43 protein-coding genes (1 of these 43 running past the window's edge) are annotated in these 57,671 nt (G+C 66.9%); 17 read left to right on the top strand and 26 right to left on the bottom strand.

Annotation, left to right across the window (positions count from 1 at the left end; translation table 11 throughout):
- On the bottom strand, nt 1–1,304 hold the 5' end (the start) of the coding sequence (locus V5F48_RS17710) for a peroxidase family protein (protein WP_394259782.1). The gene continues 7,555 nt to the left of window position 1, outside the view; the window shows 1,304 of its 8,859 coding nt (coding positions 1–1,304); the start codon lies at nt 1,302–1,304; its stop codon lies beyond the left edge, outside the window.
- 244 nt (nt 1,305–1,548) lie between these two features.
- On the opposite strand from V5F48_RS17710, the gene V5F48_RS17705 reads away from it, so the two are divergent.
- The 4 genes from V5F48_RS17705 to V5F48_RS17690 all read left to right on the top strand — a co-directional run bounded on the left by V5F48_RS17705 (nt 1,549) and on the right by V5F48_RS17690 (nt 6,144).
- On the top strand, nt 1,549–3,003 hold the full coding sequence (locus tag V5F48_RS17705) for a sensor histidine kinase (RefSeq protein ID WP_394259781.1): 1,455 nt from the start codon (nt 1,549–1,551) through the stop codon (nt 3,001–3,003).
- Between the two features lie 373 nt (nt 3,004–3,376).
- Complete coding sequence (gene argC / locus V5F48_RS17700; RefSeq protein ID WP_394259780.1) at nt 3,377–4,429, top strand: N-acetyl-gamma-glutamyl-phosphate reductase; 1,053 nt, start codon at nt 3,377–3,379, stop codon at nt 4,427–4,429.
- A gap of 346 nt (nt 4,430–4,775) precedes the next feature.
- Nucleotides 4,776–5,684: a ParA family protein gene (locus V5F48_RS17695; protein ID WP_394108140.1), complete on the top strand. Its 909-nt coding sequence runs from the start codon at nt 4,776–4,778 to the stop codon at nt 5,682–5,684.
- A complete protein-coding gene (locus V5F48_RS17690) occupies nt 5,677–6,144 on the top strand; it encodes a hypothetical protein (RefSeq protein ID WP_394259779.1) in 468 nt (155 codons plus the stop codon). The genes V5F48_RS17695 and V5F48_RS17690 overlap by 8 nt, the downstream gene beginning before the upstream one ends.
- A gap of 349 nt (nt 6,145–6,493) precedes the next feature.
- On the opposite strand, the gene glpX is transcribed toward V5F48_RS17690, so the two are convergent.
- The 4 genes from glpX to V5F48_RS17670 form a co-directional block, all read right to left on the bottom strand.
- Nucleotides 6,494–7,483: a class II fructose-bisphosphatase gene (gene glpX, locus V5F48_RS17685; protein WP_394108142.1), complete on the bottom strand. Its 990-nt coding sequence runs from the start codon at nt 7,481–7,483 to the stop codon at nt 6,494–6,496.
- 5 nt (nt 7,484–7,488) lie between these two features.
- On the bottom strand, nt 7,489–8,775 hold the full coding sequence (locus V5F48_RS17680; protein ID WP_394259778.1) for a homoserine dehydrogenase: 1,287 nt from the start codon (nt 8,773–8,775) through the stop codon (nt 7,489–7,491).
- A 137-nt stretch (nt 8,776–8,912) separates the two neighbouring features.
- Nucleotides 8,913–10,133: an LL-diaminopimelate aminotransferase gene (locus V5F48_RS17675; RefSeq protein WP_394108144.1), complete on the bottom strand. Its 1,221-nt coding sequence runs from the start codon at nt 10,131–10,133 to the stop codon at nt 8,913–8,915.
- 156 nt (nt 10,134–10,289) lie between these two features.
- Nucleotides 10,290–10,610 carry a hypothetical protein gene (locus V5F48_RS17670; protein WP_394259777.1) on the bottom strand — a complete coding sequence of 107 codons (321 nt, stop codon included), beginning with the start codon at nt 10,608–10,610 and terminating at the stop codon, nt 10,290–10,292.
- A 474-nt stretch (nt 10,611–11,084) separates the two neighbouring features.
- Between V5F48_RS17670 and phaC the strand changes: the two genes are divergently transcribed.
- From phaC to V5F48_RS17650, 4 genes are all read left to right on the top strand, one after another.
- Nucleotides 11,085–12,845 (top strand): class I poly(R)-hydroxyalkanoic acid synthase, encoded by a 1,761-nt coding sequence (gene phaC / locus V5F48_RS17665; RefSeq protein WP_394259801.1) that lies wholly within the window; start codon nt 11,085–11,087, stop codon nt 12,843–12,845.
- 559 nt (nt 12,846–13,404) lie between these two features.
- Nucleotides 13,405–14,817: a threonine synthase gene (gene thrC, locus V5F48_RS17660; protein ID WP_394259776.1), complete on the top strand. Its 1,413-nt coding sequence runs from the start codon at nt 13,405–13,407 to the stop codon at nt 14,815–14,817.
- Entirely contained in the window at nt 14,814–16,079 is a 1,266-nt protein-coding gene (locus tag V5F48_RS17655) for a M16 family metallopeptidase (protein WP_394259775.1), read from the top strand. The genes thrC and V5F48_RS17655 overlap by 4 nt, the downstream gene beginning before the upstream one ends.
- 210 nt (nt 16,080–16,289) lie before the next feature.
- The gene (locus tag V5F48_RS17650; protein WP_394259774.1) at nt 16,290–16,904 is read left to right on the top strand and encodes a GNAT family N-acetyltransferase; all 615 of its coding nucleotides are present in this window, start codon (nt 16,290–16,292) and stop codon (nt 16,902–16,904) included.
- Between the two features lie 79 nt (nt 16,905–16,983).
- Here the strand turns inward: V5F48_RS17650 and V5F48_RS17645 are convergent, their stop codons facing one another.
- From V5F48_RS17645 to V5F48_RS17630, 4 genes are all read right to left on the bottom strand, one after another.
- On the bottom strand, nt 16,984–18,591 hold the full coding sequence (locus V5F48_RS17645; RefSeq protein WP_394259773.1) for an AMP-binding protein: 1,608 nt from the start codon (nt 18,589–18,591) through the stop codon (nt 16,984–16,986).
- Nucleotides 18,592–19,042: 451 nt separating this feature from the next.
- Nucleotides 19,043–20,032 (bottom strand): class 1 fructose-bisphosphatase, encoded by a 990-nt coding sequence (locus V5F48_RS17640; protein WP_394259772.1) that lies wholly within the window; start codon nt 20,030–20,032, stop codon nt 19,043–19,045.
- Between the two features lie 112 nt (nt 20,033–20,144).
- Entirely contained in the window at nt 20,145–20,582 is a 438-nt protein-coding gene (gene folB / locus V5F48_RS17635) for a dihydroneopterin aldolase (RefSeq protein WP_394259771.1), read from the bottom strand.
- A 70-nt stretch (nt 20,583–20,652) separates the two neighbouring features.
- Complete coding sequence (locus tag V5F48_RS17630) at nt 20,653–21,618, bottom strand: ATP-grasp domain-containing protein (protein ID WP_394259770.1); 966 nt, start codon at nt 21,616–21,618, stop codon at nt 20,653–20,655.
- Nucleotides 21,619–21,655: 37 nt separating this feature from the next.
- Between V5F48_RS17630 and V5F48_RS17625 the strand changes: the two genes are divergently transcribed.
- Together V5F48_RS17625 and V5F48_RS17620 are read left to right on the top strand one after the other, a co-directional pair.
- Nucleotides 21,656–22,363, top strand: a complete 708-nt coding sequence (locus V5F48_RS17625) for a HisA/HisF-related TIM barrel protein (RefSeq protein WP_394259769.1) — start codon at nt 21,656–21,658, stop codon at nt 22,361–22,363.
- 189 nt (nt 22,364–22,552) lie between these two features.
- Complete coding sequence (locus V5F48_RS17620; RefSeq protein ID WP_394259768.1) at nt 22,553–26,011, top strand: autotransporter domain-containing protein; 3,459 nt, start codon at nt 22,553–22,555, stop codon at nt 26,009–26,011.
- Between the two features lie 60 nt (nt 26,012–26,071).
- Here the strand turns inward: V5F48_RS17620 and V5F48_RS17615 are convergent, their stop codons facing one another.
- The 8 genes from V5F48_RS17615 to V5F48_RS17580 form a co-directional block, all read right to left on the bottom strand.
- A complete protein-coding gene (locus tag V5F48_RS17615; RefSeq protein WP_394259767.1) occupies nt 26,072–26,902 on the bottom strand; it encodes a triphosphoribosyl-dephospho-CoA synthase in 831 nt (276 codons plus the stop codon).
- A gap of 34 nt (nt 26,903–26,936) precedes the next feature.
- Complete coding sequence (locus V5F48_RS17610; RefSeq protein ID WP_394108156.1) at nt 26,937–28,073, bottom strand: ATP-grasp domain-containing protein; 1,137 nt, start codon at nt 28,071–28,073, stop codon at nt 26,937–26,939.
- Between the two features lie 228 nt (nt 28,074–28,301).
- Nucleotides 28,302–29,321 carry a beta-ribofuranosylaminobenzene 5'-phosphate synthase family protein gene (locus tag V5F48_RS17605; RefSeq protein WP_394259766.1) on the bottom strand — a complete coding sequence of 340 codons (1,020 nt, stop codon included), beginning with the start codon at nt 29,319–29,321 and terminating at the stop codon, nt 28,302–28,304.
- A gap of 9 nt (nt 29,322–29,330) precedes the next feature.
- Entirely contained in the window at nt 29,331–29,765 is a 435-nt protein-coding gene (locus tag V5F48_RS17600) for an HIT domain-containing protein (protein ID WP_394259765.1), read from the bottom strand.
- 87 nt (nt 29,766–29,852) lie between these two features.
- Nucleotides 29,853–30,731, bottom strand: coding sequence for a phosphate ABC transporter ATP-binding protein PstB (gene pstB, locus V5F48_RS17595; protein ID WP_394259764.1), 879 nt, complete (start codon nt 30,729–30,731; stop codon nt 29,853–29,855).
- Nucleotides 30,732–30,935: 204 nt separating this feature from the next.
- On the bottom strand, nt 30,936–31,859 hold the full coding sequence (locus V5F48_RS17590; RefSeq protein ID WP_394259763.1) for a transglutaminase N-terminal domain-containing protein: 924 nt from the start codon (nt 31,857–31,859) through the stop codon (nt 30,936–30,938).
- 136 nt (nt 31,860–31,995) lie between these two features.
- Nucleotides 31,996–32,946 (bottom strand): alpha-E domain-containing protein, encoded by a 951-nt coding sequence (locus tag V5F48_RS17585; RefSeq protein ID WP_394108161.1) that lies wholly within the window; start codon nt 32,944–32,946, stop codon nt 31,996–31,998.
- Nucleotides 32,947–33,042: 96 nt separating this feature from the next.
- Nucleotides 33,043–34,458 (bottom strand): circularly permuted type 2 ATP-grasp protein, encoded by a 1,416-nt coding sequence (locus V5F48_RS17580; protein WP_394259762.1) that lies wholly within the window; start codon nt 34,456–34,458, stop codon nt 33,043–33,045.
- Between the two features lie 168 nt (nt 34,459–34,626).
- Between V5F48_RS17580 and V5F48_RS17575 the strand changes: the two genes are divergently transcribed.
- A complete protein-coding gene (locus tag V5F48_RS17575; RefSeq protein ID WP_394259761.1) occupies nt 34,627–35,379 on the top strand; it encodes a competence/damage-inducible protein A in 753 nt (250 codons plus the stop codon).
- Between the two features lie 295 nt (nt 35,380–35,674).
- Here the strand turns inward: V5F48_RS17575 and V5F48_RS17570 are convergent, their stop codons facing one another.
- Nucleotides 35,675–37,153, bottom strand: coding sequence for an undecaprenyl-phosphate glucose phosphotransferase (locus V5F48_RS17570; protein WP_394259760.1), 1,479 nt, complete (start codon nt 37,151–37,153; stop codon nt 35,675–35,677).
- 730 nt (nt 37,154–37,883) lie between these two features.
- Here V5F48_RS17570 and V5F48_RS17565 point away from each other — a divergent pair.
- Together V5F48_RS17565 and V5F48_RS17560 are read left to right on the top strand one after the other, a co-directional pair.
- The gene (locus tag V5F48_RS17565; protein ID WP_394259759.1) at nt 37,884–38,597 is read left to right on the top strand and encodes a hypothetical protein; all 714 of its coding nucleotides are present in this window, start codon (nt 37,884–37,886) and stop codon (nt 38,595–38,597) included.
- A gap of 126 nt (nt 38,598–38,723) precedes the next feature.
- The gene (locus V5F48_RS17560; protein WP_394259758.1) at nt 38,724–39,695 is read left to right on the top strand and encodes a DMT family transporter; all 972 of its coding nucleotides are present in this window, start codon (nt 38,724–38,726) and stop codon (nt 39,693–39,695) included.
- 97 nt (nt 39,696–39,792) lie between these two features.
- Here V5F48_RS17560 and V5F48_RS17555 read toward each other — a convergent pair whose 3' ends face one another.
- The 5 genes from V5F48_RS17555 to rfbC all read right to left on the bottom strand — a co-directional run bounded on the left by V5F48_RS17555 (nt 39,793) and on the right by rfbC (nt 44,182).
- Nucleotides 39,793–40,566, bottom strand: coding sequence for a ferredoxin--NADP reductase (locus tag V5F48_RS17555; protein WP_394259757.1), 774 nt, complete (start codon nt 40,564–40,566; stop codon nt 39,793–39,795).
- A 135-nt stretch (nt 40,567–40,701) separates the two neighbouring features.
- Nucleotides 40,702–41,574 (bottom strand): glucose-1-phosphate thymidylyltransferase RfbA, encoded by an 873-nt coding sequence (gene rfbA / locus V5F48_RS17550; RefSeq protein ID WP_394259756.1) that lies wholly within the window; start codon nt 41,572–41,574, stop codon nt 40,702–40,704.
- On the bottom strand, nt 41,571–42,497 hold the full coding sequence (rfbD, locus tag V5F48_RS17545; protein ID WP_394259755.1) for a dTDP-4-dehydrorhamnose reductase: 927 nt from the start codon (nt 42,495–42,497) through the stop codon (nt 41,571–41,573). The genes rfbA and rfbD overlap by 4 nt, the downstream gene beginning before the upstream one ends.
- Nucleotides 42,494–43,573 (bottom strand): dTDP-glucose 4,6-dehydratase, encoded by a 1,080-nt coding sequence (gene rfbB / locus V5F48_RS17540; protein WP_394259754.1) that lies wholly within the window; start codon nt 43,571–43,573, stop codon nt 42,494–42,496. Before rfbB ends, rfbD begins: the two co-directional genes overlap by 4 nt.
- Nucleotides 43,574–43,615: 42 nt before the next feature.
- Nucleotides 43,616–44,182 (bottom strand): dTDP-4-dehydrorhamnose 3,5-epimerase, encoded by a 567-nt coding sequence (gene rfbC, locus V5F48_RS17535; RefSeq protein WP_394259753.1) that lies wholly within the window; start codon nt 44,180–44,182, stop codon nt 43,616–43,618.
- 285 nt (nt 44,183–44,467) lie between these two features.
- Here rfbC and V5F48_RS17530 point away from each other — a divergent pair, with 285 nt between their 5' ends.
- The gene (locus tag V5F48_RS17530) at nt 44,468–45,616 is read left to right on the top strand and encodes an AGE family epimerase/isomerase (RefSeq protein ID WP_394259752.1); all 1,149 of its coding nucleotides are present in this window, start codon (nt 44,468–44,470) and stop codon (nt 45,614–45,616) included.
- 40 nt (nt 45,617–45,656) lie between these two features.
- Here the strand turns inward: V5F48_RS17530 and V5F48_RS17525 are convergent, their stop codons facing one another.
- Nucleotides 45,657–47,120, bottom strand: coding sequence for a mannose-1-phosphate guanylyltransferase/mannose-6-phosphate isomerase (locus tag V5F48_RS17525; RefSeq protein ID WP_394259751.1), 1,464 nt, complete (start codon nt 47,118–47,120; stop codon nt 45,657–45,659).
- Nucleotides 47,121–47,362: 242 nt separating this feature from the next.
- Nucleotides 47,363–48,679, bottom strand: a complete 1,317-nt coding sequence (locus V5F48_RS17520; RefSeq protein ID WP_394259750.1) for a UDP-glucose dehydrogenase family protein — start codon at nt 48,677–48,679, stop codon at nt 47,363–47,365.
- A 679-nt stretch (nt 48,680–49,358) separates the two neighbouring features.
- Between V5F48_RS17520 and V5F48_RS17515 the strand changes: the two genes are divergently transcribed.
- Entirely contained in the window at nt 49,359–51,662 is a 2,304-nt protein-coding gene (locus tag V5F48_RS17515) for a Wzz/FepE/Etk N-terminal domain-containing protein (RefSeq protein WP_394259749.1), read from the top strand.
- Between the two features lie 544 nt (nt 51,663–52,206).
- Nucleotides 52,207–53,193, top strand: coding sequence for a UDP-glucose 4-epimerase GalE (galE, locus tag V5F48_RS17510; RefSeq protein ID WP_394259748.1), 987 nt, complete (start codon nt 52,207–52,209; stop codon nt 53,191–53,193).
- Nucleotides 53,194–53,333: 140 nt separating this feature from the next.
- Here galE and V5F48_RS17505 read toward each other — a convergent pair whose 3' ends face one another.
- Nucleotides 53,334–54,746: an O-antigen ligase family protein gene (locus tag V5F48_RS17505; RefSeq protein WP_394259747.1), complete on the bottom strand. Its 1,413-nt coding sequence runs from the start codon at nt 54,744–54,746 to the stop codon at nt 53,334–53,336.
- 1,223 nt (nt 54,747–55,969) lie between these two features.
- Here V5F48_RS17505 and V5F48_RS17500 point away from each other — a divergent pair.
- Nucleotides 55,970–57,671: Ig-like domain-containing protein (locus tag V5F48_RS17500; RefSeq protein ID WP_394259746.1), on the top strand; the 1,702-nt coding region annotated here is incomplete at its 3' end.

The following is a 57,671-nucleotide window of genomic DNA, read 5'->3' as shown; positions in this document are numbered from 1 at the left end:
GCCGTGCCCGATACGACCGCGTCGTCCGCGGTATTAGGAATGCCGTCGACGCCGACGCCGACGATGACCTGCGCGTAGCCGTCCGCGTTGGGGATGAAGCGGCCATAGGCGTCGGTGCGCAGCAGGGGCAGGTTCACCACGTCGCCGTCGGTGAGCTCGATGCCCAGCATCTCCCGCGCCTGGGTCTTCACATCGCCCCAGGTGGGCAGGCCGCCATCGGTGCCGTTGAGCAGCCGGCCGGTGGCCACCGTCTTGCCGTCGGTTCCGGTTGCATATTCGCGCAGGAACACCTGGTGGGAGGGGTGGGAGGTGTAGGTCTGGTTCTGGTCCACGAAGGGCGTGGTGGTGTTCACCGCCTCGTGGGTGGTGTCGTCGGCGGTGCCCATCACGCCATCCGCCCCCGGCCCCGCCACCGGGGTGGAGCGGGTGAGCACCATGAAGGCGTTCTGCGGCGAGACCTCGTCGCCCGAGCCGGGGATGCCGTCCGGCCCGTGGGTGACGAGCGGGTCGTCGGCGGCCAGCGGCACGAAGATGGTGCCGTTGCCGCCCTTGGAGATCAGGTCGAGGCCGTGGTCGAAGAACTGGCCGAAGAAGGTCATCCAGCCGCTGAAGGGCGCCGACAGGCCTTCGTCCGGTGCCACGTTGGGGATGACGAGGGAGCCGTTCTCCTGCTCAAGGCCCTTGGCGGCCAGCAGCACCTCGAAATCCGCCTGCGCCTGGTTCTTCGCCGCCTGGTCGGCGCCGGGATCGGCGAGCACCGCCATGAGCGCGGCATGGCCGTCGCGCACCTGTTCGAGGTCGCCGCCGGCGCCGTAGATGGTGGTGGAGCCGGCGAAGGTAAGCGCGGCCACGATGGCGGCGGGATTGTTGAAGCTCATGTCCGCCACGAGGTTCGAGATGAGCCTCGGGTCGGCGTCCGCCACATTGCCGGCGGCGCCATAATCGGTGTTGGTGACGGTGCCGCCCGGTCCGAGGTCCATCTGGTCGCCGTCGGCGTCGTTGATGAAGTTGGGGTCGAGCATGCGCGGCATGGGCTGGTCCGCTGCGCCCCAGGTCTCGCGACCGTCAACGATGTTGTTGTAGGTGCCGTCCACCGTGCGCAGGCCGAAGGGCGTCTTGGGATCGGGAATGGCGAGTGGCGCGTTCGGGTCGAACGCCGGCGAAAGGTACCAGGCGGGATCGGCGATCACGGCGCCGTTGGCGTCGAGCCGGATTTCCGTCAGCGGGATACCCGCCGCATGGGCCTCCGAAATCTTGATCTGCTGCAGGATGAATTCGAGATCATTGCGGACCAGCTGGACCATGACGCCCTCCGTCGGTGGCGGCCCCCGCACGCGGAAATCCTTCCCGGCAGGGCTCAAGACTTTCAGCAGCGCGGGGACGTTTCGCGGCGGCCACTATTTCTTTGGCCCAAGGCGAAATTGCCGCTACCCTGATTGCATCAGTCGTTGTGATGGTGAACAGGTCGTGGAAAACGAGATAGACCAGAAGGTCTCACGCTCTGGACCCGCCCATTACCGGGGAATCCCTAGTTCTGTTGGTCGGGGCATGAACCGACTTTGGTCGGTACTACGTCTCGAGACTTTGGTCGGTCTGTGGCGGCGGCTTGGACTGCGCACCCAGTTCCTGCTGGCCGCCTCGCTCATGTTCGCCGCATCCATGCTGGTGCTCGGCGCGTGGATCCAGGGTCGCATCGAAACCGATTGGCGGCAGAGCGCCATCGCCGCCACCGGACGCTTCCTCGACGACGCGCTGGGCGATCATGTGGGCGAACTCATGTCCCATCCCGATCCCAGGTCCGGCGAGGCCGCGCGGTGGCTGACCGCCAAGATCGGCGGGAGCCTCGGCAAGGAGTTCGTGGCGATCACGATCTGGGATACGCAGGGGGTCCAGGTTTTCTCCACGCGCCGGCGTGCCATGGAGGAGGCGCTGCCGCCGGAGGTACGGACCGGCGTGCTTGCGGGCGAGACCGTGGTGCGATCGGGGGGGGCCGCATTCCACGCCGAGCGCAGTGCCTACATGCGCGTCTATGCCCCGGTCCGCGATCCGGCGACCGGCGCGGTGGCTGCCATCGCCGCCGCGGACCAGCGCAGCGACGAGATCGATCGCCTTGCGCGTGCCGAAAGCCTGAAGACCTGGCCCATGGTGGGCGCCGCGACCGTGGCCATGGTCGCATTCCTTTATCTGCTGGTCATCAACGCGGCGGTGACCATCGACCGGCAGCGGGCGGCCCTGGTGCGGCAAGCGCAGCGTGCGCGTCTGCTCGGGCGGCGCAGCGCCGTGCTGGCGCGCCTCGCCGAGCAGGCGCGCCACGATGCCATGGTCGCCATCGAGAAGACCCTGGCGCGGGTGGGCTCCGACATCCATGACGGGCCGATCCAGCGCCTCGCCATCCTCGCCCTGCGGCTGGGGGAGAGCGAGCCCGGGCGGGGCCTTGAGCCGGGGCGGGACCCTGAGCCTGGGCGGGGCCTTGAGCCCGGGCGGGGACTGGGCGCCGAGCTGCAGCAGGTGGTGGACGAGCTGCGCGACATCACCACCGGCCTTGCCCTGCCGGAACTGGAGGACGAGAACCTTGAGGGCGTCATCCGGCTCGCCGTGGCCGGGCATGAGAAGATCACCGGCCGTCCGGTCGCCCTGCGCCTCGGTGTCCTGCCGCCCCAGGTGCGCAAATCCGTGAAGGTGAGCGCTTTCCGCATCGTGCAGGAGGCCCTGTCCAACAGCTTCCGCCACGGCGGCGGTGCGGGGCAGGCGGTGCAGGCGCAGGCGCGCGAGGGCTATCTGGTCCTCACCATCAGCGATGCCGGGCCCGGCTTTCCCGATCCCCCGTCGCCGTCGGGCGGCGCGTGGCCCTGCCTCGCCAGCCTCGCCAGCCGGGTGGAGGCCATGCGTGGCGAGATCCGTCTGGCGCGCGTGGCGCCCCATGGCGCGCGGGTGGAGGTCTTGCTTCCCCTCGGCCTTCGCCCGCCCCGCGCCGCCGGCCCGCCTGATACCAATGGCCCGTGAGCTTTGCTCATGGGCCATTGCTCAAGCCCGCGCGGCGCTTGAGCGGACCCACGTGAGCGGACCCACTTGGCATCGGTCAAAGACAAAAGGCCGATGGTATTTGAGCCTGTTCGGCAAGCACCGGTTCGCCGAACAGGCTCTAAACCTCTGTTTCATCGCAATTCCGGACGAAAACCGCGTCGCACTTTGCTGGAATTGCTCTCGCAAGGGGAGGGGCGCAACCCCCGCTCGTCCGGCGACCCTGCCGGCACCCCGCCGGCGGTTTGGCCGGAACTGTGGGCGGTGTGTCCTTCATTCGTCGCAAAAAGCGGTGTAGACAGCGTCGCCCGGCGCCGGCGCAGAAACCCCCGCGCGCCGGTGATGGAGAGCCAGCATGGCGGACGCAAAGGCACGGATCGCAGTTCTCGGCGCCTCCGGCTACACCGGGTCCGAGCTGGTGCGCCTGCTGCTGCGCCATCCGCGCGTGGAACTGGTGGCGCTCACCGCCGACCGCAAGGCCGGCCAGACCATGGCCGAGGTGTTCCCCCAGTTCGCGCCGTTCCCCCTGCCGAAGCTCGTGACCATCGACGAGGTGGATTTCACCGGCGTCGACCTCGTGTTCTGCGCGCTGCCCCATGCCACCACCCAGCTGGTGATCAAGAAGGTGTTCGACGCCGCGCCCGCGGTGAAGGTGGTGGACCTGTCCGCCGACTTCCGCCTGAAGGACCCCGGCGCCTACGAGCAGTGGTACGGCCACCCGCACCAGGCGCTGGAACTCCAGCAGGAAGCGGTGTTCGGCCTCGTGGAGATCTATCGCGAGGAGATCCGCAAGGCCCGGCTCGTCGCCAATCCCGGCTGCCATTCCTCCACCGCCATCCTGCCCATCGTGCCGCTCCTGGAAGCCGGCGCCATCGATCCGGAGAGCATCGTGGTGGATTCCAAGACCGGCATGTCGGGCGCCGGCCGTTCCGCCAAGGAGGCCATGCTGTTCTCCGAGGTGTCGGAAGGCATCCACGCCTATGCGGTTTCCGGCCACCGGCACATGGGCGAGCTGGACCAGGAATTTTCCAAGGCGGCGGGTCGTCCCGTGGCCCCCATGTTCCTGCCGGTGCTGGCGCCCATGAACCGGGGCATCTACGCCACCATCTTCGTGCGCACCACCGGCGTGCGGGCCGAGGACCTGCATTCCATCCTCGCCGATTATTACAAGGGCGAGGCTTTCGTGCATGTCCTGCCGTTCGGGCAGGTGCCCCAGTCGCGGCACGTGCGGGGCTCGAACATGGTGTTCCTGGGCGTCGCCGCGGACCGCAATCCGAACCGCGCCATCCTCGTCTCCACCCTGGACAACCTGGTGAAGGGCGCCTCCGGCCAGGCGGTGCAGAACATGAACCTGGTGCTCGGCTTCCCCGAGACCCTGGGGCTCGACCAGATCGCCCTCATGCCGTGATGCGAAGGCGGCGGCGTCCCCGGTGGGCGCCGCCTCATGGCTGCAGCCGGGGCCGTGCCTATGGCGCTTTTGACGGCCTCCGGCGCAGTCTGATAGCCTCCGGCGGCATGGACACGTTGCCGTACAATGGCGCGATCACCGCCCCTGCACCCCCTTGCGCGCAGTCACCGGACTATCGCACCGCCAGTCTTGCGGCGACATCTTCGCCATCACCCCATCAAGACAGCGGCGGTCTTTTTCGTCATCGATTTCTACGATCTGATCCGGCTTTATTGATCTGGTTGTATTGAGCGGGCACCTCTCCCCCGTTATGTTGCGGCGCACAAGCGGGCGGGGGCGGGCACCGATGGCGGACGCTGACGGGCGAGTGATCGCCGTTGCCAACATGAAGGGGGGCGTCGGCAAGACCACCACGGTGGTCATGCTGGCGGAAGGGCTGGCCGAGGCCGGGCACAGGGTGGTGGTGCTCGATCTCGATGCCCAGGCCAACGCCTCCTACTGCTTCGCCCCGGACGAGCAGCTGAAGACCATCCTGGAGCAGCGCCGGTCGGTGACGTCCTTCCTCGCCGACCGGCTGCTCTACGGCGAGCGCGCCCCCATCACCGACTATCTGGCGCAGGACATTTCCCACGTCATGAAGGCCGGTGTGCCGCTGGCCATCGACATGGTGGTGGCCAGCCCCCGCCTGCGCCTGCTGGAGCGGGAGATCGTGCTGCGGCTGACCGAGAAGAATTTCGGCATCCGCTCGCTGGAAGGCCAGTCGCTGAAGGTTTTGCAGGAGGCGCTGGCCCTGCTGCGCGCGCGCTACGACTATGTGCTGTTCGATTGCGCCCCCGGCATCTCCGCCTTTACCGAGGTGGCCATCCGCCTCTCCGACATGGTGGTGGTGCCCACCATCCCCGACTATCTGTCCACCCTCGGCTTTGATGCCTTCCGCGCCTCGGTGTGGGAGAATGCGCACGTCACGCGCTCCACGCTGCCGCAGCCCAAGCGGCGGCCGGTGGTGCTGGCGAGCCGGGTGAACGCCAACAAGATCCAGCACCGCGAAACCCTCGCCAGCCTGCGCGAGGAGGCCGCGGCGCCGGATGCGGTGTTCGAGATGTTTGATCTGGAGGTGGACAACCAGGCCGCCATCGAGCGGGCCATGGATCCCGAGAACTTTCCCTATGCGCCGACGTTCGAGCAGAAATGGAACCGGGCGCTGGATCAGGTGCGCGACCTCGTGAGCGAGACACGGAGACGGCTCGATGAGTGAGGAAACCGATTTCTTTCGGCTGATCGGGGCCATCGGCGGCAAGGCGGCGCTGTTTTCCGCCGCCGGCAACGTGGCCCGCAAGGCGGTGAACGAGATCGTGCGTGCCCAGCTGGTTGCCGAAGGCACCGGCCTTGAGGGCGTCCGGCAGATCCGCGCCCTGCTCGGCCCGGCGGCCTTCGCCGAAGCCCTGGACGGCGTGCCGGCGCCCAAGGCGAAGGCGCTGCTCGCCCGCGTCGATCCCCATGGGCCGGCGCTCGCCCAGCCGGGGGATCGCATCAAGGCGCTGCTTGCCCTGGCCGATGCCAGCCGAGCGCCGAGCGCGCTTCCGGAAAAGCCGGCGAAGAAAGCCGCTTCAAAGAAGGCAGCTCCGGTTCCGAAGGAGCCCGCCGCGGAAGCCCCCGCGCCGCGGAAGCGCAAGATCACCGGCCGTGCGGCGTTGCGGGTGAACGAAGAGCGCTGAGGCGGCCGGCCGGTCCGCGCATTCCTCACGCGACCCTGTCGTCAGGTCTCCAGAGCATTTTCGAGCGAAGTGGATGCCGGTTCGCGTAAAGAAAATGCGTTCTCTTTCCTTAAGTTTAGAGGGCGATTCGCCGAGCAAATTGGTTCAATTTGCTCGGATCGCGCTCTAGAAGACGACCGGTAGCTGCAATGCACCGTCCCATTTCGGCACGCCCCGTGTGATGGGCCGGTACCCAGCGCGAACACAGCAGGACCGAATCAGCTGCGGACCGGGCTTCACGCTCTGTTCTTCCGCGTCTTCTCGATCAGCGCAGGCGGGTCATTTCAGCCGGCCGGGACCAGGCCCCGGCTCAGTCTTCCAGGCGGAACTTGCGGAAGTCGCGGTGCTCGGTGGCCATGCGGCGCACCGTGCCGGTGGCGGCGCGCAGCACGATGGTGTCGGTCTCGATCATCTCGCGGCTGAAACGCACGCCTTTCAGCAGCGCCCCGTCGGTGACGCCGGTGGCGGCCACCAGGCAGTCGCCGCGCACCATCTCTTCCAGTTTGTAGATCTTGGCGCCGTCGCGGATGCCGAGGGCCTTGGCCTGGGCGCGTTTCTTCTCGGTGTCGAGCACGAGGCGGCCTTCCATCTGCCCGCCGATGCAGCGCAGGGCCGCCGCCGCCAGGATGCCTTCGGCCGCGCCGCCGAGGCCGAGATAGATGTCGATGCCGCTCCCGTGCGGGTTGGTGGTGTGGATCACCCCCGCCACGTCGCCATCGGTGATGAGCTTGATGGCGGCGCCGGTCTTGCGCACCGCCTCCACCAGCGGCGCGTGGCGCGGGCGGTCGAGGATCAGGGCGGTGATCTCGGACGGCGGCACGCCCTTCGCCTCGGCCAGCGCCTGGATGTTCTCCTGCGGGCTCTGGGCGAGGGAGACGATGCCGTCCGGATAGCCGGGACCGATGGCCAGCTTCTCCATATAGGCGTCGGGCACCTTCAGGAGGGAGCCGCGCTCGGCGAGGACCAGCACGCAGAGCGAGCCTTCCATGTTCTTGGCGCAGAGGGTCGAGCCTTCCAGCGCATCCACGGCGAGGTCCACCTCGGCGCCGCCGGTGCCCAGCTTCTCGCCGACGAACAGCTGGTCGCATTCGCCCTCGATGCCCTCGCCGATCACCACCGTGCCGGAGACGGGAATGAGCTTGAGTTCCCGATGGCAGGCCGCCATGGCGGCGAGGTCGGCCGCCTGCTCGTCGCCACGGCCGCGCAGCCGCGCCGCGGCCACCGCGCAGCGTTCGGTGACCTGCGCCATGTCGAGGGCGAGGCGGCGGTCGAGCACCTGGGGCATCCGGGCAACGCGCATGGCCGTCAATCCTTCTCGATGCGGATCACCTGGGGCAGGGCGGAGATGACCCCGTCGGCCTCGATGGCGGCAATGGCGCGGCGCACGGCTTCTTCCGTGGTCGCATAGGTGATGAGGATGACGCGGGCGGTCTCCGCCCCGTCAGGCCGGCGTTGCATGATGGATTCCAGCGAGATCTGCTCGTCCGCCATGCGCCGGGCGATGGTGGCGGCGGTGCCCGGCTTGTTCACCACCGCAAGGCGGATGTAGTAGCCGCCCTCGTGGCGCTGCATGGGTGCGCGCTCGGCCCGGGTCAGCTCGGCCACCGGCAGGCCGAAGGCGAAGCCTTTGGCGCCGCGGGCCACGTCGAACAGGTCGCCCACCACGGCCGAGGCGGTGGCCTCGCCGCCGGCGCCGGGGCCGACCAGGGTCAGCGCCACCGCATCGCCGTCCACCGCCACCGCGTTGGTGACGCCGGACACCTGGGCGATGGGCCAGTGCTTGGGCACCATGGTGGGATGCACCCGCTGCTCGATGCCGGTGTCGGTGCGAACGGCGACGCCCAAGAGCTTCACCCGGTAGCCGAGATCATCCGCCGCCTCGAGGTCGGCAAGGGTGAGCTGGCGGATGCCCTCGATATAGATGGACTCCGCGTCCACCTGCGTGCCGAAGGCGAGCGAAGTGAGGATGGCAAGCTTGTGGGCGGTGTCGAAGCCGTCGATGTCGAAGGTGGGGTCCGCCTCCGCATAGCCCAGCCGCTGCGCCTCCGTGAGGCAGACGTGGAAGGAGAGCTTCTCCTCCGCCATGCGGGTGAGGATGTAGTTGCAGGTGCCGTTGAGGATGCCCGACACGCGCTCGATGGTGTTGCCGGCCAGCGCCTCGCGCAGGGTCTTCACGATGGGGATGCCGCCCGCCACCGCCGCCTCGAAATGAAGGCCGGCGCCGGAGGCTTCCGCCCGCTGGGCGAGATCGACGCCGCATTTGGCGAGCAGCGCCTTGTTGGCGGTCACCACCGGGAGGCCGCGGTCGAGGGCTGCGGCCACCGCCGCCCTGGCCGGGTCGCCGTCGCCGCCCATCAGCTCCACGAACACGTCGATGTCGCCGTCGCGGGCCAGCGCCACCGGGTCGTCGAACCAGGCCACGCCGTCAAGGTCGAGGCCGCGGTCGCGGCTGCGGTCGCGGGCCGCCACCGCCGTCACCTTCAGGGTGCGGCCGGTGCGGGCCTGAAGCTCGGCCTTGCGGCGTTCGAGCATGCGGAACACCGCCGCCCCGACGGTGCCGAGGCCGGCAAGGCCCACTTTCAGTTCGCTCATGGGATCGGACCGGTTCTTCGCCTGATGGAAAGCGCCGCGCTTTTAGCGCGCGGCGCCCGGATGCACCACTCGTCCCAACGGCTCCGGTCTTCGACCGGTGCCGAGAGGGTTGCCCAAGGGCCGAGCGGGCTTTGGTATCAGCGCGCGGCGCTGAGGGGCACCACATTGTGGAGCGTCGTGCCCGCCTGCTCGAAGAAGCGGCGGATGTTGCGCGCCGCCTGGCGGATGCGCTGCTCGTTCTCCACCACGGCGATGCGGACGAAATCGTCCCCGTGCTCGCCGAAGCCGACGCCCGGCGCCACCGCCACGTCCGCCTTCTCGATGAGCAGCTTGGCGAACTCCACCGAGCCCATGGCCCGGAACGGCTCGGGAATGGGCGCCCAGGCGAACATGGAGGCCCGCGGCGAGGGCACGGTGAAGCCGGCGCGGCCGAAGCTCTCCACCAGCGCGTCGCGGCGCTTCTTGTAGGTCTCGCGCATCTCCGCGACGCACTCCTGCGGGCCGTTGAGCGCCGCCGTGGCCGCCACCTGGATCGGGGTGTAGGCGCCGTAATCAAGGTACGACTTCACCCGCGACAAAGCGGCGATGAGGCGTTCGTTGCCCACCGCGAAGCCCATGCGCCAGCCGGCCATGGAATAGGTCTTGGACATGGAGGTGAATTCCACCGTCACATCCATGGCGCCCGGCACCTGCAGCACCGAGGGGGGCGGGGTGTCGTCGAAATACAGCTCGGCATAGGCGAGGTCGGAAAGGACGATGAGGTCGTTCTTCTTCGCGAAGGCCACCACGTCCTTGTAGAATTCCAGGTCCGCCACGCAGGCCGTGGGGTTCGAGGGATAGCACAGCACCACCGCAATGGGCTTGGGGATGGAGTGCTGCACCGCCCGTTCCATGGCGTGGAAGAATTCCGGCCCCGGCTCCACCGGCACCGAGCGGATCACCCCGCCCGCCATGAGGAAGCCGAAGGCGTGGATGGGATAGGACGGGTTGGGGGTCAGGATCACGTCGCCCGGCGCGGTGATGGCCTGCGCCATGTTGGCGAAGCCTTCCTTTGAGCCGAGGGTGGCCACCACGTGCTTGTCGGGATCCAGCTTCACGCCGAATCGCCGCTCGTAATAGTTCGCCTGGGCGCGGCGCAGGCCGGGGATGCCCTTGGACGCGGAATAGCGATCCGTGCGCGGCTTGCCGATGGTTTCCTTCAGCTTCTCGATCACATGCGCCGGCGCATCGAGGTCGGGATTGCCCATGCCGAGGTCGACGATATCTGCCCCGGCATTGCGGGCGGCGGCCTTCACGCGGTTCACTTGCTCGAACACGTAGGGCGGCAGCCGGCGAATGCGGTGGAAATCGGTCGTCATCTCAGGGCTCCAGAGGCCGCGCTGTTGCTTGTTCTCCCGGCGCGGCAGTCGGGCTTTGTATCATTCTTGTGTGAATGGAAAAGCCATGAATGCGATGGGAGTGCGGCAGAACCCTGTCTGCCGCACCGCAACATGCATCAAGGCGTCCGCAAGCCGCTATTTATCCTGGGTGCGGGCGAGGCGCTCGAGGTCACGCTGCAGCTTCTGCTGGGCTTCCGGCGTGAGCGGCGGTGCCCGCTTGGACGGCGCGGTGGTACCGATGGTCGGGAAGGTGTTGTCCTCGACCTCGCGCACCTGGGTTTGCGGCGGCGTCAGCCCTGGCAGGCCCTCCGTGCCGGCGCAGGCGGCGAGGGTGCACAGCAGGGCACCGGCGAGGCTGGCGCGCAGCAGGGCGCCGGCACCGGCCAAGGCGGCCGGGCGCGGGCGGTGGAGCGGCGGCCGGCGGGGGCCGGCGTAGGGGGTCGCGACCTGGATCATGGGTCCCTTATAACGCTGCGGTGCACACTTGCCACGGGGAGGTTTCGCATTGAAGGACTTTGCATAAACGCTCCCGGCATGATCCTGTGGTTGCGTGCCGGATGCGCGCGCCGCAGGCTCGATCCCGTCCCCTTGACGAAGTATGAAGGATGTGCGCGTAGCGATAAAGATGGACCGAGCCTTCCGTAACGGCCCGCTAAAAGGGAATGACCCATGTCCCGTGCAGAGGAAACGTCGAACATGGCAGGGAACGGCCCCGGCATGGCTCCGCCCGTGGAGATGCCCGCCCCGCACCTGACCGTGGTGCCTCCGGCACCGGCCGAGGCGCCGAAACCGGCTGCCGGCAAGGCGCCGCAGATGAAAGGCGTGTCCGCGGAGGGCGCTTCGGCGAAACCGGCGTCCGCCGCCGGGTCCAGAACGACCGCCGGGACGACCGCCGCCTCGTCCGCTGCTGCTGACGGCGCACGCAGCGGTATGGACGTGGAGGTGCTCGCCCGCAACCTCGCCCAGATGATGGAGGAGGGCGGCAAGGCCATGGCGGCCTACATGACCCCGCGCGATCCGGGCAAGACCGACGACATGGCCGAGGATATCGCCGACGCGCTCAAGACCGTGAGCAGCGTGGCCGAATACTGGATGGCCGATCCCCAGCGCACGGTGGAGGCGCAGTCGCGCCTGATGGCGGGCTATCTGTCGGTATGGACCAACACCATGAAGCGCCTCGCCGGCGAGGAGGTGGCGCCGGTCACCGCCCCCGACGCCAAGGATGCCCGCTTCAAGGACGAGGGCTGGCGCGACAGCCCCATCTTCGACGCGCTCAAGCAGGCCTATCTTGTCACCGCCAAATGGGCGGAGGAGATGGTGGAGGAGGCCGAGGGCCTCGACCCGCACCTGAAGCACAAGGCCGAGTTCCTGGTGCGCCAGGTCTCCAACGCCGTCTCGCCCTCGAACTTCGTGTTCACCAATCCCGAGCTGATCCGCGAGACGCTGAGCTCGTCCGGCGAGAACCTCGTGAAGGGCATGCGGAACCTCACGCAGGATCTGATCGAGGGCAAGGGCACGCTCAAGATCCGCCAGACGGACATGAACGCCTTCGAGGTGGGCCGCAACCTGGCCACCACCCCGGGCAAGGTGATCTTCGAGAACGAGCTGATGCAGCTCATCCAGTACGAGGCCACGACGGCGACCGTGAAGAAGACGCCGCTGTTGATCGTGCCGCCCTGGATCAACAAGTTCTACATCCTCGACCTGACGGCCGAGAAGTCCTTCATCAAGTGGCTGGTGGACCAGGGCGTCAGCGTCTTCGTCATCTCCTGGGTCAATCCGGACGCCCGTCTGGCTGCCAAGGGCTTTGACGATTACATGCGCGAGGGCATCATGACCGCCCTCGACAAGGTGGCCATCGCCTCCGGCGAGCGGCAGGCCCATGCCATGGGCTATTGCGTGGGCGGCACCCTGCTCGCCACCGCGCTGGCCTACATGGCCGCGACGGGCGACGACCGCATCGCCTCCGCCACCTTCCTCACCACCCAGATCGACTTCACCCATGCGGGCGATCTCAAGGTGTTCGTGGATGAGGAGCAGCTGGCCTCTATCGAACGCAAGATGAAGGACATGGGGTATCTTGAGGGCAGCAAGATGGCGTCCGCCTTCAACCTGCTGCGCTCCAACGACCTCATCTGGCCCTATGTGGTGAACAATTATATGAAGGGCCGGGCGCCGTTCCCCTTCGACCTGTTGTTCTGGAACGCGGATTCCACCCGCATGCCGGCGGCGAACCACTCCTTCTACCTGCGCAACTGCTACCTCACCAACAACATCGCCCGCGGGCTCGCCGAGCTCGGCGGCATTCGCATCGACGTCAAGAAGATCTCGGTGCCGGTCTATTCGCTGGCGACCAAGGAAGACCACATCGCGCCGCCCAACTCGGTCTATATCGGCGCCAATCTCCTGTCCGGCCCGGTGCGCTATGTGCTCGCGGGCTCCGGCCACATCGCCGGCGTGGTCAACCCGCCGGCCAGGGGGAAATACCAATACTGGGCCGACGGCCCGACCGGGCCCAGCTTCGACCTGTGGCTGGAAGGGGCGCGGGAGAGTGCCGGCTCCTGGTGGCCGGACTGGATTTCCTGGTTCAGCTATCAGCATCCCGACGACGTGCCGGCCCGCACCATCGGCGGCGACCGTCTCGCCCCCATCGAGGATGCGCCGGGCCGCTACGTGCGGGCGCGCAGCTGAGGCGGCCTCTCTCTCCCGCTTGCGGGGCCCCTGCGAAAGTCACCCTTGGTCGGTGCAGGAAGCCGGCTCCCCCCTCTCCCCCCGAACTCGGCTGTTGCCGAGTTCGGTTCCCAAGAGCCGAAGCCGGAAACATCCGGCTCACCCGAACTCGGCTGTTGCCGAGTTCGGCTCCCAAGAGCCGAAGCCGGAAACATCCGGCTCACCCGAACTCGGCTGTTGCCGAGTTCGGCTCCCAAGAGCCGAAGCCGGAAACAGCCGGCTTCGGAGCGGGAGAGGGCCGGGGTGAGGGGGCGGGACCTTCTGAGCGGACAGGCGTTTTCCCGTGCTGCCGGCCCCTCACCCCCAACCCCTCTCCCGCAAGGGGAGAGGGGAGAACGGCCGCTCAAGGACCTTTCTCAGAGGTCTCGCAAGCGGAAGAGGGTTCCGGGGTGTGCCCAGTCGAAGCAGCAAACCTTCAAACCCAGACGTGCCGCTTTTACCAACCGCCTTTCGCACGAGCCCGCTTGCGGGTAGTTTATCGGGTGGCCCGACATGCGGCCGAAGATCAGGTCGAGGCCCCGTGCGTTACGTTTCCACCCGTGGTGAAGCTCCCGTTCTCTCCTTTTCCGACGCGCTGCTCGCGGGGCTTGCGCGCGACGGCGGCCTCTATGTGCCCGAGGCCTGGCCGACCCTCTCCAGGGACGAGATCGCCGCACTCGCCGGAAAACCCTACGCTGCCGTCGCCAAGGCGGTGATCGGCCCGTTCGTGGCCGATGCGCTGCCCCGGCGCGCGCTCGATCTCATGATCGACGACGCCTATGCCGGCTTCCGCCATCCGGCCGTGGCCCCGTTGACCCAGATCGGCGCCAACCGCTTCATCCTTGAGCTGTTCCATGGCCCCACCCTGGCCTTCAAGGACGTGGCGATGCAGTTGCTCGCCCGCCTGATGGACCATGTGCTGGCGTCCCGCGGCAGCCGGGCCACCATCGTCGGCGCCACTTCCGGCGACACCGGCAGCGCGGCCATCGAGGCGTTCCGGCGCTCGGATGCGGTGGATGTCTTCATCCTCTATCCGCACGGCCGGGTGTCCGAGGTGCAGCGCCGGCAGATGACCACGGTCAATTCGCCGAGCGTCCATGCCATCGCGGTGGAAGGCACGTTTGACGATTGCCAGAGCCTCGTCAAAGCCATGTTCAACCACCACGCCTTCCGCGACTCCCTGGCGCTGGCGGGGGTGAATTCCATCAACTGGGCGCGGATCGTGGCTCAGGTGGTCTATTATTTCTACGCCGCCACCGCCCTCGGCGCGCCCCATCGCGACGTCTCCTTCGTGGTGCCCACCGGCAATTTCGGCGACATCCTCGCCGGCTTCGTGGCGAAGAAGATGGGCCTGCCCATCCGCGACCTCACCATCGCCACCAACGTCAACGACATTCTGGTGCGCACCCTGGATACCGGCCGCTACGAGGTGAAGGGGGTGCTGCCCTCCACCTCGCCGTCCATGGACATCCAGATCTCCTCCAATTTCGAGCGCCTGCTGTTCGAGGCCCTTGACCGCGACAGCGCGGCGCTGCGCCAGCTGATGGATCAGCTTGCCCAGTCGGGGTCCTTCAGCGTGCCGCGCAGTGCGCTTGCCGCCATCTGCGCCGACTTCTCCGCCGCCCGCGCCGACGAGCCGGAGACCGCCGCCACCATCGCGAAGCTCTACCAGTCCGCCGGCTATCTCGCCGACCCGCACACGGCGGTGGGCCTTGCCGTGGCGGACAAGGTGGAGCACGCCACCAAGGTGCCGCAGGTGATTTTGTCCACCGCCCATCCCGCCAAGTTCCCCGATGCGGTGGAAGCCGCCACCGGCCATCGCCCCGCCCTGCCGCCGCACATGGCGGACCTCTTGACCCGCCGGGAGAGCCTCAGCGTGTTGCCCAATGATCTTGCCGCCATTGAGACCTTCATCCGCGCCCGTTCGCGCATCGCCCGGGGCGCGGCGGCATGAGCGTGAAGATTTCGGTCCTCGACAACGGCGTCACCGTCATCACCGATGAAATGAGCCACCTCGGCACCGCCTCCCTCGGCATCTGGGTGGGCGCGGGCGCGCGGGACGAGCAGGAAGACGAGCACGGCATCTCCCACCTGCTGGAGCACATGGCCTTCAAGGGCACGCGCCGGCGCTCCGCCCGCCGCATCGCCGAGGAGATCGAGCAGGTGGGCGGCGACATCAACGCCGCCACCTCCGTGGAGCAGACCACCTACAATGTCCGCGTGCTGGGGGAGGACGTGGGCCTCGGCATCGACATCCTCGCCGATATCCTCACCGAGCCGGCCTTCGCCCCCGACGAGCTGGAGCGGGAGAAGAACGTGATCGTGCAGGAGATCGGCGCGGTCATGGACACGCCGGACGACCTCGTGTTCGACCTGTTCCAGGAGCAGGCCTTTCCCGGCCAGAGCATGGGCCGCTCCATCCTCGGCACGCCGGAGACGGTGCGCGCCGTCAGCCGGGACCAGCTTGGCGCCTATCTCGGGCGCACCTATCGCGGCCCGCGCATGGTGGTGTCCGCCGCCGGCGCGGTGGAGCACGACCGGCTGGTGGATGAGGCGGCGCAGCGGCTGAAGATCATCGCGCCCGCCACCAAGCCCGAGCTTCCCCAGGCCACCTATGGCGGCGGCACCCACCTGCTCGCCCGCGACCTGGAGCAGGTGCATGTGCTGCTGGGGCTGGAGGGCTGCTCTTTCAAGGATCCCGAATATCACGCGGTCCAGGTGCTCGCGAACGTGCTGGGCGGCGGCATGTCCTCGCGCCTGTTCCAGGATGTGCGGGAGGATCGCGGCCTCTGCTATTCCATCTACGCCTTCCATTGGAGCTATCAGGATACCGGCCTGTTCGGCGTCTATGCGGGCACGGACACCGGTGACGTGGAGGAATTGTCCAACGCCGTCATCGACCAGATCCTCGACACGGCCGAGACCGTGAGCGAATTGGAGGTGGCCCGCGCCAAGGCGCAGATGAAGGTGGGGCTGCTCGCCGCGCTGGAAAGCTCCGGCGCGCGGGCGGACCAGCTCGCCCGGCAGATCCTCGGCTTCGGCCGGGTGATCCCGGTGGAGGAGATCGTCGCGCGGGTGGACGCTGTGGATGTGGCTGCGGTGCGCCGGGCCGCCGAAGGCCTCATCGGCCGCGGCCGCCCCACACTGACCGCCATCGGACCGGGCGGCGGCCTTGAGCCGGCCGCACGGGCCGTGGAGCGGTTGAAGGTTCACTAGAGCACGCGCCATCGGATTGCGGTGCAATCCGATGGCGCGTGCTTGTCGAGTTGGAGCGATCCGCCGGTTGGATCGCGTCGCGTGCCGGCCGGGGCGCGTGTTCATGTCCTGGGAGTGCCCACCTGACCTGCCCCGGCCCGGGTGGAACGCTGCCGGGGTCGATACGGATTTCCTTCGGGGCGTACCATGTGGCCGTTGAGTTCCGTTTTAATGATCGAGCCGCTCCCCGTCATCGAGGGCAACGGCATCTATCTGCGCCTGCCCCAGATGAAGGATTTCGGGCCGTGGCGGGACCTGCGGGAGGAAAGCCGGGCCTTCCTCACCCCGTGGGAGCCGCTGTGGCCGGCGGATGACCTCACCCGCGGCGCCTTCCGCCGCCGCCTGCGGCGCTACACGCGGGACATGGTCGCCGACGAGGCCTATCCGCTCTTCATCTTCCGCCAGTGTGACCATGCGCTGGTGGGCGGCCTCACCCTGTCCAACGTGCGCCGGGGCGTGTGCCAGGCGGCGAGCCTCGGCTACTGGATGGGCGAAGCTTTTGCCGGCCAGGGCTACATGAAGGCGGCGGTGACCGCGCTTCTGCCCGTGGCCTACGACATGCTGCACCTGCGCCGCATCGAGGCGGCCTGCATGCCCACCAACCAGCCGTCCATCGGCCTGCTGGAAGGCTGCGGCTTCGTGCGGGAAGGCTATTCGCGGGAATATCTGTGCATCAACGGGACGTGGGAGGACCACATCCTGTTCGGCCGCCTGCGCCACGACATGCCGGCGCTTGAGAGCGCGCGCCGCGACGCGCTGGAAGAGGTGCCGCCGGCGGCGCAGTAATACCATCAGCCTCGGTCTGCGACCGATGCCAAGTGGGTTACGCTCAAACGCCGCGCGGGCTTGACCAATCCCGGTCCAGCTACCCCCGCGCCCGCAGCTCGCGCCTCAGGATCTTGCCGGTGGCGGTCATGGGCAGGGTGTCGGCGAAGGCCACGTGGCGCGGATATTCGTGGGCGGAGAGGCGGGTCTTCACGAAGTCCTGGATCTCCTTCGCCAGCGCCTCCGAGGGGGCGGTGCCCGCCTTGAGCACCACCCAGGCCTTCACCGCCTCGGTGCGCAGCGGATCGGGCACGCCCACCACCGCCACCAGCGCCACGGCGGGATGCTTCAGGATGCAGTCTTCGATCTCCCCCGGACCGATGCGGTAGCCGGCCGAGGTGATGACATCATCGCTGCGGCCCACATACCAGAGATAGCCGTCCTCATCCTGCCGGCCCATGTCGCCGGTGAGGAGGAAGTCGCCGGCATATTTCTGCGCCGTCGCCTCCGGGTTCTTCCAGTATTCCAGCATCATCACCGGATCGCCGCGGCGGATGCCGATATGGCCTTCCACGCCCGTGGGCAACCCGCGGCCTTCGTCGTCCACGATGCGCACGTCGTGGCCGGGGATGGCCTTGCCCATGGCGCCGGGGCGGATGGGGAAGAAGCTGGAGTTGGAGCCCACCACCAGGTTGCACTCGGTCTGGCCGTAGATCTCCCGCGCCTCCACCCCGAGCCGCTCCTGGACGAAGGCGCCGAGCTCCGCGCCCAGGGTCTCGCCGCCGGTGAGAAGCGAGCGCAGCTGCAGGCCGTCGTGCTGCACATCCGCCTGCCGCAGCAGCTTGAGGGCGGTGGGCGGCAGGAACACGTTGCGCACCCGGTGCCGCGCCATGAGATCCATGGCCGCGTTCGGATCGAACTTCTTCGCCCGGTGGGCGAGCACGGGCACGCCCAGATAGAGCGAGGGGAAGAGCACGTCGAACAGCCCGCCGATCCACGCCCAGTCGGCCGGGGTCCAGTGCAGGTCGCCGGGCTGGGGCATGTATTGGTGGACGAACTGGATGCACGGCAGATGCCCGAGCAGCACCCGGTGGCCGTGCAGCGCGCCCTTCGGGTTCCCGGTGGTGCCCGAGGTGAAGATGATGATGCCGGGATCGTCCGGCCCCGTATCCACCGGGGTGAAGCGGTCCGACGCTGCCTCCAGCGCCGCGTCGAACGAGGCTGCGCCTCCGGTATCCGGCCCGATGACGAAGACATGCTCAAGGTCCGGCAGGTGGTCGCGCACCCGCTCAAGCTTGGCGAGGCCGGTAAGGTCGGTCACCAGCACGCGGGCGCCCGAGGCGGCGAGGCGGAACTCCAGTGCCTCGTCGCCGAACAGGGTGAAGAGCGGCACCGAGACCATGCCCGCCTTGAAGGCGGCGATGTGGGCGACGGCGGTTTCCGGCGCCTGCGGCAGGAACACCGCCACCCGGTCGCCGCGCGTCAGGCCCCGCGCCACCAGGGCGTTGGCGAAGCGGTTGGTGAGGGCCTTGAGTTCGTCGAAGCTGTAGGTGCGGACGGTGCCGCTCTCCTCGACGAAGATGAGGGCGGGCTTGCCCGAGCTGTCCGCATGGGCATCGGCGCAGGCCACCCCCATGTTGAAGCGCTGGGGAATCTGCCAGGAAAAGGCGCGGATGAGGCCCTGATAATCTGCCGCCGGCACCAGCATTCGCGTCTCCCCTGTCGCCGCTCTCTGAAGGGGCGGCTTCATGTGCCGCGCGGGCGCGGTCGTCAGGAAACGATCGAACGTTTTTTTCCGGGGCGGGTCAAGGGGCGGGGGTGGCTTGGTGGCTGTGTGTCACTTCCGGGAGGGGAGGTCCCTTCCCAGTCGGTGCAAGAAGTGCTGTCCCCCTCTCCCCTTGCGGGAGAGGGCCGGGGTGAGGGGTGTGATGCGACTTCGTAAGCGGACAGGTACTTTCTTGTGGTGCGGACCCCTCACCCCCAACCCCTCTCCCGCAAGGGGAGAGGGGAGGACGGCCGCTCATCCCGTCGCTCAATAATACGACGCGATCTTCTCCACCTCGGCCTTGGAGCCGACGAAAGTCACCCGCGGTCGGTGCAAGACGCCGATCCCCCTCTCCCGCAAGGGGAGAGGGGAGGACGGCTGCTCATCCCATCGCTCAATAATACGACGCGATCTTCTCCACCTCGGCCCTGGAGCCGAACACCAGCGGGATGCGCTGGTGGATGTGGTGGGGCTCGATGTCGAGGATGCGGGTCTTGCCGTCGGTGGCGGCGCCCTTGGCCTGCTCGGTGAGGAAGGCGACGGGGTTGGCCTCGTAGATCAGCCGCAGGCGGCCGTTCTCGTAGCCCTTGCGCTGGTCGCCGGGATACACATAGACGCCGCCGCGGGTGAAGATGCGGAAGGCGTCGGCCACCATGGAGCCCACCCAGCGCATGTTGAAGTCCTTGCCGCGCGGCCCGTCCTTGCCGGCGAGGCAGTCCGCGATATAGCCGCTCATGGGCTGGGCCCAGTGGCGCATGTTGGACTGGTTGACGCCGTATTCCTTGGTCTCGGCAGGGATCTCCACGTCGGTGCGGGCGAGCACGAACTCGCCGGTCTGCCGGTCGTGGACGAACACCTGCGTGCCCTCGCCGAAGGTGGCGACGAGGATGGTGGCGGGGCCGTAGGCGAGGAAGCCGGCCGCCACCTGGTTCACGCCCGGCCGCATCACCGCCGACACCGGATCGGTGTGCACGGCGGCGTCATAGGGCAGGATGGAATAAATGGTGCCCACCGACACGTTGGTGTCGATGTTGGAGGAGCCGTCCAGCGGGTCCACCGCGATCACGAGGCGGCCTTCCGGGTTCAGCGGGATCAGCTCCTCGCTCTCCTCGGAGGCGAGGAAGGCGGTGGGGGTGGGCAGGAGGGCGGCCTTGATGCGCTCCTCGGCCACCACGTCCAGCTCCTTCTGGGCGTCGCCGCCGGCATTGGGATCGGTGCCGCGAATGGAGGCGAGGCCCTCTTCCAGCGGCCCGCGGGCGACGAGATCGGCGATGCCGACGCCAGCCTCGGCGATGGCGGTCACGGCCTGCGCGACCGCCAAGCGGCCCTCGTCAGCGCCGGCCCAGGTCCCGAGATAGGTCTTCAAGGTCACCAACTCGCTCACCGCGCACTCCCATGCTGGTCCGGCGGACGCCCCCGCCGGCTGCTTTATGGCGCAATGCAGCGGAGCGCGAAAGCGGGGCGCGTCGTTCCGCCCCTCAAGAGGCAAACCGCATCTAGCGGCCGCGGATGATCTCGATGCCCACGTCGCCGAACACGCCGGTCACCGGCGCGCCGGGCTTGTGCACCACCACCCGCACCTGCTCCACGGTCTCGAAATGGTCGAGCAGGCGCGTGGCGATGCGCTCGGCCAGGGTCTCGATGAGGTGCACGGGATCGTCGGTCACCACCGCCGTCACCTGCTCGTAGACCTGCTGGTAGGAGACGGTGAGCGCGGCATCGTCGGCCCAGGCGGCGGGGCGCGTGTCGAGCCAGCAGTCCACGTCCACCACGAAGCGCTGGCCGAGTTCGCGCTCGGCCTCGAAGACGCCGTGCCGGGCATAGAAGGGCAGGGCGCGCAGGAACAGCCGGTCCGTGTTGTGCGGACGGGTGCGCGCGCCGGCTTCGGTGTCGGCCTGCGCCTCGGCGAGGGAGGGGGTGTCTTCGGACGTCATATGGGTCTCACGCGCCGGCGGGCCGCCAGCCTTGAACGATGTGCCTTCCTATTGGTTTCGCCCGCGCCTTTCAACGGAGCTTCACCTCGACGGGGGTCGGGCGCGGCAGGTGGGGCACGGCCGGCGGCTTGCCCTCGCGGATCAGCTCCGGCACGAAAGCGAGCGGATTGACGCCGAGCGAGGCATGCAGGCCCGCATAGGCCGGGGTGACGCGGGGGTGGACTTCTGTGACCAAGGGGCCTTGCGGCGTCAGGATCACGTCGATGCCCAGCAGCCCGGACAGGCCCGGGAAAGCCGCCACCACGTCGCGCGCCAGGGCGGCAAGACTGCCATCCTCATCCGCGATCGCGCCCACCGTCACCCCCTCGAAGCCGAACACGCCCACGAGATGGGAAATATGCAGCCGGTGGACGGCGAGCAGGGTCACGCTGTCCTCGCGGGCCAGCACGCCGAGGCTGGCGAAGGTGCCGTGCACATAGGGCTGCACCACCAGGCCGGCGCCACGCGGCAGGGCGGCGCGGTTGGGCCAGGCGCGGGCGCTGGCCCAACCGGAACCGTCGTCGGGCCGGGTCACCAGATCGCCATCGAGGCCGCGCGGCAGGGCATCGATGGGATAGGTCGGCACATGGGGAATGCCATGCTCGGCGAGGCGCTTGGCGGTCTTCAGGCGGCTGTTGAGCAGGGTGACCGTATCGGAGGCGGAGGCGATGATTCGGGCGTTCGCCTCCCGCATCAGGCGCACCATGCGGCTATGTTGGCCGCCGGCCTCGGGCGCGATGGGCCACACCACGTCGCATTCCTGCGCAAGGCCGGACCAGGTGATCCAGGGGTCCTCGCCCTTCCGGACCGGCACGGCGTCGTGCTTGGGCCGTGGCAGGCGGTCGTCATAGGCCAGGACAGCACTGATTCCCGGCAGGTCCTCAAGGTCCATGACCAGGGCGTCGCGAACCAGGCGGGCTTCCGCAAGGGCGGCTTCGGGCAAGGGCTTGTCGCGCAATCCTCCGGATGTCACGTACTCGCAGATGAAGACGCGCATAGGGCACCTTTCGGGGGGCAAACGGGATCATTCTAGAATGCAGCTTATCCCTGTCGTTGACCTGAAGGGAGGGTGTGTCGTTCACGCCCTGCGCGGCGAGCGCGATGCATATCGTCCCATCCACACCCCGCTTGCCGCGACCAGCGCGGCGGAAGACGTGGTGGCCGGCCTCCTCGCGCTGGCGCCGTTCCGAACGCTTTATGTGGCGGACCTGGATGCCATCGCAGGCACGGGCGGGCATGGTGAAGTCATTGACGCGCTGAGGGCGGCGTTTCCCGCTCTCGACCTGTGGGTCGATGCCGGCGAGGCGCATCCCGATCAGGTGCGAGGGCGCGCTGCGCGGGGGCGTGGAACCAGCGTCATCGGCACCGAAACGCTTCCCGATGTCGCAGCGGCGCGCGAGGTGCTCGCCGCTGAAGGCGCGATCCTCTCCCTCGACCACGATGCCGCAGGCCCGCGCGGACCTGTCGCGGTGCATGAGGATGCGACGCTGTGGCCCGAGCGGGTGATCGTGATGACGCTGGCACGGGTCGGCTCGGGGGAGGGACCCGACCTTTCCACACTGGAGCGCACCGCCGCCCGCGCCGTCGGCGTCGGCCGGCATCCGGCCCTGTATGCGGCCGGCGGCGTCAGGGGGCCGGAGGATCTGGAGCGGCTGGCGGCGGCTAGTGCCGCTGGCGTTCTGGTGGCAAGCGCGCTGCACGATGGCCGCATCGCGCCGGACACCGCTCGCCTGTGGGCCTGAAGCCGGTTCAGACCTCCGGCGTCGATTGACCGCAGCAAGGCTGTCCGGGTCTCCCATGCGACGAAATCGATCCTGTGGCGCAGATGTGGCGCAGCGTGGGTGCAGGCACGCATCCGAGCCGTTTCCGTCTGTCATCCAGATGTTACGGAAGGCCCCTAGGCAGCCCCTTGATACCTTTTGGGGAACACCATGCCCGCGCTGTACGCCTCGTCGAGCCGCCTCGTCCTCTCCCTGTTCATGATCGGCATGGCGGCACCCGCACTCGCGGCCTCCTTCACCGTCCCCCCCGCCGCCGGGCAGCAGAGCGTTTCCGGCAGCGACACGGGCACCATCGATGAGGGCGCGACGCTGGCAGGCGGCGCCTCATCCGCGATCCAGTGGAGCGCGCCGGCAACGGCGACGCCCGGCGTGGTCATCACCAACGACGGCACCATCACCTCGAACGGCCGCACCATCGACACGGCGAGCAACGTCACCGGCGCCTTCACGCTGACCAACACCGGCTTCGTCACGTCGAAGGACGATGCCTTCCGCATCAACGGCGCGCTGGCCGACGGCACGGTGACCATCACCAATTCCGGCACCATCAGTTCCCAGACCGGCCAGGCCCTCGATTTCGACAAGGCGACGGCGACCACCGCCAACGTGTCCATCGACAATTCCGGAACCATCTCCTCTGCCGGCTCCGATGCGATCCGGCTCGGCGGCGGCACCATCGAGATCACCAATTCCGGCACCATCGAGACCACGTCGAGCGGCAAGCGCGCCATCAAGTTCGACACGGCCGCGAACTTCGACACGCTCCAGTCGTTCACGCTGACGAACGAGGAAGGCGGCACGATCTCGGGTACGGACGACGGCATCAAGATCAGCTCGACCGCCGGCAGCACCGCCGCGCCCGTTATCACGATCAACAACAGCGGCACGATCCAGTCGACCATCGATGGCCAGGGCATCGACCTCGGCGGCATCTATTCCACGCAGGCGGTCATCACCATCAACAACGCGTCCACGGGCGTGATCACCGCTGTCAACAACGACGCCATCCAGGGCACCAACGGCCTCACCATCAACAATTACGGGACGATTTCTTCCTATTACGCGGACGGGACCGCGGATACGCAGAACAATTCCGCGATCAAGGTCGACGGCGACGACATCGGCAAGTCCATCACGGTCACGGTGAACAATTATGCGGGCGGTCTGGTCTCCGGCGCCTATCACGGCATCAAGGGGTCCGGCGCCGGCGATACGCTCATTGTCACCAACACCGGCACCATCGAGGGCCGCAACGGCTCGGGCGTGAATTCCAACGGCACCGGCACGGTCACCAATTACGGCACCATCACCGGCACCTATGACCCCGCCGCGAGCTTCGGCGACGGCGACGGCGTGGACTTCGACCAGGCCGCGACGATCTACAATTATGCCACCATCAAGGGCCTCGGCTCCAAGGGCATCAAGCCGGGCGAGGAGAAGCCGAGCACCAGCGAAGGCATTGCCATCGGCGGCGGCACCATCGTCAACGGCGACGCCTCCCACACCTCGGCCCTGATCTCCGGCGCCAACAACGGCATCCTCGCCGACGACAGCAACAGCGGCGACGCCTTTGCCGCCATGACCGTCACCAATTACGGCACCATCCAGGGCCTCGACGGCTACGGTATCCGCTATGTGAATTCCGGCGTGGATGGCTCGAAAAGCCTCACCATCATCAATTACGGCAGCATCACCGGCACCACCTATGCGGTGCAGATGGGCGAAGGCAACGACCTGTTCGTCTATCATACCGGCAGCAGCGTGACCGGCATCGTGGACGCGGAGGGCGGCACGGACACCCTCCAGCTCGGTGCGCTCGGCGACAACGTGACGTTCGACGCCAGCCTCCTCGGCGACGCCGCCACCTACCGCAATTTCGAGCAGGTGACCGCCGAGGCGCAGACCCTCACCACCCTCACCGGCACCTCGTCCTTCGCCGGGGACCTGGTGTTCGACCAGGCCGCGCTCGCCCTCGACAGCGCATCCCTCGCCAAGGCGAACCTGATCCTGTCGGGCAATAACACCCATGCCGGCGTGCTCACCGGCAACGGCACCCTCGGCAGCCTGGCCGCCTCCGGCACGGTCTTCCTCTCCCCCGGCACGCAGAGCGCGCCTTATGGCACCCTCGCCGTGGTCGGCGACGCCACGCTCGCCGGCACCTACCTCGTGGACGTGGCGCAGAACGGCAAGACCGACCTGATCACCGTGGGCGGCACGGCCACCATCGCCGACGGCGCGCAGGTGGAGATGTACGGCGCCCTCGCCTGGAGCCGCATCTACACGATCCTGTCGTCCGACACCGAGGTTTCCGGCACCTTCGCCGGGCTCACCGTGGCGAACCCCATCGATTATCTCTTCGTCACCCCGGAGCTGAGCTACGGCGCCACCCGCGTCACGCTCGCCCTGGAGCGCACCGGCGTGGCCTTCGCCAGCTTTGCGCAGACCCGCAACCAGCTCTCGGTGGCGGGCGCTCTGGAGCAGATCGGCGGCAGCGACAAGGCGCGCTCCTCCGCCCTCTATGGCGACTTCGTCAGCCAGGTTGCCGGCGACAATCCCACCCTCGCTTTGGCCCAGCTTTCCGGCGATATCCACGCCACCCTGCCGGGGCAGATCGCCACCGAGAACATGCTGGTCAACGACCTCATCCTCGGCCGGCTGCGGCAGGCGGACTATGCCGGCGCCAAGGGGAGCGCCGCGGCGCTCGGGGCCGGCGGGCCGGCACGGGCCTATGCCGAGCCGTCGTCCCCCGCCGCCAATGCCTTCAAGGCCATCAAGGCGCCCGCCGACGCGCCGGTGTGGACCGGATGGGCGCAGGGCTACGGCCAATGGCTCTCCACCGATTCGAACGGCAATGCCGCCGCCGCCGACACCAATGTGGGCGGCGTGCTTCTCGGCGGCGATGTGAGCCTCGCCAACACGGTGTTCGGCCTCGCCGCCGGCTATTCCTCTGCCTCCAGCAGCACGGACTTCTCCTCGGCGGATACCGAAACCTGGCGCATCGCCGCCTATGGCGGGGCGCGCTTCGACGCCATCAAGCTGCGCGCCGGGGCGTCCTACGGCTGGAGCAGCATCGACACCAGCCGCTTCGTCGCCCTCACCGGCGAGGCGCCCAGGGCGAGCTATGACGGCACCGCCGGCAACCTGTTCGCGGAAGCGGGCTACACGGTCACGCTCGGCGCCGTGGCATTCGAGCCGTTCGCCGGCCTTGGCTGGACCAGCGTGGACCTCGGCAGCTTCGCCGAGACCAATGCCCCCGTGGCGGGCCTTTCCTCCCAGGGCACGTCCTTCGACACCGCCTACACCACGCTGGGCCTGCGCCTTGCCAGCACTTTCGCCGCGGGCAACGGCATCGCCGTGACGCCCCACGCCTCCGCCGGCTGGCGGCATGCGTTCGGCGACGTGGTGCCCGAGGCCGCTGTGGCCTTCGTGAACACCGGCACCGTGTTCGGCGTGGAGGGCCTGCCCATCGCCGAAGACAGCCTGGTGGCGAGCCTCGGCATCGATCTCGCCTTCGCTACCGGCGTCACGCTGACCCTCGCCTATGACGGCATGGCCGGCGACGGCGCCAGCTACAATGCCGGCAAGGCCGCACTCGCGGTGAAGTTCTGAGCGGACGCCACGGCGCGCTCATCCTGAGGCGCCGTGGTTCGTCGCATTCCGGGGCGGCGCTCAGCCCGCCGCCGGTGCTTCCTGGAGCAATGACGCGAAGATGCTCGCCACCGCCAGGTCGGCGGTGGTGCCGGGATTGAGCCCGCGCGCCTTGAGCCGGCCATCGAAGGCGAGCAGCAGGTCGTGCCGTCTCTGGCCCTCGACGCCCTCCACCTCCGCCCGCACCGCCTCCGCTTCCGCCCGCACGGCCTGTGCCGTGGCGATGCCGAACTTGCGGGCGAGGTGGCTGTCGGGAAAGGTGGCGAGGAAGGCGAGATAGGCCGCCTCCACCCGCTCGCGCGCCAGCGGGCGGTCGCCGAGCGCCGGCACGCCCAGGCTGAAGATGTCCTCGAAGCCCGTCACATATTGCCGGGAAATGCTGTCGCGCCCGGCTGCCATGGCCATGGCAGCCTTGAGCGTGATGGTCGGTGACGCCCGCACATCCGCATCCGGCACGGCGCCCAGCCCGCCCGGATTGGCGGCGACGATGGCCCGGAAGGCCGCCTGCGCATCCGCCACGTCGAGGCTGTCCAGCACGGCGCGCAGCCGGGCCTGAAGATCGCCGGGACCCTGCTCCGCCGCAACGGCCAGCGGCACGCAGAGCAGGATGATGCCGAGATTGGTGTTGCAGCCCGCCGTCGCGAGCGAAGCCGCAACCGCCGCCTCGATGCGCGCACCCACGTTTAGGTCCACACGGGCGACCGCCGGCGCGGCGGCGGCGGCAGCGCGCTCGAACTGGGCCACCTCCATGCCGTGGCCGGCGGCGAAGATGTGCACGTTGCCCGGCTTCAGCGCCGAAAGCTCGGCGCGGCAGGCGGCCTCGAAGGCGCGGGCGATTCCGGTCGGCGACATGGGGCTCAGGCCGTTTGCGGCGGGCGCCGAACCCTCACGGCGCCAGGGTGGGTTCGGGCTCAAGCCCGAGTTCGCGCTTGAGGGCTCGGGTGAATTCCGCAAGGCGCGCCTCGGCGATCTCCACCGAGGGGCCGGTGGCGCGCACCGTGCACAGGGGCGAGCCCTTGGCCACGGCGGCACCCGCGGGCGGGCGATCGGCCACATGCTCGGGCCAGGCTTCCTGCGGCACCACCATGTCCCGGTCGGCATAGATGACGCCGGCGGCATGGGCTTCCGACGGCACGGGCAGGACGTCCGGCAGCCGGCCGCCGCAGGCCGCCAGATGCAGGCCCATCAGGGGCGGCAGCGGATCCACGTCGAAGATGTCGAGGGTGGCGCCAAGCCGCGGGTTCACCTCCACCAGGAACCAGCCATCTGCGGACACCATGAAGTCCACCGAGATGAGGCCCACCAGCCCGCAGGCCAGTGCCACGTTGAGCGCGCCCTGCTGCATCTGTGCGGCGAACGCCTCCGGCAGCACGATGGGGCCGGCGGCACCGCCGTAGCGGAACGGGTGCTCGGGATCCTCTGCCCGCCACTGGCGGGAGGCGCCGATGAGGCGCGCCGAACTGCCGTTGGCCAGCAGCAGCACCGAGAGGGACTGGCCCTCGACCTCCCGCTGGAGGAAGTAGCCGGGGGCGGGCGGGGAGACATCGCCGGCCGCGCGGCGATGGATGTGGGCCCCGCCGGCCCCGCCGATCTTCTTTTCCAGCACGTTCGCGCCGGCGAAGCCCTCGGCGGTGGGGGCCTCCAGCGTGATCGGCGGATGGGGGATGCCCAGATGGGCGCACAGCGCCGCGAGGGCGATGGGGTCCTTCAGCACGCGCACCGTCTGCGGGGCATTGCCGAGGATGGGGTTGCGCTCGGCGATGCGCGCCATGAGGGTGGGATCATGCTCCAGCCCGCCGCCGAGCACCACCGGCAGGCCCGCCGGTGCCAGCGAAAGCAGCGCCTGGACCAGGTCGTCGCCGTCGAAGGCGCAGCCGTTCTTCTTGTGCACGCGTACGCAGCGCGCCGAATGGGCGCAGGTGTCGAGATCGGCGAACAGGTCGAATGACAGCGCGGCGAAGCCCGCCCGGGCGGCACTGGCGGCCAGCGGCCGGGCGGAAAGGGCGATGAGGGCAAGATCCATAATTCCCAGCCTGTTCTTCCGCGACGCCGCCGGGCGCAGAGCGTCCGTTTGGCCCGCCCGAGCCGGAACCGATCAGGCTGCCCCGAGCCAACCGGCCGGTCCGTCCCTGCCGTTGCGGCAGAGCATGCACCATCCGATGCGCTTGCGGGGCAAGCCGATCGGCGGGGTGCTCGGGAGCGCCGCGCCGTCTTCCTTGTGTTTTTCGTTTTTGGCCCGCAGCAGAGGTTCCTAAAGAGCGACGAATTCGGCGCCCCGATTGTTACCCCGCACGCAATCAAAGAAGAGATTTGTGGACGATGCGAAGCGCTGGCGCAAGGTCTCGAGCAGCGCCTCGGCCTCAGCGGCGTCGCCGACGATGGCAAAACCCGTGGGTCCCCAGGAGCTTTGGCCGACGCCCGGCACGCCGTCCCCCTCCAGGACCGCGATGGCGGCGGCCACGTCGGCGCTGAGGAATCGGGCGCCGCCTTGGGCCGCGGCATAATGATCACCCAGCCCCCGCTGCCATTCGCCGATGACTGCGCCGAACGCCTTCGCATCGCCCTCGGCGAGGGCGGGCAGGGCCTTCAGCAGCACCAGGTGGCAGAAATGGGCGGCGCGTTCGGGCGGAAACGGCGGCAGCGTCGCCATGGCTTTCATCTCGGCGTCGCCCGAGAGGCCTTCGCGTGCCCGATCATAGACGAGAAGGATGCGCCAGGCCTCGGGCACGGGCAGGCGGGCGAGGAGGGGCGGGGGCGCACCCGGCCCCGCGGCGGCCGCGCCGTCGCCCGTTGTGGTCGTCATGGCCTTGCCGCCGTCGAGGATGGCCCCGCCGGTCTCGAACGCCTCCATGCCGATGGCGGAGCGCCGGCCACGTCCCAGCAGGGTCGCGACCTCGCGTGCCGACAGAGGATGGCCCGACAGGCGCGCCACCGCCACCCCCACCGCCAGCGCCAGCTGGGTGCCGGAGCCGAGCCCGTTATGGGCGGGCAGGGCGCTATCCACCGCCACCGTGAAGGCCTGCGTGACGCCGAGGGCTGCACGCACCGCATCCCGGGCGCGGGCGGCGCGGGCGGCGTCCGGCCCGCTTTCGGCATCCGCATCCGCGCGCTTGACGGTGACCTCCGTCGCCGGCCGATCGATGGCCATGCCGAGGCTGCCGAAGCGCCGCCCCACGGCGCCGCCGAGATCGAGGAAGCCGAGATGGAGCCGCGCGGGGGCGCGCACCGTGACCCCCGCCGCGTGCGCCAGGTCCAGGGGGGAAAGAGCCACGCGCCGCGCTCAGCCGGCCAACGCGGCTTTCAACCGCGCGGCGTGCTCGGCCAGCACATCGGGCTTCTCCATGGCGCTCGCCGGCGGCTTCATGGCTTCCCCGGCATGGCGGGGGATGATGTGCACATGGAGATGGAACACCACCTGCCCGCCGGCTTCCTCGTTGAACTGCTGCACGGTGACGCCATCCGCCGCGAAGACGGCCTTGGCGGCAATGGCCACCTTCTTGGCCACCTTCGCCACGTGGGCAAGGTCCTCGGGGTCGATGTCGAGGATATTGCGCGCCGGGCTCTTGGGAATGACGAGGGTGTGGCCCGGGCACCGGGGCATGATGTCGAGGAAGGCGAGGGCCTTGTCGTCCTCATAGACCGTGTGCGCCGGCAACTCGCCCCGCAGGATCCTGGCGAAGATGTTGCTGGGGTCGTAAGCCGGCGTTGCGGTCATGGGTTTCCTCCGTATCTCGGGGAGGAGATTGCAGGGCGGGGGCAGGGGGTCAAGGGGGCGTGGTGCCGCCGGCCGGGCCTTATTCCCCTAGCCGAAGCGGCCGGTCACATAGTCCTGGGTGCGCTTGTCCTGCGGGTGGGTGAACAGGTCGCCGGTGGGGCGGAATTCCACCAGTTCGCCCAGATACATGAAGCCGGTGAAATCGGACACGCGCGCCGCCTGCTGCAGATTGTGGGTGACGATGGCGATGGTGTAGCGCGCCTTGAGCTCCTCCATCGTCTCCTCGATTTTCGCCGTGGTGATGGGATCGAGCGCCGAACAGGGCTCGTCGAACAGGATCACCTCCGGATGCGGCGCGATGGTGCGGGCGATGCACAGGCGCTGCTGCTGGCCGCCCGAGAGGCTGAGCCCGCTCTGGGGGAGAATGTCCTTCACCTCTTCCCACAATGCGGCCTGGCGCAGGGCGTCCTCCACCCGTGCCTCCAATTCGGCGGGGGTCAGCTCTTCGTTGAGCCGCAGGCCGATGGCCACGTTGTCGTAGATGGACATGGGGAAGGGCGTGGGCTTCTGGAACACCATGCCGATGCGCGCCCGCAGCGGCACCGGGTCCATCGACCGGTCGAGGATGTTCACCCCGTCAAGGAAGACCTCGCCCTCCACCTTCTGGTCCGGGTAAAGATCGTACATCCGGTTGAACACGCGCAGCAGCGTGGACTTGCCGCAGCCGGACGGGCCGATGAGGGCCGTCACCCGGTGCTCCTGGAGGTTCAGGCTGACATCCCTCAGCGCCACGGTTTCGCCGTAGCGAAACGTCACATGCCGGGCCTCAAGCTTGATCTGCGGCGGGACCACCGAACTGCGCCCGCTCAGGGCGCGGGGAACCGCGCGCACGGCCTCCGCAGCGGCGGGCGCACCGGCGCCCGGCGCAAGGGCGGCAGGCTGATCGGTCGGCGTGTGGATCGACATGGCGAAGCATCCCCTCAGGATCGGTCCATGCCGCACCCTACCGGCGCGCACCGAGGATGTCGTTGCGCGAAGTCATATGCAGGCGGAGTTATATGAATGCGAAGTCACATGTGCGTGGAGCCACATGGGCACACAGTCACAGTAAAGTCACATAAGCGCGGATTTTCTGCCGCGCGCGCCCATGTTGCCGGCTAAGCGCTCTGCTCAGCTCTGACTCTGGCTCTGCGCCTGGGCCAATTTCTGTGGCGCCCGGCTGTCGAGGGCGCTCACCAGCTCCTCGACCTCAAGGCCGGTGCTGCGCAGCGGCGCGACGCCCATGGCATCGAGGGCCACGGCGAGGCGGACATAATGCTCCGTGCCGCACAGGTTTCGCCCCGCGTCGAAGGAGATCCAGCCGTACTTGGGGGCATAGGCCTCCGCCCAATGCCGCGCCGCGCCCACGCCTTTACTCGCGCCTTCACCTTTACTCGCGCCTTCACCTTTGCTCGGGCCTTCACCTTTGCTCGCGCCCTTGCCCTCCTCTGCGCCGTCTTCCGGGTCTTCGGGGGCGAGATAGCCGGAGATGTGCCGCGCCGGCAGGCCGAGATGCCGAGCGGCGGCGGTGAACAGATGGGCGATGCCGCCGGAACAGGCCTTGCCGGCCTCCAGCGCCGCATGGGCGCTCAGGGGGCCGCCCAGTGCCGGCCCCTCCTGCTCCTCCACCTTGTCGTGCAGGGCCACCATGAGGGCGTGGAGCTGGCCAAGGGGGTCGTCCTCGGTCGCCCTCACGCTTTCGGCGAAGGCCACCACCGCCGGCGTCGCCTCGGTGAGGTCGGTCTGGCGCAGGAACAGGGAGGGGGGGAAGCGCTCCACCGTGCCGTGCATGACGCCGGTGGTGTCCTGGGTTTCCACCTCGCCCTCCGCGACCACGCTCAGGTGGTCGGTGGGTCCATCCACCGAGAAGGTGTGGCAAAGATTGCCGAAGGCATCCTCCTGGGCGGCGAGCCGGCAGTCGGAGTTGAGGTCCAGCGTCCAGCGCAGGATGAACTGGCCCTCATGGGACCGGGGCGTGAGGCGCACGGTGACCGCCATGTTGCGGCTGCCGGGATCGAAACGCTGGGTGATCTCGTGGCGGATACGGATGCGCATGGACGTTCCTCGACGCAGGCAGGCCTTCGCGTGAGCGTTCCTGGGACAGGATCGACCGATCAGGCTGCGGCGCAGCTTGATCGGCAACCTTTTGGGGGTCGCACACGGCGGCCCCGTCCTCAGGTAAGATCCTGCCTCAGGTGAGATATTGCTCGGTGATTTCGGCGCCGAGCTTGTTGTTGTCCGAGATGAACTCGGAAATGAACTCGTGCAGGCCGTGCTGGAAGATGTCGTCGATGGTGCGGTTGGTGAGGCGCGCCTGCATGGAGCGGGCCAGGCGCTGGGACGGACCCTGCCGGCCGTAGGCGCTGGCGATGTCGTCGAGGTTGCGCGCCAATTGCTCGTAGCACGCGGCGAGCGAGCGCGGCATCTGCCGGTTCAGGATCAAAAGGTCCGCCACCAGCCAGGGCTTCACGCTGTCGCGATAGACCCAGTGGAAGGCGGTGAGCGCCGAGACTGAACGCAGGATGGAGGCCCACTGGAAATAGTCCAGCGGGCCGCCCACGTGCTCCTTCTCCGGCAGCAGCACGTGATATTTCACGTCGAGGATGCGCGCGGTGTTGTCGGCGCGCTCCAGCTGGGCGCCGGACCGCGCGAACCAGTAGGCATCGTTGCGCAGCATGGTGCGGAAGGTGGCGCCGTCGAAGCGCAGCGACGTCTCCTTCACGAAGGCCAGGAAACGGGAAAGCTCGTCGCGGGTGAGCGCCCGGTTGGGGAAGCTCTGCAGCTCGATCCAGGCCGAGTTGATCACGTCCCACATTTCCGAGGTCAGCGCCGTGCGCACCGAGCGCGCATTGGTGCGCGCCACCTCGAAGCAGTTGCGGATGGAGGAAGAGTTCTCCGGCGAGAAGGCGAGGAAGGACACCACGTCCTCCTCCTTGGCGTCCTCCAGCGGGCCATAGCGGGCGATGAATTCGTCCTCGCAGCCGGCGGTGAGCACCGCCGAGGCCCATTCGTTGGTGGAGCCGCCATAGGTGACGGGTGTGTAGGACAGGCGCTGGGAGACGTCGAGGATGCGCGCGAGGCAATCGGCGCGTTCCACGTAGCGGGTCAGCCAGTAGAGGTTGTCGGCGGTGCGCGAAAGCATGGGGAGCCCGTTGGGAAGGAGGCAAATCGAGGCGCGGGGACCCGCGCTCAGGCGTCCGGAAGGCGAAGGCCGCGGCGTGCCGCGGCCTTGAAGTGCTCAGGCGTCGAGAACCCAGGTGTCCTTGGTTCCGCCGCCCTGGCTGGAATTCACCACCAGCGAACCCTCCTTCATGGCGACGCGGGTGAGGCCGCCGGGCACGATGCGCACCTTGTCCGAGCCGGAGAGGATGAAGGGCCGCAGGTCCACGTGGCGGGGGGCGACGCCCTTTTCCACCATGGTGGGGCAGGTGGAGAGGGCAAGCGTCGGCTGGGCGATGAAGTTGGCCGGATCCGCCACCAGCTTGGCGCGGAACTTCTCGATCTGCGCCTTGTCGGAGGCCGGGCCCACCAGCATGCCGTAGCCGCCGGAACCGTGCACTTCCTTCACCACCAGCTCGGGCAGGTGCTCCAGCACGTACTTGAGGTGATCGGGCTCGCGGCAGCGCCAGGTGGGCACGTTCGGCAGGAGCGGTTCCTCGCCGAGATAGAAGCGGATGATGTCCGGCATGTAGGAATAGACCGCCTTGTCGTCGGCGACGCCGGTTCCCACCGCATTGGTGAGGGTGACGTTGCCGGCGTGATAGGCGCTCATCAGGCCGGGCACACCGAGCTGGCTGTCGCGCCGGAATACCAGGGGGTCGAGGAAATCGTCGTCGAGGCGGCGGTAGATCACGTCCACGCGCTTGGGCCCCTCGGTGGTGCGCATGTAGACCACCGCGTCCTTCACGAACAGGTCGCGCCCTTCCACCAGGTCCACGCCCAGCTTGTCGGCCAGGAACGAGTGCTCGTAATAGGCCGAATTGTAGATGCCGGGGGTGAGGATGGCCACGTTCGGCTCATGCCCGCCGTGGGGCGCTAGCGAGCGGAGGGTGGCCAGCAGGTCGTCGCCATATTTGTCGACCGGCGCCACCTTGTGCATGGAGAACAGCTCGGGGAACAGGCGGAGCATGATCTCCCGGTTCTCCAGCATGTAGGACACGCCGGAGGGGGTGCGGGCATTGTCCTCGAGCACGTAGAAGGTGTCGGGGTCGGTGCGCACGATGTCGATGCCGGCGATATGCACATAGAGGTCGTGCGGCACGCGCTGGCCGTTCATTTCCGGGCGAAACGCCGGATTCTGGTAGACCAGGTTCTCCGGCACCACCCCGGCCTTGAGCACCTCCCGCTTGGCATAGACGTCGGCAATGTACATGTTCAGCGCCTTGACGCGCTGTTCCAGGCCCTTGGCCAGGGTGCCCCATTCATCCTTGGTGATGATGCGCGGGACCATGTCGAACGGGATCAGGCGCTCCTGGGAATTCTGCTCGCCGTAGACGGCGAAGGTGATGCCGATTCGGCGGAAGATGAACTCCGCCTCCTTGCGACGGTGGTCCAGCACATCCTGGGGCACGCTGGCGAGCCAGCGCTGCAGGGTCTCGTAGGCCGGCCTGACCGAGCCGTCGGCACTGGACATTTCATCAAACGCATGCGGCATTGGAACCGTCACTCCGCGCCCTGGAAGCTGACTTCGAGCGTACAAACATCGTGCCAAAGAAGTGCTAAAGGGGGAAGGCTCGCGAAGAGCGACGCTTACGCTTTTTAGCTGGTTATTATTTGGGCAAATACGCCGGCCCTGCTGCCGGCAGCGGCAGAGGTGTTCCACATGGGCGAGGCAGACGGCGCGCAATCGGTCACGGCAGCTCTGGTGGTCATTGGCGACGAGGTCCTCTCGGGACGGACCAAGGACAAGAACATCGGCCATATTGCCGAACGATTGACCGACGTGGGCATCGACCTGCGCGAGGTGCGCATCGTGGCCGACGTGGAGGAGGACATCGTCGCGGCGATCAATGCGCTGCGCGGCCGCTTCACCTACGTCTTCACCACCGGCGGCATCGGGCCGACCCATGACGATATCACCGCCGATTCGGTGGCCAGGGCCTTCGGCGTCACCATCGACGTGGACCCCCGCGCCCGCGCCATGCTGCTGGAATACATCGCCGAGAAGGACCTCAACGAGGCGCGCCTGCGCATGGCGCGCATTCCCGCGGGGGCGAGCCTGGTGGTGAACGAGGTGTCCAAGGCCCCGGGTTTCCGCATCGGCAACGTCATTGTCATGGCCGGCGTGCCGCGCATCATGCAGGCGATGCTGGAAGCCGTGCTGCCCGAGCTGGAAAAGGGCCGGCCCATGCTGTCCCGCACCATCCTGGCTGAAGCCAAGGAAGGCGACATCGCCGCGCCCCTGCGCGCCATCGCCGAGCGGTTTCCAGCGGCGGTCATCGGCTCCTATCCCTTCCGCGACGAGGCGGACGGGCGCTTCAAGACCAACCTGGTGGTCCGCGCCCGCGACGCGGATCTGGTCGAGGCGGCGGGGGATGCCGTGGCCCGGATGGTGGACGAGGTCGCGCGGGGCTGACCGAGCGGCCTCGCTCCGGGTGCGGCGCCGGGCAAGGGGTATCGCCAGCGGGCACCATGGGCGCCGTTTGAAGATAGCCCGCTTGAAAATTCAAAAGGCCAAAACAGCAATCACTCCCGTCATGCCCGGCCATGACGGTGATGAACGGCCGGCGGGGGCTGCAAGTGCCCATCTGAGCGCGTTTTCAAGCGGGCTCTGAGAGAGGCTTACCGCCTGAAGCCGAAGCCCGGAATCAGAAGAGCCGGGGGAGGCCCCCCGGCTCATTCGTCATTGCACAGTCCGAGTATGGATCGGCTCAATAGGCGTCGTTGCGGAAGACTTCGATGAAGGTCTTCAGGATGATCTTGATGTCGAGCCAGATGGACCAGTTGTTGACGTACCAGAGGTCCATCTCGATCCGCCGTTCCATGAGCGAGATCTCGGAGGTCTCGCCGCGCAGGCCGTTGGCCTGGGCCCAGCCGGTGATGCCGGGCTTCACGTGGTGGCGGAAGGCGTAGCCGGCGATCAGCTTGGAATATTCGTCGTCGTGGGCCATGGCGTGGGGGCGCGGGCCGACGATGGACATGTGCCCGAACAGCACGTTCAGCACCTGCGGCAGCTCGTCGAGGCTGGTGGCGCGCAGGAAGCGGCCGACCCGGGTCACGCGCTTGTCGTTGCGCTGGGCCTGCGTCACCTTCGTGCCGTCCTCCATCACCGACATGGAGCGGAACTTGTAGATGGTGAACTCGCGTCCGCCGAAGCCGTTGCGGCGCTGGCGGAAGATCACCGGCCCCTTGCTGTCCGACTTGATGCAGATGGCGATGATGGCGAAGAGCGGCAGGAGCAGCGTGAGCGCGACGCCGGAGACCGCGATGTCGAGCACCCGCTTCTGCGCCAGTTCCACGCGCGAGAGGGGCGCGCGCTGCACCTCGATGGCCACCGATGAGCCGAAATCCACCCGCGGCGCGTCGAGCAGTTCGTGGACCGCCTCGTCGGGCAGGAGCTTCACCGGCACCGGCAGCGCCCGCAGCCGGGCCCGGACCGCGTCGAGGCGCTCCAGGTTGCTCCAGGGCATGGCAATGACGATTTCTTCGATCCGCTGCTGGCGGGCGAACTGGATGGCGCTCTTCAGCGTGTCGAGCTCTTCCGTGCTCAGCGCGCCGGTCGCCGCACCGGCCGGGACGCCGGCAAAGCTGAAGCGGCGCGTTTCCCGCAGGCCGAGGCGCTCCAGGATTTGCGTCGGGACAACCCGGTCGAGCTGGGACACATCGCCAATGAGGATGGAGGGCCGACCGCGCACGGCGCCGGTCTCGACCGTGCGGCGCACCCACACGCCCATGGCCCAATGGGACGCTGGCACCGCGACGAAGCCGAGCATCGCGAAGAGGCCGGTGGAAAGGCGCGAGGTGTCATCGCCCACCTTGAGGCAGAAGATCACCGTGGCCACGAAGAGGATGGTGAAGGTCCAGTTCACGAACGCGGCCCGGACCTGCTCCGTCGCCCGCGCCATCTGCCAGGGCTTGTAGAGCCCCCGCGACGTGGTGATGAGCACGAAGGTCACCGCAGCGAGGATGCCGATCCCCAGCGGCCGCGTGAAATCGAAGGTCGACAGGGCGTCCGTCGCGGCACGGCTCGTGGAGATGATGTCCACCAGCATGCTCAAGCCCAGCATGAGCACCGCATCGCACAAGATGAAGAGGGGCGGCATGGAGGCGTAATCGATGCCGGACCGCTGGATCCGCCCCTGACCTTCGCCGACGCGCTCAACCCGCATATTTTCCGTGGACATCGACATTTGGCCTTTGTTCCCTCGGATTAGAGTCGTGCCGAACAGCAAATGATATGGTCACAATAGCATCCCAAATGCTGCGATGCAAGCTAGTATAAAAATGCATACATACCGACTTCGCATGTAATAATTTCGTCAATATCCTATAATTGAACGCGTTATATCCGAACATAACGTCGCAGCTCTGGCCGGTATGTTGGGATTGGCGAAGAGTAGGCAAAGAACAATTTGATGAGCCTTCAAAGTCATTGTCCGAGTTTTGCAAATTGCGCCGCACCTATCCTTACTCATTTCGAGGTATCAAGGGGAGGTGCCCATGGGTTGGGCTATGCTGCATTGCGATAAAGGTTGCCTGCCGCATATCGCAGCACCGCAATTCGGCAGCAAAACCCCAAAGAATTTGCTGAAAGAGGTATTATGGAGCCCCAATCGCGCTTTAATCGTGCTGCGGTATGGGAAGGTAGGCGGCAAAACGTATGAAGACCCAGCATTTCGCGCATGGCCGGCGCGAGTCGTTATCCGGTGATGGTACCCATTGCCATGGCTTTCCATGTGACAGAACGGCGATTGGGTCCGCCGTTCGGGCTGGAGGGGGCCGAACAGAAATGCCGTGCCCGGCGGGGGCCTGACCGGACCCCTATCGACAACAGGGGCAGGAGACGTCTAGGTACGGGCCGATCAGGCCGCACCGCAAGCTGGCCCTGGCGCGATCCCTGTGCAGCACCGGTGGCGTCTTATGGATTCAGGCTACAAGATCCCGCTCCTGGACTCGCTCAAGTGGTCGTTCCAGTGGGCCGTCGCGGTGGTGCTGCGGCATCAGAAGACCGTTGCTGCCTATGCCGCCGCCGGCGTGGTGGTGGGACTGCTGGTCTCGGCCGGCGCGGGCGGGCTCCTGGCGCTGATCTACTGGCTGGCCAGCATCCCGCTCGCCCTGCTCACCCATGCGGAGGTTTTGCGCGGCCCCTCGGCCCTCGATGCCCAGACCCTGGGGCAGGGGCCGGGCCGGGTAATCGGCTATCTCATCGACACCATCCTCATCGGCCTTGTGGCCGGCCTGAGCGCGCTGGTGCCATTCCTCGCCATCGTGTTGCTGACCGGGCCGGCGTCGCAGGGCGGCATAATGCCCCTGGTGCTGGCCTTCATGCTCATCGTCATCGTTGTCGTGGTCGCATCCCGGCCGGCGCTGCGTCTGCCGTCGCGGGTCCTGGGCGATCCCATCTCCTGGTCGCAGGCCTGGCAGCTTGGCAAGGGCAACACAGTCGGGCTTGTCCTCGGCCCGTTTCTGGTCTGCACGCCGGTCATGATCATTGAGCTGATCGTTCAGGCGATTCTGCCCGATACGCTGATCAACGTGGTGACCATGGTGCTGCTGCCGGCGCAGGTCGTGCTCACCTGCGCCTTCCTGTCCGTTGCCTATGGCCAGCTCCGCCGCGCCAACCCGGAGCTTTGAGTTTCGCAGGCGCGCCGCGGACGGCAGTCCGCGCGGGACTAAAGTCGAAGCCCTGCGGCAGGCGCATGCCGCGCGCGTGCGGCACGCGCTATAGGGGTGAAGCTGTCTCGCTCGGATCTGCCCCCCATGAATGTCCCGGCCGGAATCGGCCTGCAACTCGCTGCCACCTTCTTCTTCGCAATCATGTCCGCGCTGGTGCGGATGGTGGCCGACGAGGTGCCCAGCGGCGAGATCGTCTTCGCCCGCAGCTTCGTCGGGCTGGTGCCCGTGGTGTTCTGGCTCGCCTGGAGCGGGCGGATGACCGGCGCCCTCGTCACCCGCCAGCCGCTCGGCCATGTGGTGCGGGGCCTGGTGGGCGTGAGCGCCATGTGGCTGAGCTTTGCCGCACTGGCCTTCATCCCGCTGGCGGAGGCGGTCGCCTTTTCCTATGCGACGCCCCTGGTGGCGGTGGTGCTGGCGGCGGTGCTGCTGGGTGAGCGGGTGCCGGCCTATCGCTGGCTGGTCCTCTGCGTGGGCATGGGTGGCATCGTGCTCATGCTGTGGCCGTCCTTTTCCCATGCCTCGGTGGGCTCGGGGCCGGGGCCGCTGATCGGGGCGGGCCTGGCGCTGGCCGGCGCGGTGGGGGCGGGCTTCGCCATCACCCAGGTGCGCCATCTCACCCGGACCGAGACCAGCGAGGCCATTGTCTTCTATTTCTCGCTGGTGGCCTCCGTGGCCGGCCTCGCCACCCTGCCGCTCGGCTGGGTGATGCCGGACGGCCGCGTGGCGCTCATCCTGGCCGGCATGGGGCTGGCGGGCGGCGTCGGGCAGATCTGCGTGACATCGGCCATCCGCCATGCCCCGGCATCGGTGGTGGCGCCGTTCAACTATGCCTTGCTGCTCTGGGCGACGGTGTTCGGCATCGTGCTGTTCGGGGAATGGCCGGCGCCCCTGGTCGTCGCGGGCGCCCTGGTGGTGGTGGCGGCGGGGCTGGCGCTGATCTGGCGCGAGCGCAGGCCGGCGCCCCGCCTCCCGCAATCCCGGCCGGAGCCGGCCGTCACGCCCGCCCCCGATGAAACGCCCGCGCAGGCGCCGGGCGCACGGGACGATGCCGCGTAGTTTGGCGGCCTAGTTTGGCGGCGTAGATTGGCTGCTTAGTTTGGCCGCATGATTTGGCGGCGTGATCCGCAGCCCGGCTGAGACGAGCGGGAGCGCGTCAGCGCTCCACGAACGCCTTTTCGATCACATAATGGCCGGGCGCCGACTGGCTGCCCTCGGCGAAGCCGCGCGCCTCCAGCAAATCCACCACGTCCTTCAGCATCTGCGGGCTGCCGCAGAGCATCATGCGGTCCTCCTCCGGGGAGATCACCGGCATGCCGATGTCGGTGAACAGCTTGCCCGAATTGATGAGGTCGGTGATGCGGCCCTGGTTGCGGAACGGCTCGCGGGTCACGGTCGGGTAGTAGATGAGCTTGCTGCGCACCTCCTCCCCGAGGAACTCGTGGTTCGGCAGGTCCTTGGTGAGGAATGCGTCGTAGGCGAGCTCGGCCACCGTGCGGGTGCCGTGGATCAGGATCACCTTCTCGAAGCGCTCATAGGCCTCCGGATCCTTCACCACGGAGAGGAAGGGAGCAAGGCCGGTGCCGGTGGAGATGAGGTAAAGCCGCTTGCCGGGCAACAGGCTGTCCTGCACCAGCGTGCCCGTGGGCTTGCGGCCCACCAGGATCTTGTCGCCCACCTTCAGGTGCTGGAGCCGGGAGGTGAGGGGGCCGTTCTGCACCTTGATGGAGAAGAACTGCAGGTCCGGCTCGTAGTTGGCGCTGGCCATGGAATAGGCGCGCAGCAGCGGCTTGCCGTCCACCTTGAGGCCGATCATGGTGAACTGGCCGTTGAGGAACCTGAGGCCCGGATCGCGGGTGCAGGTGAAGGAGAAGAGGGTGTCGGTCCAGTGGTGAACGCTGGTGACGGTCTCTTCGTTGAAATTGCTCATCTTCAAAATCCGGTCACGGCACGCCCCGAAGCGCGCCCGAAACGGCGACGGCCACATGAGGCTTTAGGGAGACGGGCCACCCTACAGGATGTGGCCACGCTTCAAAAGTGCGACGGCGTGTCCCCGCAGGGGCGGTCAGGCGAGCCCGTCGGCGAGGCGGGAGAGGTAGACGCCATAGCTCGACTTGGCGAGGGCCGCGGCCCGCTCCCTGAGCTGGGCCTCGTCGATGAACCCGGCCCGGAACGCCACTTCCTCGGGCGAGGAGATGCGCAGGCCCTGCCGCTTTTCGAGGATCTGCACGAACTGCGCCGCCTCCACGAGGGAATCGGGCGTGCCGGTGTCGAGCCAGGCGAAGCCCCGGCCCATCATGGAGACGCTGAGTTCGCCCAGCTCCAGATAGGCCTTGTTGACGTCGGTGATCTCGATCTCGCCGCGCGGGGAGGGCTTGAGGTTGGCGGCGATGTCGACCACGCGGTTGTCGTAGAAATAAAGCCCGGTCACCGCGAGGTTGGACTTCGGCACCGTCGGCTTCTCTTCCAGGGAGAGCACGCGGCCGGTCGCATCCATCTCCACCACGCCGTAGCGCTCGGGGTCCTGCACCGGATAGCCGAACACGGTGGCGCCGCGCTCGCGCTTGGCGGCGCCGGCCAGCAGTTCCGGCAGGCCGTGGCCGAAGAACAGGTTGTCGCCCAGCACCAGCGCCACCTTGTCGTCGCCCACGAAGTCGCGGCCGACGATGAAGGCATCCGCAAGGCCGCGCGGCTGGTCCTGCACCGCATAGGTGATGGTGAGGCCGAACTGGCTGCCATCCTTCAGCAACGCCTGGAACAGCAGGGAATCATGCGGGGTGGTGATGATCAGGATGTCCCGGATGCCCGCCATCATCAGCGTGCACAGGGGATAGTAGATCATCGGCTTGTCGTAGACCGGCAGCAGCTGCTTGGAGACGACGAGGGTGATGGGATGAAGCCGCGTGCCGGAACCTCCGGCGAGAATGATACCCTTCACGATGCCTCCACTGGGGCTTGCGTGGCCTTGGCTTGCGCCGATTGCGCTCCGGCCAGGAGCGTGCCCACCACCTCGATCACGCGCTGCTCCCAGGGGAGGGCGCGGACACCGAAGGTGCGTTCGAACAGGTCGCTGGCGAGTTCCGAATTCTTCGGTCGCCGCGCGGGCGTGGGATAGTCCGCCGTCGTGATGGGCGAGACCTCCGGCATCCGGCCGGTGTGCCCGGCCGCAGCTGCGACGATGGCGCGGGCGAAGCCGTGCCAGGTGGTCGCGCCGGTGCCGGCGAAATGATAGGTGCCCCAGCGGGCGTCACCGCGCGCGGCAGCGTCCGCCGCCGCCAGCACCGCCTCGGCGAGGTCGCGCGTGGCGGTGGGGCAGCCGCGCTGGTCGCTCACCACCTTCAGCAGGTCCCGCTCCGCCGCGAGCCGCAGCATGGTCTTCAGGAAATTGTTGCCGTGGGTGCCGTAGACCCAGGAGGTGCGCACGATGACGTGCCGCTCGCTCGCGGCGCGCACGGCGGCCTCGCCTGCGGCCTTGGTACGGCCGTAGACGCCCAGCGGCGCGATGGGGTCCGCCTCCACATAGGCGCCGGCCTTGGTGCCGTCGAACACATAGTCGGTGGAGACGTGGATAAGGGGCGTGCGATAGCGCGCGCAGCGCTCGGCGATCAGGCCGGGGGCGAAGGCGTTGATGCGGGCCGCCATCTCCGGCTCGGTCTCGGCCTTGTCCACGGCGGTATAGGCGGCCGCGTTGATGAGCGCGTCGGGCCGTGCCGCCTCGATGGCCCGGGCCACCGCCACCGGATCGGCGATATCGAGGGCATCGTGGCCGAGGCCGACGAGATCGATGCCGCGCTCGGCGGCCAGCGCCGTCACCTCGCGCCCGAGCTGGCCGCCGGCGCCGAACAGAAGGATGCGCGTCACGATGCAAGCCCCAGCTTGGAGGAAGTCGGCTTTTCCAGCCCGAGGCGCTGGCCCTGGTAGCGCTGGCGCAGGGGCTCCCACCACGCGCGGTTTTCCAGATACCAGCGGATGGTCTTCTCCAGCCCGCTTTCGAAGGTCTCGCGCGGGGACCAGCCCAGCTCGGCCTTCAGCTTGGAGAAGTCGATGGCGTAGCGCGCATCATGTCCCGGCCGGTCGGTGACGAAGCGGATCAGCTGCGCGCGCGGGCCGATGGCGGCATCGGGGACGATATCGTCGAGGATGGCGCAGATGGCGCGCACCACGTCGATGTTCCGCTGCTCGCTGGCGCCGCCCACATTGTAGCTTTCGCCCGGCCGGCCCTTGGTGGCGATGAGCACCAGGGCTTCGGCATGGTCCTCGACGAACAGCCAGTCCCGAACATTCTCGCCCTTGCCGTAGACCGGCAGATCGGCGCCTTCCAGCGCGTTGAGGGTGACGAGGGGGATGAGCTTTTCCGGGAAGTGGTAGGGCCCGTAATTGTTGGAGCAGTTCGACATCACCGCGGGCAGGCCGTAGGTGTGGAACCACGCCCGCACCAGATGGTCGGACGATGCCTTGGAGGCGGAATAGGGCGAGTTGGGCTGGTAGGGCGTATCCTCGCGGAACAGCCCTTCGGCGCCGAGGCTGCCGAACACCTCGTCGGTGGAAATGTGGTGGAAGCGGAACGCCGCCTGCGCCGGGCCGGCAAGGCCGCGCCAATAGCGCAGCGCCTCCTGCAGCATGGTGTAGGTGCCCACCACGTTGGTGGCGATGAAGTCGCCCGGCCCGTCGATGGAGCGGTCCACATGGGATTCGGCCGCCAGGTGCATCACCAGATCGGGCCGGAAGCCCTCCAGCGCCGTGCGCACCGCCGTACCGTCGCAAATGTCGGCCTGGACGAAGGCGTGGCGCGGATTGTCGGCCACCGGCGCGAGGGAGGCGAGGTTGCCCGCATAGGTGAGCTTGTCGAAGGTGAGGACGTGGTGGCCTTCACCGATGAGGTGGCGCACCACCGCCGAGCCGATGAAGCCGGCTCCTCCCGTCACCAGTACACGCATGCCGTTCCCTTCACCATTGCCTGCCGCTTCCCGGCCGCAGCTTCACCCGCCCGTATGGACGAATGGGCTTTGGAAATCCTTGAGGCGCGGCAAAATCCGGTCCTTGTCGGAGAGGATGGTCTCGCCCTCGAAGCCCCATTGGATGGCGAGGTCGGGATCGTTCCAGATGATCCCGCATTCGCTCGCCCGATCGTAAAGCGCGTCTACCTTATAGGCGACCCGCGTGTCCGGGACGAGGGTGCAAAAGCCGTGGGCGAACCCCTGGGGGATGAAAAGCTGTTCCCCGCCATCGGCGGTGAGGCGCGCCCCCGCCCAGTGCCCGTAGGTGGGCGAACCCTTCCGCACGTCCACCGCCACGTCGAAGATGGCGCCGCTCAGCACCCGGACCAATTTCGCCTGCGCGAAAGGGGGCGCCTGCATGTGCAGGCCGCGCACCGTGCCCGGCAGGGCCGACAGCGATTCGTTGTCCTGCACGAAAGCGGCGCAGACCCCGTTTGCCGCATAGAGCGGCTGGACGTAGGTCTCGCAGAAATAGCCGCGCGCATCGCCGAAGCGGCGTGGCGTCACGAGGATGACCTCTGGCAGGTCGAGCGCTTGAAAGGCCGTCATGGCGCGCTTCTAGGACTGCCGCGCGGCGAAGGCAACGCTGCGGCGCGGCAGAGTTTGGCAGGGGCGGCTTGCGGTACCGCATGGCGGTGGTCGGCGATCATGCCTTGCGGCACTTTGTCGGCCGGCATCGCCTGTCGCTGAACCGCCTTCGCGTTGAGACGGACGCCGGGCTAAAGAACACATTCTCTCTCCTTGAGTTTAGGGGGGCGATTCACCGATCGGATTGATTTAATCCGATCGGATCGCGCTCTAATGTGCCGACCATTGAGGTATGGGGTGATGGCGATGGCCCTTTTGGAAGCGCAGGCCCGTTGGGCGCGTGAGTGGCTGTTCGATGCGGCGTTGCCGCTGTGGTGGACCGTCGGGGCCGATCCGGCCGGCGGCTTTCACGAGAAGATCGCGCTCGATGGTTCGCCGGTGGCTGCGTCCCGCCGCCTGAGGGTTCAGGCCCGCCAAGCCTATGCCTATATGGAGGGCGGCAGGCTGGGATGGGACGGCCCCTGGCGGGAGGCCGCGCGGCACGGGCTCGATTTCCTGCTGGCCCATTACCGCCGGCCCGACGGCCTGTTCCGCACCCTGGTCGCGCCCGACGGCCGGCCCCTCGACGAAACGGCGGACCTCTACGACCAGGCCTTCGTCCTGTTTGCACTGGCCCAGGCCCACATCGCCGGTCTCGGCGGCGACGAACTCGTCGCGGCCGCGCGGGCGCTGGTGACGCAGCTTCAGGCCGAGCGCGGCCATCCCGCCGGTGGCTTCGAGGAGGCAAGCCCGCGCGTGCTGCCGCTGCGCTCCAACCCCCACATGCATCTGCTGGAAGCCAACCTCGCCTGGGTTGCGGCCGGCGTGGCGGAGCCCTTCGCGGACGTGGCGCGGGGCATCGTCGCCCTGGCCGCGACCCGCCTCATCGATCCCGGGACCGGCGCTATCGGCGAATATTATGATGGCGACTGGCGCTTCATGGCCGGCGAAGCAGGCGGCGTGCGTGAGCCCGGCCATCAGTTCGAATGGGCCTACCTGCTGGATCACGTCGGCCCGGTGCTGGGGCTGGACCATCGGGCGGAAAGCCGCCGCATGTACGGGTTCGGTGCGCGCTTCGGCATCGATCCCGTGCGCAACGCTGCGGTGTTTGCGCTCGATGCGGCGGGGCAGGTGAGTGACCCGAGGGCGCGGCTCTGGGCGCAGACGGAGCGCCTGCGCACGGCCCTCATCTTCGCCGGGGCCGAGACCGATGCTGCGGCCCGTGCGGCTTATGTGGCCGGGGCCGAGGAGGCGTTTGCTGCGCTCCAGGCGTATCTGGATGTGCCGGTGCGGGGCCTGTGGCGGGACCAGTGGCTGGCGGACGGCAGCTTCGTGGAGGAAGCGGCGCCCGCCTCCTCTTTCTACCACATCCTTTCCGCCGTGGCGGTGCTGCTGGAGGCGGGCAGGGCGGCCTGACGGGCAGGACGCGCGCCGCCGCAATCCTCCCGGCGCGCCCTCAGGCGCGCTGGTAGATGTCCTCGAAGCGGTGGATGTCGTCCTCGCCGAGATAGGAGCCGGTCTGCACCTCGATCAGCTCCAGCGGGATGCGGCCGGGATTGCCGAGCCGGTGCACGCTGCCGATGGGGATGTAGGTGGATTCGTTCTCGTGCACGGTGTAGCTGCGATCCGCCACCGTCACCTCGGCGGTGCCGCGCACCACCACCCAGTGCTCGGCGCGGTGATGGTGCTTCTGCAGGGACAGGACGCCGCCCGGCTCCACCACGATCTTCTTCACCTGGAAGCGATCGCCCTTGCACACGGTCTGGTAGGTGCCCCAGGGCCGGTGGATGGTGAGGTGCTCCTCCACTTCCTTGCGGTTGGAGTCCTTGAGCGCGGCGACCAGGGCCTTCACGTCCTGGCTGCGATTGGAAGGCATCACCAGCACCGCGTCCTCGGTGGCGATCACCGAGACGCCGTCGAGGCCGATGGCGGTCACCAGCGGGCCGTCGGAGCGCACGAACGAATTGCTGCTGTCGAGCAATTGCACCATGCCCACGGTGACATTGCCCCGCTCGTCCTGATTGCCGATCTCGTGCAGGGCGTCCCAGGAGCCCACGTCCGACCAGCCGAAGCTGCCGCGCACCACCGCGGCATGGCGGGTGCGCTCCAGCACCGCGAAATCAATGGACTTGGACGGCGACGACTTGAAGGCGACCGGATCGAGCCGCAGGAAGCCGAGGTCCGACTTGGCCTCGGCGACGGCCGCGCGGGCGGCCTCGGCAATGGCCGGCTCGAACATCTCCGCTTCCTTCAGCAGCAGGCCTGCCGGAAAGAGGAAATTGCCCGAGTTCCAGAGGTAGCCGGCCTCCACATAGCGCTCCGCCGTGGCGCGATCCGGCTTCTCCACGAAGGAGTCGACCTCAAAGGACCCGCGTTCGTCGATCTGGGCGCCGAGGCGGATATAGCCGTAGCTGGTGCGCGGCTCGGTGGGCTCGATGCCGAAGGTGACGATGCGGCCGAGGCGGGCAGCGTCGGCGCCAATCTCCACCGTCTTCACGAAGCCGGCGGGATCGAGCACCACATGGTCGGAGGCGAGCGCCAGCACCAGTGTTTCGGGGCCGTAGGTCTCGGCCACCCAGACCGCGGCGGCGATGAGGGCGGGCGCGCTGTCGCGCCGCGCCGGCTCCAGCATGACGGTGGCGTCGATGCCGATGGCGCGGGCCTGGCGCTGGGCGAAGAAGCGGAATTCCTCGTTGGCCACCACCACCGGATTGGCGAACACCGGGCCCGGCGCCGCGCGCAGCAGCGTGTCCTGGAACATGGTGTTCTCGGTGGCCAGCGGCAGGAACTGCTTCGGCAGGCTGTTGCGCGAGAGCGGCCACAGGCGCGTTCCCGAGCCTCCGGCCAGAATGACCGGGACGATCTTCCCGCCGGCCGACTTCGAGGATTCGGCGGACGAAGGGGTCGACGAAGTGGTCATGGCGCGAGCCTCAGCTGTGTTCTGGTCACGTTGCTACAAGCAACTGGCGTGGTCCACAAAGAAGTGGCCCAAGACCTTCACCGGGCGGAAGTAAAACCAACGCCCGGCCTGAAGCGGGATCCGCTCTGGCCGCAGCAGCCTGAGCGGAGAGCCCATTTCTAAGCCTGAGAGGGACCGCGAACGCCCGACCGGACTGCGAGGCAATCCGGTCGTAACGTCCTGAGGTGTCCGCGACCGCAGCGTCAGGCGTCGGCGAGGCCGCGCCCGACGCTGCTGTACTTGAAGCCGAGATCCGTCATCTCGGTCGGGCGATAGATATTGCGCAGGTCGACGACGACCGGCTCGGCCATCATCGACTGGATGCGCTTGAGATCGAGCGCGCGGAAGGCGTCCCACTCGGTGACGATGACCAGGGCATCGGCCCCGTCCGCCGCCTGATAGGGGCTGTCCACATAGGTCACGTCGGTCAGCACCAGCTTGGCCTGCTCGACGCCCTCGGGATCGTGCGCCTTGATGATGGCGCCGGCATCCTGGAGCGCGGTGATGATCGAGATGGACGGCGCATCGCGCATGTCGTCGGTGTTGGGCTTGAAGGTGAGGCCCAGCACGCCGATGGTCTTCCCGCGCACCGAGCCGCCCAGCGCGGCGATAACCTTGCGGGCCATGGCGCGCTTGCGCTGGTCATTCACCGAAACCACCGTCTCCACGATGCGGATGGGCGCATCATAGTCCTGGGCGGTCTTGATGAGGGCCAGCGTATCCTTGGGGAAGCAGGAGCCGCCGTAGCCGGGGCCGGCGTGCAGGAACTTGGAGCCGATGCGGTTGTCGAGGCCGATGCCGCGGGCCACGTCCTGCACGTTGCCGCCGACCTTCTCGCACAGGTCCGCGATCTCGTTGATGAAGGTGATCTTCGTGGCGAGGAAGGCATTCGCCGCGTATTTCGTCAGTTCCGCCGTGCGGCGGGAGGTAAACAGCAGCGGCGACTGGTTGAGGAAGAGCGGACGATACAGGTTCGTCATCACTTCCTTGGCGCGCTCGTCGTCGGTGCCGAGCACGATGCGGTCGGGCCGCTTGAAATCGATGATGGCGGCGCCTTCGCGCAGGAACTCGGGGTTGGAGACCACCGCGAATTCGGCGTCGGGCCGGGTCTCGCGGATGATGCGCTCCACCTCGTCACCGGTGCCCACCGGGACGGTGGATTTGGTCACGATCACCGTATAGCCGCTCATTGCGTTCGCGATGTCGCGGGCCGCCTGGTGCACGTAGGAGAGGTCGGCATGGCCGTCGCCACGGCGCGAGGGCGTCCCCACCGCGATGAACACGGCTTCGGCGTCGGCGACGCCTTCGGCGAGGCTGGTGGTGAAGAACAGCCGCTCGGCCTTCACGTTCGAGGCCACGAGATCGTCAAGGCCGGGCTCGAAGATCGGGATTTCACCCCGCTTCAGGGCGGCAATCTTGCCCTCGTGCGTATCGACGCACGTCACCGTGTGGCCGAAATCCGCAAAGCACGCGCCGGAGACCAAGCCCACATAGCCCGCCCCGATCATGGTTACACGCATGGCCCAGCCCTGTCTTGTGCAACTTTCGCCCTAAGGCTTCGGTCGCATGTTGCATCGCAACAGGGATTAGCCCCCTGTGGCCAAAATCTCAACGGCGTTTTGACTCTCAACGCCGCACGGAGCCGTGGAACCCGTCGCAGCGCCATGACCCATGCCGCTGCGACAAAAGCGCTTCCCCTGCGAAGTCAAAGCTTTAAGCCCGGTCGACCCGGTCCGCGGCACCAAGCCGGGTGCGGACGAAAGCCGCAGTGCCCCGGCCTTCGGGGTGGTCCTCGGCGGCTCGCCTCCGTCGCGACACGCAACAGCGCTCCGGACTGCGGCCCATGCCCGCGTGCTCGCCCGGTCGGATATTGCGCCGCACAAGGGGAAATGTCGACTAAAGCCGCAAAACTGTCGTGACCGGGGGGATATCTGTGAGGCTGCGGCACCCCAGAGGCTTGGTGTGGCGGCGTGTCAAATTGCGAAATTCCTTTGGGTCACCGTATTTTACCTGCCACGGCCGGGTTGACGCTGCGACGCAATATTATCGCATCGCAGGTGCACAAATTGCTGGAACGGGAGGAAAGATCGTCTATCATCGCGGCAATGCCTAGTCCGCACAATTGGGCGAATTTGCTGAGTTATTGAATCACGCGCTGTCAATCGCAGGGTTGTCCGTGCTTGGGGGACTACAAAGCCGATGCTGGATATCGACCGCTACGTGGAAAAGGACAGCACGTTCCGGAGTGAGTCGGGAGGGACGCAATTGCTCGATTTCGGTGCAATCCTAGCGATGCTTCGCCGGCAACTTTGGTTGATCATCGTGGTCACCATTGCGATCTTTACCCTCGCTGCTGGTTTTGCTTTCACATCGACAAAGCAGTACACCGCTGAGGCGACCCTTCTTCTCGATCTGAACAAGCCGCGTCAATTCGGAGAGCGCCGCCCGTTCTCTCAGGAGCCGACCATCGACAATCCGGCTGTGGACAGCCATGTCGAGATCCTGCGTTCGGACGCGGTGGCCCTGCGGGTCTTCAAGAAGCTCAATCTCGCCGATTCCGCCGATTTCACGCAGCCGACCAATATTATCGGGTCGACGATCCGGTTCCTGACGTCCTTCCTGCCCAAAGGCAAGGTGGAGAAGTCGCCGAACGCCGTATCGCAGGCGGTGCTCGATGCCTTCCAGAAGCGACTGACCGTTGCCCGGGTGGATCAGACCTTCGTGCTCTCCATCGCCTATCGCTCGTCGGATCCGGAGTTGGCGGCGAAGGTGGCCAATGCGGTTGCCGAGGCGTATCTCACCGAGCAACTGCAGGCCGGCTATGAATCCGTCAAGCGCGCCAGCACCTGGATGCAGGAGCGCATTGAGGATCTGCGCCGCGATACTGTTGCGTCTGACGCCAAGCTTCAGGCATTCCGCTCCGAGCACAACCTTGTCAATACGGGCCTTAACGGCCGTCCGCTCATGAATGAGCAGCAGCTCGGCGATCTGACCGCGGCGCTTTCGCTGTCCCTGACGCAGCGGGCCGAGGCGAAGGCCGCCTATGAGCGCATCAGTGCCATCGTCGCGTCCAAGGATGCGGGCGGTGCGGTGGTTGCCTCGTTGGCGGATCCGACGATCTCGGAGCTGCGGCAGAAATATAACGACGCGGCGCTGAAGGCTGCCGAGACGGAGCGGCGGTATGGTGCCGGCCATCAGGTGGTCCAGCGCAAGCAGGCCGAGATGGCGCAGATCAACGACGCAATCCTCAACGAGCTGCGTCGGATCGAGGGCGGGGCGAGGAGTTCCTTCGATATCGCCGATGCCCGGGTGAAGAGCATTCAGAAGGAGCTGGAGGGCCTCTCGGTCACGTCCGGCGAGATGGAGCAGGCACGGGTTGCGGCGCGCGAGCTGGAGCGCCAGGTGGAGTCCGATCGCACCACCTACCAGGGCTTCCTTGAGCGCTATAAGTCCATCATCCAGGAAGAGAGCTTCCCCATTTCGGCGGCACGCGTGCTGACGGTGGCCAGCGTCCCCGAGAATCCCAGCCATCCGAAAGTCCCGCTCATCCTGTTCCTGGGCCTGTTCGGCGGTCTGGGTCTGGGTCTCGGCTTTGCCACGTTGCGGGAATTGTTGAACCAGGAGACGTTCCACACGCCCAAGCAGGTGGAAGAGGCGCTGGGAATTCCCTGTCTCGGCATCCTGCCGACCATCGAGCCGTCGAAGTTCACAAGCTTTCCGGAGTTCGATCTGGTCAAGGCCAGCAATGGCTTGAAGTTCCCCGACCAGCTTGGCGCCTATCGCTATGCGGTGAATGAGCCCTTCGCCCACTTTACGGAATCCCTGCGCCACGTGCTGGTGTCGGCCAACCACTCTTGTGGCATGCAGCCGCGGATCGTCGTCGGCGTGGTCTCGTCCTCGCCGGGCGAGGGCAAGTCCTTCGTCGCTGCCAACTTCGCGCAGCTGGCGCGGCACTACAGCGAGCGCGTGCTTCTCATCGATGCCGACATTCGCAATCCGTCCCTGTCGCGGCTTATCGCTCCCGACTGCAAGGCCGGACTGCTCGATGTCGTCGCCGGGCAGGCGGATTTCGCGCGGGTCGTCTACACCGACACCCAGACCGGGCTTCATTTCCTGCCGGCGGTGGGCGAGGGCGGCAACATCCAGAGTGGCGGCCTGCTCGCATCCGAGGTGATGCGCCAGTTCCTCGTCAGCATGGAAGGCCGCTACGACTACGTCGTCATTGATCTTCCCCCGCTCGGGGCCGTTGTGGATGCGCGCGCCATGGCGCCGTTCATCAACACGTTCGTCTTCGTGGCGGAATGGGGAAAGACCAAGCGGAGCATGGCCATGGATTGTCTGCGTGCTGCGCCGCAGATTTACCAGAAGACTGTCGGAGCGGTGCTCAACAAGGCGGACATGTCCATTCTCAAGACCTATCACGGCATTGTTCAGGAAGCCTATTACGGCCGCTCGATGGACAATCGGAAGGGCACGCGGACCAAGGCCGATCTCGTCAGCTGATTGCGGACGGGCATGGCGTGCCGTTTCACAGGCAATCGTCGCTTGGCGGCGCAGTCTCGGTGCGCTTGGCCGCAGCGTCCGGGTTCGGTGCATTGCCGGATTGCGCCCGCGGCTTTCGATGGGTCTTTCATCCTCTCGGGCGTGAGCTCTGGACCCCTGTCACCGCCCGCGGGCGGTGGTTCGCGGACAGCTCCGGCCGGTCTTTTGTTGAGCCGTTTCCCATCGGGTCCGGCGTGCCGGAATTTGCCCGGTCGTCCCGCCTCGGCGACGCCGTCTCCGGCTCCGCGCCATGGCGCGGATCGGCCCTGTTGCGCGATCGGTGCGTTGGCGCTGCGGACGGGGATGGCCGGCGCCGGACAGCCTGCTGCGCCGAAACCGTCCGCTTCCGGCCGTCCAAACGGCTTTCAGGGGCCGACGCCGCGGGGTGGGCGGGCTCATCGCCGACCGCGGGGTCGTGCGCCGCGGCCCGCCGCCGCGGGCGTCCACGCTTTACGCTGCGTCTTTCTCAAGCCCTTTCCTAAGGGCAATGAAGGGGTTATGAGCGATGCCTGACAAGCCCGTCCTCGTGGTCGGGGGCGCCGGTTATATCGGTTCCCACACCTGTCTCGAGCTTTCAAGACGGGGTTTTCTTCCCATCGTCTATGACAATCTCTCGAACGGCCACGAAGAGTTTGTACGATGGGGACCGCTAGAGGTCGGCGACATTCGCGACCGCGCCCGGCTCGGTGAGGTTCTCGCCAAATACCGGCCTGAGACGGTTCTCCATTTCGCCGCGCTGATCGAGGTGGGCCAATCGGTTGCGGAGCCGATGGCGTTCTATGAAAACAATGTCATTGGGACGCTCACGCTGCTCTCGGCGCTGGCGGAGGCGGGGGTCGGGACCTTCGTCTTTTCGTCCACCTGCGCCACCTACGGTCTTCCGGTCGCTCTGCCCATGGATGAGCAGCACCCCCAGGCGCCCATCAATCCCTACGGGCGCACCAAGTGGATCGTCGAGCAGGCGCTGAAGGATCTCAGCGTTCATGCGGGATTGCGATCTGTCATCCTGCGCTATTTCAATGCTGCGGGGGCGGACGCGGAAGGCCGGATCGGCGAGTGGCACAAGCCGGAGACCCATGCCGTTCCTCTCGCCATCGAGGCGGCGCTGGGGCGAAGGGCCGGCTTCAAGGTCTTTGGCTCGGACTACGAGACCCGGGACGGGACCTGCCTGCGCGATTACATCCACGTGGAGGATCTGGCCGACGCCCACGTCCGGGCGGTGGAGTATCTGCTTCAGGGCGGAGCGTCGGACCAGTTCAATCTGGGCACTGGCACTGGCACCACCGTCAAGGAATTGCTCGGCGCCATCGAGGCGGTTTCAGGCCGCTCCTTCCCCGTCGAATATGTGGGGCGGCGCGACGGGGATTCCCCGGTTCTTGTCGCCAATAATGACAAGGCTCGCACGGTGCTGGGCTGGACACCGCGCAGGGATCTCGGCCGGATCATCCAGTCGGCCTGGCAATGGCACAGCCGCCTGAACGCCAGCGGCTGACGAGGGACCTTTTGCCGGAATGCGTCCGGCAAAAGGCTTCTACCGCTCAAGCCCACGCGGGCTCCCGCCGAAGGGCCATGAGCCAAGCGAGCCAAGCAAGCCAAGCAAGCCAAGCTCACGGCCCTTCGGCCGACACGATGTCAGGTCGAGAGTGGCGCCCGCGCGGCGGTCGGCAAGGGATCCGCGCCCGAAGGTCGCTCCGCTGGACGCCTCAGCCCCTTCTTCGCCGCGGCCACGGTGGCGAAGTCGATCTGGCGGAGGCTGGCGGCGATCCACACCAGCCAGAACAGCTGGAAGATGCCCGGATCGGTGAACTGCACCTCGGAGAACGAGCGCATCAAGAGATAGATGAGCAGGCTGAGGAACATGATGACGTCCCTCCGCTCCGTCACGATCAACAGCTTGAAGACCCGCCAGATTGCCAGGAGGGTCATCCCGAGGAACGGGATGAAGCCGGCCAGACCGAGCTGCAGGCAGATGTCCAGCCACGAATTGTGCGAATGGGCCGCGGTGTCCCTGATGTTTTTCCAGAGCATGTCGCGGACCGGGTTGTCGGTCATGTTCCAGAAGCCATACCCGTGTCCGAGGAACGGTTGGCGCTGGATCTCCGCCCACACACTCGCCCAGATTTGAGTGCGGCCGGTAAATGTCAGGTCTCTCCCAGTCAGCCCAACGATAAATTCAAGGTTGATCGATATCAGCAGCGCTGAAAAAACGACAAGCATCAAAAGCGTCAATAAGATGGGAATCCTGAACTCCCGCGGTGCTTTCCGAACCAGAGTAAAGACCACGGCGAGGATAAGTGAGAATACCATGCTGATGATGCCCGTGGCCGATTTGGCCATCAGGCACATGATCAAGGCTGTGGTGACGCTGCTCAATGCCAGCCAGAGGGGGATCACCTTCCAGCGCCACGCGAACAGGATGATCACCACGCCGTACGAATAGAGAAAGCCGGCGAAGTTCTTGTGGACGTGGGCGCCACGCCAGGCGGATTCATAGCCGTTTCCAAGGTTGCTGAGCCCGTAGGCCGGTGAAAACAGCGGCACAAGGATGGAAACGGGGCCGGAAATAAGGAGAGCCAGCGACATGAGCTGGACCATGCGGCGCGTGGAGTAATATTGCGCAAAAACCAGGCCGATCCCGATGGAGGGGATCAGGCGCAGAGCCCGCTGAAAGGAAAATTGCGGCTCGGGCGACCACAAAAACGAGAGAAAGGCTGTGGCCACGAACATGTACAGCAGGATATCGTGATTGAATGGCCGGGTTTCGATAATCTTGCGGTAGAACAACATGACCGCGGCGGTGATCAACAGCAGGGTGACCGGCGTGACGGGAAATGGCAGCCCCCCCACCGGGCTGCCGCCCTTGGTCCCCACCGCCAGATAGCTCTCGAGCGGGTAGAAAAGGCCGTACAGCGGAAACAGCAGCAGCAGCACCGCGATCACGTCAAATGGGCTCTGGATAATCCGTGTGTCGCTGGTGCGGGCTTCCGAGGTGACGTCCGCCGGCACCGGACCACGCCAGCCGTGATCGCGGTAAATGGTTGGCATTCCGGTGAACTCCTGTCTCGACGGCTGCAATGCAGCACGAGGACCCCTGCTGACGGGCGCTATTTTACACCACGCGCACGCTCCGGCCAAGCGGAGGCGGACCCGTATCTTCTTGGCGTCAGGCCCATTTTTGCTGTCCCACGGGAAGATGCAGAGTGCGGTCCCTGACGTGGCGCAGCTTCTGTTGCGATGCAGCATCCGCATGCGTTTGCGGCGCCGTCTGTCTTGGTCGGGGCGATGGTCGAGCAGTCCCCATGCACCTCATGCCGGATCAACCGGGCGTGACCGATTGCCGCGATCCATATGACAACACTCTGCGTGCCGGTCCGGACCGTGGCTATGATCTGCGGCGATGATCTCTGGCGATGATCTCTTGCCCCGCACGCCATGCGGCGGACCGCGCTTTCCGCCGCCATGGTGACGCTGTGTGTTTTTGGATCCGGTTTCAGATCGGCAGAACTACCCGCAAGACGATGATGCCGGCGCCGACACCGCCGGGCCGCCCCCAGGTGACCAACGATGTGCGATCCGGCAGGGTCCGATGCAACCTAGCCGATAGGTCCTGATGCGTCACAGGCCCCCCTGGGCTCATTGGCGAAGCGCATGCAGGTCTCCCGCGGCATCTCCCGCTGCCTTTCTCCACCGGACATGCGCTGTTTTGTCGCATATCTTCATTTCGGCTGCTGCGTCGCGGGATCAGCATACCTGCGCCGGCCGAAACGCAACGTCACTCGCCGCAAGCATGGATAGCATCTTCCTAATATCGCGATCAAATAGTCTTATTTCGCATATTGCAAGGTGTCGATGAACGCTATTGCACTGCACGAGGCCAAAATAAAAATCAATCATGGAGGTCAAGTGGCGCATGAAAATAGCGTGCCATGATCGGCCGAGAATTTGATATGAATCCGACAGCGAAAATTTCAAATAATCGAGACACTCACATTCTATTTTTGGTTGCTTGAATGCGCATATCGATTTGAAATATCGTAAATATGCGATCACAAGCAGTGACAGTGTAAGTATTAGATATCACTAACATATCATATATATGTAATAATTTCGTTATTTTTGACGACGTGATAAGTCGATACATATATTTCCAATTCTATTTTGATGTATAGTTAGATATTAAAAGTATCGCTTTGTGCGATGCGTTATATTAGTTTGTATATATTTAGTTGCTGTCGATCATCTCTAAAGTGAATCGAAAGTAGGCTAAAATGAGCACAACTGTCATCGTTAGCCCTGCAGATTGGTCTTCAAGCCTTACCGGATACTATTCCGTTGGGCTTGATGGGCAGGAATTCGCTTACCAGGGTGCGGGAAATCCTTATAGCATCAGCTCGGTTGGCGAGGATTCGATCCGTTTCGAACTGCGCGACGGCGACCAGCACAGCTGGGACGCCGCGAACGGCAAGACGACCGAGCGCGATGAACTGGCGATGCGCTCGACCATCCCCTACGGGACGCCGCTCGAAATCTCGTATGATTTCATGATTGAGCCCGGCGAGCCCAACACGGCCTATTTCATGGTCATCGGGCAGTTGCACCAGAATACGGTTGAGGGTGCTCCCTTCTGGAGCCCGCCTTTCGCCATCGAGATGATCGGCGAGAAGATGGCGGTCGTGATTTACACGACCGGTGCGGACGGGCAGCCCGTTCGCACTGTGCTTTATGAAGACACCATCGATATTACGCGGGGCGAGTATTACGACATCGACATCAAGGCGGTGTTCGATCCGACCGGCGAAAATGGCCGCCTCGTGGTGGTCCGTGATGGTGTGACCCTGGTCGATTACAGCGGCAAGCTCGGCTACGAGGGGTATGACAGCGTCTATTGGGCCGAGGGCATCTACCGCGCCGACAACGCCACCGAGACCGTTGCCGCGGTCTACGCGGACCTTGACATCACCACCGGCAACTCCGTGGCTTTCCCCGATTCGGCCGACTATATCGGCGCGCCTGTCTTCGAGCTCACGGCGCTTGGGGCTGTGGATGCCGACGGCAACCGCGTTGCCACCATTTCCGGTACGGCGAAGGTGGGCACGACGGTAACCCTCTACGAGGATGGCCAGGCCGTCGGCAGCGCGGTCGTCGATCAGGACGGCCACTTCACCGTAACCGCCAGCGTCGCCGGCAGCGGAACCCACGAGTTGTTCGCGATTGCCAGCAGCGAAGGGCGCGACGGCATCACCGGCGAGCCGTTGACGATTTTCGTCGGCACGGCCGCTGAACTCGTGGCGCAGTTTGATCAACTCGTCGCATCCGACCATCTCGGTGCCGTCGTGGTCACGGACACCAACACCCTCATTGTGACCGACGCCCAGTATTGGAGCATGCGCGGCTCCAGTGCCTTCAACGACGCGCTGCAAAATTCCGACATCACCTATTTCGTAAGCTATGTGGTCACAGGGCAGACCTATGACCGGATGGACATGACCTATGACAAGAACGGTAATGTTCTTGTTCAATCCCGATATGCCGGTGAGCAGCTGGTTTTCCGGGAGCTCACCGACGCCCAGACTGTCACGACCTCCGTCTGGGCTTCGGACGGCGCGCTGCAGACGACGGTGCGCGAGAGCGGCGTCATCGTGTCTCAGGTCAGTTTCAACGCCGCCGGCGTGAAGATCACCGAGGTCACCTACGACACGACGGGCACGAAGCTGGCGTCGAGCTATTTCGACGGGACGACGGGCGCGCTGACCCGCCAAATTGACTATTCTTCTGACGGCAGCCGGTTGGACACGATCTACGGCGTGACCGGCTCGAACTACACGACGCAGGTGCTGCATTATGATGCGGCGGGCACCCTCACCGCCCAGGAGCGCTACAATGCCAGCGGCGCCATCGTCCACGACGAGGACATCGTCGGCACCACCCGCACCCTGACCACCTGGAACACCGATCGCTCCAGCCAGACCT

The organism is Xanthobacter autotrophicus ATCC 700552, from assembly GCF_043194565.1.
Taxonomy (GTDB): Bacteria; Pseudomonadota; Alphaproteobacteria; order Rhizobiales; family Xanthobacteraceae; genus Xanthobacter; species Xanthobacter autotrophicus_F.
Note: the sequence above shows the minus strand (reverse complement) of the source record. Positions and strands in the feature narration are given on the sequence as shown.

Excerpts from the sequence above, each read along its gene's own strand:
- argC (WP_394259780.1), top strand. The coding sequence starts at position 3,377 with ATGGCGGACGCAAAGGCACGGATCGCAGTTCTCGGCGCCTCCGGCTAC.
- V5F48_RS17580 (WP_394259762.1), bottom strand. The coding sequence starts at position 34,458 with ATGCCGCATGCGTTTGATGAAATGTCCAGTGCCGACGGCTCGGTCAGG.
- V5F48_RS17585 (WP_394108161.1), bottom strand. The coding sequence starts at position 32,946 with ATGCTTTCGCGCACCGCCGACAACCTCTACTGGCTGACCCGCTACGTG.
- V5F48_RS17690 (WP_394259779.1), top strand. The coding sequence starts at position 5,677 with ATGAGTGAGGAAACCGATTTCTTTCGGCTGATCGGGGCCATCGGCGGC.
- rfbC (WP_394259753.1), bottom strand. The coding sequence starts at position 44,182 with ATGACGGCCTTTCAAGCGCTCGACCTGCCAGAGGTCATCCTCGTGACG.
- V5F48_RS17600 (WP_394259765.1), bottom strand. The coding sequence starts at position 29,765 with ATGACCGCAACGCCGGCTTACGACCCCAGCAACATCTTCGCCAGGATC.
- V5F48_RS17505 (WP_394259747.1), bottom strand. The coding sequence starts at position 54,746 with ATGCCAACCATTTACCGCGATCACGGCTGGCGTGGTCCGGTGCCGGCG.
- V5F48_RS17530 (WP_394259752.1), top strand. The coding sequence starts at position 44,468 with ATGGCCCTTTTGGAAGCGCAGGCCCGTTGGGCGCGTGAGTGGCTGTTC.
- V5F48_RS17670 (WP_394259777.1), bottom strand. The coding sequence starts at position 10,610 with ATGATCCAGGTCGCGACCCCCTACGCCGGCCCCCGCCGGCCGCCGCTC.
- V5F48_RS17625 (WP_394259769.1), top strand. The coding sequence starts at position 21,656 with ATGCAGCTTATCCCTGTCGTTGACCTGAAGGGAGGGTGTGTCGTTCAC.
- V5F48_RS17525 (WP_394259751.1), bottom strand. The coding sequence starts at position 47,120 with ATGACCACTTCGTCGACCCCTTCGTCCGCCGAATCCTCGAAGTCGGCC.
- V5F48_RS17520 (WP_394259750.1), bottom strand. The coding sequence starts at position 48,679 with ATGCGTGTAACCATGATCGGGGCGGGCTATGTGGGCTTGGTCTCCGGC.
- glpX (WP_394108142.1), bottom strand. The coding sequence starts at position 7,483 with ATGCGCGTTGCCCGGATGCCCCAGGTGCTCGACCGCCGCCTCGCCCTC.
- V5F48_RS17515 (WP_394259749.1), top strand. The coding sequence starts at position 49,359 with ATGCTGGATATCGACCGCTACGTGGAAAAGGACAGCACGTTCCGGAGT.
- V5F48_RS17695 (WP_394108140.1), top strand. The coding sequence starts at position 4,776 with ATGGCGGACGCTGACGGGCGAGTGATCGCCGTTGCCAACATGAAGGGG.
- V5F48_RS17675 (WP_394108144.1), bottom strand. The coding sequence starts at position 10,133 with ATGACGACCGATTTCCACCGCATTCGCCGGCTGCCGCCCTACGTGTTC.
- V5F48_RS17555 (WP_394259757.1), bottom strand. The coding sequence starts at position 40,566 with ATGAGCAATTTCAACGAAGAGACCGTCACCAGCGTTCACCACTGGACC.
- galE (WP_394259748.1), top strand. The coding sequence starts at position 52,207 with ATGCCTGACAAGCCCGTCCTCGTGGTCGGGGGCGCCGGTTATATCGGT.
- V5F48_RS17575 (WP_394259761.1), top strand. The coding sequence starts at position 34,627 with ATGGGCGAGGCAGACGGCGCGCAATCGGTCACGGCAGCTCTGGTGGTC.
- V5F48_RS17570 (WP_394259760.1), bottom strand. The coding sequence starts at position 37,153 with ATGTCGATGTCCACGGAAAATATGCGGGTTGAGCGCGTCGGCGAAGGT.
- V5F48_RS17645 (WP_394259773.1), bottom strand. The coding sequence starts at position 18,591 with ATGCTGGTGCCGGCGGCAGATTATCAGGGCCTCATCCGCGCCTTTTCC.
- V5F48_RS17590 (WP_394259763.1), bottom strand. The coding sequence starts at position 31,859 with ATGCGCATCCGTATCCGCCACGAGATCACCCAGCGTTTCGATCCCGGC.
- rfbB (WP_394259754.1), bottom strand. The coding sequence starts at position 43,573 with ATGCGTGTACTGGTGACGGGAGGAGCCGGCTTCATCGGCTCGGCGGTG.
- V5F48_RS17565 (WP_394259759.1), top strand. The coding sequence starts at position 37,884 with ATGGATTCAGGCTACAAGATCCCGCTCCTGGACTCGCTCAAGTGGTCG.
- V5F48_RS17655 (WP_394259775.1), top strand. The coding sequence starts at position 14,814 with ATGAGCGTGAAGATTTCGGTCCTCGACAACGGCGTCACCGTCATCACC.
- V5F48_RS17680 (WP_394259778.1), bottom strand. The coding sequence starts at position 8,775 with ATGAGCGAACTGAAAGTGGGCCTTGCCGGCCTCGGCACCGTCGGGGCG.
- V5F48_RS17615 (WP_394259767.1), bottom strand. The coding sequence starts at position 26,902 with ATGTCGCCGACCGGAATCGCCCGCGCCTTCGAGGCCGCCTGCCGCGCC.
- phaC (WP_394259801.1), top strand. The coding sequence starts at position 11,085 with ATGGACGTGGAGGTGCTCGCCCGCAACCTCGCCCAGATGATGGAGGAG.
- folB (WP_394259771.1), bottom strand. The coding sequence starts at position 20,582 with ATGACGTCCGAAGACACCCCCTCCCTCGCCGAGGCGCAGGCCGACACC.
- V5F48_RS17705 (WP_394259781.1), top strand. The coding sequence starts at position 1,549 with ATGAACCGACTTTGGTCGGTACTACGTCTCGAGACTTTGGTCGGTCTG.
- V5F48_RS17620 (WP_394259768.1), top strand. The coding sequence starts at position 22,553 with ATGCCCGCGCTGTACGCCTCGTCGAGCCGCCTCGTCCTCTCCCTGTTC.
- V5F48_RS17610 (WP_394108156.1), bottom strand. The coding sequence starts at position 28,073 with ATGGATCTTGCCCTCATCGCCCTTTCCGCCCGGCCGCTGGCCGCCAGT.
- pstB (WP_394259764.1), bottom strand. The coding sequence starts at position 30,731 with ATGTCGATCCACACGCCGACCGATCAGCCTGCCGCCCTTGCGCCGGGC.
- V5F48_RS17650 (WP_394259774.1), top strand. The coding sequence starts at position 16,290 with ATGATCGAGCCGCTCCCCGTCATCGAGGGCAACGGCATCTATCTGCGC.
- V5F48_RS17630 (WP_394259770.1), bottom strand. The coding sequence starts at position 21,618 with ATGCGCGTCTTCATCTGCGAGTACGTGACATCCGGAGGATTGCGCGAC.
- V5F48_RS17560 (WP_394259758.1), top strand. The coding sequence starts at position 38,724 with ATGAATGTCCCGGCCGGAATCGGCCTGCAACTCGCTGCCACCTTCTTC.